Genomic DNA, 57,671 nt, shown 5'->3' with positions numbered 1-57,671 from the left:
TGACGGCCACGCCAACTTCCTTGGTTTTTTCCGCGGCGTCGATAGTGATCTGGTCTTCGGTCCGGTCGCGTTCTTCGATGCCCAGATCGTAATAGAGCAGGTCGATGTCGAGATAGGGCTCGATCAGCTTTTTCTTGATGAAATCCCACATGATGCGGGTCATTTCGTCCCCGTCCATTTCTACGATGGGGTTCTCTACCTTGATCTTGGTCATGGACCTTGTCCTTTGCAGCACTGGTTTGCCTTCGCGCTTAGCGCGTTACGCCCCGTTTGAAAAGTCTGTATACAACGGTATACTAAATTTTAAGGATCAACCCGCAGATGCAAAGAACCCGGCGATGCGTTTGCGGGCATAGTCCCACAATCCCGGCGCACCGCGCGCGATTTTCGTGCCAACGCGGGCGGCGATCATCTCTTCGGTGACGTTGTAGTCGGTCCAACTGCCGCCACCTGACGCAAGGTTCAACATCGGCGGTTGGAACCGGTCCAATGCCTTGGCAAACTGCGCCGTGGGGGACTCTGCGGCCTCGAATTCTTCCCAGATGGGGCGCAGCGACGTGGCGATGTCATCCGGCAACAGGCCAAAGATCCGGTCGGCCGCCGCCGCCTCCTGAGCGGCAACAGCGGCCGCATCCACATCGTCAAAGATCGGATTGTCGCCCGCGTCGATCTCGACCAGATCGTGCAGGATCAGCATCTTGATCACGCGGTCGATGTCGACGTCCGGCCCGGCCTGATCGGCCAGCACCAGCGCATAAAGGGTCAAATGCCACGAATGTTCCGCGCTGTTTTCCGCACGGCTACCATCGGCGAGGGTGGTGGCGCGGGTGATCGACTTCAGCTTGTCCGCCTCGTTCAGAAAGGCGATCTGCTGGTCCAGTCGCGTCACTCTTGGGCAGCGGCGGCGCGGTGCGCCTTGAGACGTTGCGCCAGGAACCGGCGGCCCGCGTCGTTGGCCATCCGCGTCCGGATCGCGGTCAAAAACGCCTCTTCGAGGGTTTGGGACGATGCGCCCAGTACATCGCCCACTTCCATGAACAACCGGTCGTTGCCCAGTTCGCCTTGCACGGCGAGACATTCCTCGGCCAGCTTGTTGGCCATTTCAATGACGACGGGGTCAGCCATCAGCGCGTCGTCTCGGTCAGGCGGCGTTTGACGTAATCGGTGGTGTGCCCGATCAACGTGTCCATATGCGGCTCTTCAAAGAAGTGGCCCGCACCCTCGATCTGCGTATGCGTGATCGTGATGCCTTTTTGCTCGTGCAGTTTGCCCACCAGAGATTCCGTGTCCGCGGGTGGGGCCACGCGGTCGGCGGTGCCGTTGATGATCAGGCCGCTGGACGGGCAGGGCGCGAGGAAGGAGAAGTCATACATGTTCGCCGGGGGCGACACGCTGATGAACCCGGTGATCTCGGGGCGGCGCATCAGCAGCTGCATCCCGATCCACGCGCCAAAGCTGAAACCCGCAACCCAGCAGTGCTTCGAGTTGTTGTTCATCGACTGCAGGTAATCGAGCGCCGAGGCAGCATCCGACAACTCGCCAATGCCCTGATCGTATTCACCCTGGCTGCGCCCCACACCTCGGAAATTGAACCGCAGCACGGTGAACCCCATGTTGTAGAAGGCATAGTGCAGAGCATGCACAACCTTGTGGTTCATCGTTCCACCGAACTGTGGATGTGGGTGCAGCACGATTGCAATGGGTGCGTCACGTTCTTTCTGGGGGTGATAGCGGCCTTCGAGGCGGCCTTCGGGTCCGGGAAAAATGACCTCGGGCATATGCGTGTCTGTCCTCGCGCGTCTTTTTGACGATCCGATTTCTTGACGAAAATAATCGGATACTTTAGAACGTTTCTAACTTGTGGGCAGGAAACACGTCCTGCGGTGGCAAAGCATGTATGGCGTCTGGACTGAGACGTCAATTGGGGGTGTGGTCATGAAGCTATCGACAAAAGGGCGCTATGCGATGGTGGCGCTTGCCGATATCGCGCTGCAACCCGGTGACATGCTTGTCAGTCTGGGGGATATTTCCACCCGTCAGGATATCTCGCTGCCCTATCTGGAACAGCTGTTCGTCAAGCTGCGGCGCGCCGAACTGGTCGTATCCGTGCGTGGACCTGGCGGGGGATACCGGTTGGCGCGACCGGCGTCGGAAATTCGTGTGGCGGATATTCTCGAGGCGGTCGATGAGAAGGTGGACGCAATGCACAAGGGTGCGGGCGCGTCGGGTGCCGCGTCCGGATCCAAGGCGCAGTCACTGACCAACCGGCTCTGGGAAGGATTGAGCGCGCATGTCTACGTGTTCTTGCACCAGACCCGCCTGTCAGATGTTGTAGGCAATGAATTGGCCCCTTGTCCGGCGGTGCCCAACCTGATGGCGGTGGTTGATGAGGCGTGACTGGGGGCCGGCCCCCAGACCCCCGGCATATTTCATGAACAATGAAGGATCGGTTCTATGAGCCGCGTGTATCTGGATCACAATGCGACGACACCGCTGCGCGCCGAGGCGCGGGATGCGATGCTGGCTGCGATGGACGTGGTGGGCAATCCGTCCTCTGTGCATGCCGAGGGGCGCGCAGCGAAGATGGTGGTGGAGCGGGCGCGGAGCCAGGTGGCGGGATTGGTTGGCTGTTTGCCTACACAAGTTGTGTTTACGGGCTCTGCGACTGAGGCCGCCGCATTGGCGGTGGCACAAAAGGATCGGCATGGGGGGCGATTTGCAGCCTTGCCGACCGAACACGACTGTTTCGGCGACTGGAGCGAGGGCGTGCCAGATGCGATGGACGGCCCGGCCCTCATGGCGATATCGGGCGCAAACAGCGAGACGGGGATCATGCAGGCCGACCGGCGGGTCGTAGCGGGGCCTTCGGTTGTGTGCGACGTCACCCAGATGGTCGGCAAGGTGCCTGTCGAATATGGCGACGGCACGCCGGCCTACATGGTCTTGTCGGGGCACAAGCTGGGTGGACCCAAGGGCGTGGGCGCATTGATCAATTTCACCGCCGATGATCCGCAAGCGATCCTGCGCGGGGGCGGTCAGGAGATGGGGCGTCGGTCTGGCACGGAGAACGTCATCGGCATCGCCGGATTTGGTGCCGCGGCTGAGGCTGCGCAGCAGGATGTGGAGGCCGGAAAATGGGGCCGCGTCGAGAAACTTAGAAATATTCTAGAAAGTGCTCTTGCTGCTGCGTCAAATACAACTATTTTTGTCGGGAAAGATGCGCCGCGTCTTCCCAACACATCCTGTTTCGCAACGCCCGACTGGAAGGGTGAAACGCAAGTGATGCAGATGGACTTGGCCGGGTTTGCCATTTCGGCAGGGTCGGCGTGCTCCAGCGGAAAGGTCAAGGCCAGCAAGGTCCTGACGGCGATGGGATTGGGGGATGTGGCGGCCAATGCGGTACGGGTGTCGCTGGGTCTTGAGACAACGGAAGAGGACGTTTTGCGTTTTGCCGAGGTTTGGGCGCAAAAGTTGAAAAAACACCAGGCGCGGGCGGCTTAGGCCGCGTAGCAGCGAGAGGAATGTCTGAAATGGACAATGTTGTGGAAGAAGTTCAGGTCAAGGACGGTGTTGACCAAGAGACGGTCGACGCGGTGCGCGAGGTTGGCGGCGCCTATAAATACGGCTGGGAAACCGACATCGAAATGGAATATGCCCCCAAGGGTCTGTCTCCTGACATCGTCAAGCTGATCTCGGAAAAGAACGAAGAACCTGAGTGGATGCTCGAGTGGCGTCTGGCCGCCTACGAGCGTTGGCTGCAAAAGGAAGAGCCGACTTGGGCGATGGTGGATTACCCCGAGATCGACTTTCAGGACCAGTATTACTATGCCCGCCCCAAATCGATGGAGGTCAAGCCCAAGTCACTGGATGATGTTGACCCCAAGCTGCTGGAAACCTATGCGAAACTCGGTATTCCGCTGAAAGAGCAGATGATCCTCGCCGGTGTCGAGGGCGCCGAAGACCTGACGGACGCGCCGCGCAAGGTGGCTGTCGATGCGGTCTTTGACAGCGTCAGCGTCGGCACGACGTTTCAGGCCGAACTGGCCAAGGCGGGCGTGATCTTCTGCTCGATTTCCGAGGCAATCAAGGAACATCCCGAGCTGGTCAAAAAGTACCTCGGCTCGGTCGTGCCTGTCTCTGACAACTACTACGCGACCCTCAACAGCGCCGTGTTCAGCGATGGCTCGTTTGTCTATGTGCCGCCCGGTGTGCGCTGCCCGATGGAACTGTCGACCTATTTCCGCATCAATGCCGAAAACACCGGCCAGTTCGAACGCACGCTGATCATTGCCGACAAAGGGTCTTACGTCTCCTACCTCGAAGGGTGCACGGCACCACAGCGCGACATCTCGCAATTGCATGCCGCCGTGGTCGAAATCATCATCGAAGAAGACGCCGAGGTGAAATACTCCACCGTCCAGAACTGGTATCCGGGCGATGAGAACGGCAAGGGCGGTATCTATAACTTCGTCACCAAACGCGCCGATTGCCGGGGCGACCGGGCCAAGGTGATGTGGACGCAGGTGGAAACCGGCTCTGCCGTGACATGGAAATACCCGTCCTGCATCCTGCGCGGTGATGACAGCCAGGGCGAATTCTATTCCATCGCCATCGCCAACAACATGCAGCAGGCCGACACCGGCACCAAGATGATCCATTTGGGCAAGAACACCAAGAGCCGGATCGTCTCCAAAGGCATCAGTGCGGGCAAGGCCCAGAATACCTATCGCGGCCTCGTGTCCATGCATCCCAAGGCCAAAGAGTCGCGCAACTATACGCAATGCGACAGCCTGCTCATTGGCGACAAATGCGGGGCGCACACGGTGCCGTATATTGAGGTCAAGAACAACTCATCCCGCGTCGAACACGAGGCCACGACATCCAAGGTCGACGACGATCAACTGTTCTACTGCCGCTCGCGCGGCATGGACGAGGAAGAGGCCGTCGCGCTGGTCGTCAACGGGTTCTGCAAGGACGTGCTTCAGGCGCTGCCGATGGAATTTGCCATGGAAGCACAACAACTTGTGGCAATCTCGCTCGAAGGGTCGGTAGGCTGATCCATGGCGGGTCTTGAGGACAACAGCATGGTGGGCCGCACCTTTGAGCATCGCAAGGCCGATGCTGTGGCGACGCCTGCGCGCAGCGCTCGGCCCAGCGTGGCGGGCCGCATGTTCCTCGCCGTGATCTGTGGTGCGTTCTTTGGCGGCGTGCTCAGTGTAATTGTGGCACCGGGCCTTTTGGTGGCCTTTGTGTTGTGTGGTGCAATGACCTTTGGCGCTGGCGCGGTTGCGTTGTTCTTGATCATGTCCGAAGAACTGGCCCCTGAAGGCAACGCGCGGACCGAGGAGGACGTGCGCGCGTCCCTTGCCGAGATCAAGGGGCGGGAGAAATGAAACACGCGCTGGACAGCGATCCCGACACCCGCAAGCCGATCAAGCGTCACACGGTCTCTGACCTTGATGGTACACAACAGGGTGGGCTGGCCTTTGTTGTTGCCATGCTCGGCGGGATGATTGTAGCGGCGATGCTCGCACCCGGCGCGCTCACGTCGTTTTGGGTCTGGTGCGCGCTCTTGCTCGCTGCGGCGGCGATTGCGCGGGGCGTTCAACAGGTGTTTGCACGTGACCTGCCAGAGGACGACACATGATCCTGACCACCACCTCAACCCTCGAAGGGTACACCATCACCGACTATCGGGGCATTGTCGTGGGCGAGGCGATCATGGGTGCCAATGTGGTGCGCGATTTCTTTGCCGGCATCACCGACATCATCGGGGGCCGGTCTGGTGCCTACGAATCCAAACTTCAGGATGCCCGCGACACCGCTATGGCCGAGCTGGAGCAACGCGCGGGTGCTTTGGGTGCAAATGCGGTTGTGGGCATAGATATCGACTACGAAGTGGTCGGTGACAGCATGCTGATGGTCAGCGTGTCCGGCACCGCCGTGGTTCTGGGCTGAAGCGATGCGGGACGTGCTTCTCTCCAAACGGTTGACGGATCTGGCCGCGGCGCTTGCGCCTGCGCGGCCCCTGTCGATTGTGGACGTGGGGGCCAACCCGCTGCACGATCCGCCCTATGCGCCGCTGGCGGAGGCTGGTCTGGCCCATCTGATCGGGTTCGAGCCGCAGGCCGAGGCATTTGCTGCCCTGACCGAGGACGCGCCAGAGCACGCCCAGTTCATCAACGCCGCCGTCGGCCCTGCGGGGACAGGCACACTGCACGTCTATCCGCGCCAATCTGGCCTCGCGTCCCTGTTCCAACTGCGCCAGCGCACCCTGCAATATCTGCGCCGGTTTCAGGCGCTGCCCGATCAGGCCACGCACCATCCCGTGACTTTGGACAGCCTCGACGCACTGGACGACGTGCCGGCCATCGACCTGCTGAAACTGGACGTGCAGGGGGCCGAATTGGACGTGATCCGGGGCGCGCGCGCCAAACTTGCGCAGGCCACTGCGGTGATTGTCGAACTGCGTTACTTCCCGCTCTATGAAAACGAGCCGACCTTTGCGGATGTACACAGCGAACTGACCGACCAGGGCTTTGCGATGCACAAGATGCTGGATCACAACCGCTTTGCCGTGGGCTCGCGTCACATCGACGCGCTGAACCGCCGCCGGGTGCGGTCGCAACTGATCGACGGGGATGCCGTATATATCCGAAACCTCGACGGGATCGACAACGCGGACACCGACGCGCTGATCACACTCGCGCTGCTTAGCGCGGGCGCATGGGCCAGCCACGACCTGACCCTGCGCTGCCTTGAAATTCTCGAAGACCGCGGCCGTGTTCCAGCACTGGCCGCCCAGACCTATATCGCTGACCTGCCGTCCGACTTGCGTCGGGCGGGGGCGGCCTGACGCTATGACAAAGGAAGAAAACTGATGCTGACGATCAAAGACCTGCACGTGAAACTGGAAGAAGAGGACAAGCAAATCCTCAAAGGCGTCGACCTGACCGTCGAAGCGGGCAAGGTGCACGCGATCATGGGCCCCAACGGGTCCGGCAAATCCACGCTGTCCTACGTGCTGTCCGGGCGCGACGGCTATGAAGTGACCGGCGGCGAAGCGCATCTGGGCGATGTGGACCTTCTGGAAATGGAACCCGAAGAGCGCGCGGCCGCGGGCCTGTTCCTGGCCTTCCAGTACCCGGTTGAGATCCCCGGCGTCGGCAACATGACGTTTCTGCGGACATCCGTGAACGCCCAGCGCAAGGCGCGCGGCGAAGAAGAAATGAGTGCCGCCGACTTCCTCAAGGTTGTGCGCGCACGCGCCAAGGAACTCAAGATCGATGCCGACATGCTCAAGCGCCCCGTGAACGTGGGTTTCTCCGGTGGTGAGAAAAAGCGTAACGAAATCCTGCAGATGGCCATGCTTGAGCCCAAGATGTGCATCCTCGACGAAACCGACTCCGGCCTTGATGTCGACGCAATGAAACTGGTGGCCGACGGTGTGAACGCGCTGCGCTCCGAGGGCCGTGGGTTCCTTGTGATCACGCACTACCAGCGTCTGCTTGACCACATCAAACCCGACGTCGTGCACATCATGGCCGATGGGCGCATCGTGAAAACCGGGGGCCCTGAACTGGCGCTCCAAGTTGAAAACAACGGCTACGCCGACATCCTGGCCGAGGTGGCGTAATGGGGGCGACTGCGGAAAAACTGGACCTGACAGAGGCGCGGATTGCGGGTCTGACCCTGCCGCAAGGCGGTTGGTCCGAAGCCACGCGCAAGGACGCTTTGGCGCGTCTGCGGGCGATGGGCCTGCCGGGGCGGCGCGACGAATACTGGAAGTTCACTCGTCCGGATCTTCTGACCCAGGCGTCGACGCCGACTGCGGCAGTATTTCATTCCGACGAAGCGCCGATCTTTGACGGCACCGACGCGCTGCGCATTGTCTTTGACGACGGTGTGTTTAACGCGGAGGCGTCGGATGCGCTGGCGCTGGAACATGTCAGCATTGAACGTCTGGCCGAGGCTACGGCGGACATCCACTGGGCCAAGGGTATGTACGGCGTGCTCGAGGCTGCGGGGCAAGTCCCGGTCGAACGGCCTTTGGCCGCTCTCAACACTGCGTTTGCCAGTGACGGCGTGCTGATCCATGTGACGGGCAAAGCACCCCGGCCCATCAACCTCGTGTACAACCACGGCGATGATGCCTCCGATGCAATCCTGCACCACGTGATCAAGCTGGACGCCGGCGCGGCCCTGACCATTCTTGAAAACGGTCCTGCCGCGGCGCGGTTCAACAAGGTGATGGAGGTTGATATCGCCGACCACGCGTCCTTCCACCACGTACGCGCGCAGGGGCGTGATCACGAACGGCTTGCGGCCACGCATATCTTTGCTCGGCTGGGCACCGAATCCACCTTCAAATCCTTTACCCTCACTGTGAACGGACGGCTTACGCGCAATGATTGCGTGATCGAGCTGACCGGCGATGATGCAATTGCGCATGTGGCTGGCGCCTGCGTCGGTGACGGCGATTTTCACCATGACGACACCGTGTTCATCACCCACGACGCTGTGGCGTGCGAAAGTCGTCAGGTGTTCAAGAAAGTGCTGCGCAATGGCGCGGTCGGTGTTTTTCAGGGCAAGATCCTTGTCAAGGAAGGTGCGCAAAAGACCGACGGCTACCAGATCAGCCAGTCGCTTCTGCTGGACGGGGACAGTCAGTTTCTGGCCAAGCCCGAGCTGGAAATCTATGCCGATGATGTCGCCTGTTCGCACGGATCGACCTCGGGGGCCATCGATGAAGAGGCGCTTTTCTACTTGCGCTCGCGCGGCGTTCCGGCAGCCATTGCCACCGACCTGCTGACGCTGGCCTTCCTTGCCGAAGCTGTGGAAGAGATCGAGGACGAGGGGCTGCGCGATGTGATGGTTGCCCGCCTCGAAGGGTGGTTGGAGCGTCACCGCAGCTGATATGGCCATTACCCGTAACATTGCAGCCACCTATCGCGGTCCGGGGCGTGTGATCCGGCGTCTTTTGACGCTGGGACCACGCGAGGACCGCGCGCTTGCCTATCTGATGGGGGCTTGTGTCCTGATCTTTGTGGCACAGCTGCCGCGCCTTGCGCGCGAGGCGCATCTGACCGGGCAGGATCTGGACATGCTGATGGGGGCGACGCTGATGGCGTGGATCTTCATCGCGCCGCTTCTGCTTTATTGCATCGCGCTTTTGGCGCGGCTGGTAGGCCGGGTTCTTGGCGGAAAGGGCACACCCTATGGTGCGCGGCTGGCGCTGTTCTGGGCCCTGCTGGCTTCCACGCCGGTCCTGTTGCTGCACGGGCTGGTCGCCGGTTTTATCGGGCCGGGCATCCAGATGCAGCTCGTGGGGCTTGCTTGGCTGGTTTTGTTTGTGTGGTTCTGGATCTCTGGGTCGCTGGCGCAGGAGCGCGCTGCATGAAACCGGTCATCGAGCTGGCGGTGGACACGCTGCGCGACCCACAAGCTACGGCGCAGCGGATCATGGCGTGGGAGCTGGACAGCAGGATCGTCTACATGGCGCTCTTTGCGGTGGCCGCGGTCAATGCAATCCTGACGTCGGCGCCCGTGGTGCTGCTGCCCGGATCAGTGGATGACGCTGCGCGGCAAGCGATGCCGATCCTGACGTTGATGGAACGCCCGTTCGTGCTGTTTGCGCTTGTCGCTGGTGGCTTGGTCGTCATGGTGCAGGCGTTGTACTGGGCCGGTCGCGCCATGGGCGGGCAGGGCAGCATGGTAGATATGCTGGTCCTGCTGGTTTGGTTACAGGGCTTGCGCGCCGCCGCACAGCTTGTTGTGTTCGTGCTCAGCCTTGCGGTGCCGATGCTGGCGGGGCTCTTTGCCCTGATTGTTGTCGTGGTGGCTTTCTGGCTCTTGTTGCACTTCATCAGTGCAGCACATCGCTTTGGATCCCTGTTTCAGGCCTTTGGTCTGTTCGTGTCGGTGATCGCGGGCCTGTTTTTGGGATTGATGCTGATTCTGACCCTGATGGGCGTGTCAGCCGGAGGACTTTAAGATGTACGATGTCGACGCGATCCGCGCGGATTTCCCGATCCTGAGCCGAGAGGTGAATGGCAAGCCGCTGGTCTATCTGGACAATGGCGCATCGGCGCAAAAACCGCAGGTGGTCATTGATGCAATCACCCGCGCCTATGCCGAAGAATACGCCAACGTGCACCGCGGGCTGCATTTCCTGTCGAACCTTGCGACCGAAAACTACGAAGGTGTCCGGGCCAAGATCGCGCGCTTTCTCAATGCGGGGTCCGAGGACGAGGTGATCTTCAACTCCGGCACCACCGAGGGCATCAATATGGTGGCCTATGGCTGGGCCATGCCGCGGCTCGAAGCGGGGGACGAGATTATCCTGTCGGTGATGGAGCATCACGCCAACATCGTGCCCTGGCATTTCCTGCGCGAACGGCAAGGTGTCGTGCTGAAATGGGTAGATGTCGACGCCACCGGCGCTCTGGACCCGCAAAAGGTGATCGACGCGATTGGGCCGCGGACCAAGCTGATCGCGGTGACGCATATGTCTAACGTTCTGGGCACGAAGGTGGATGTCAAATCGATCTGCGCCGCGGCGCATGAAAAGGGCGTGCCGGTGCTGGTCGATGGCAGCCAGGCAGCCGTGCACATGCCGGTCGATGTGCAGGATATCGGCGCGGATTTTTACGCGATCACCGGGCACAAGCTCTACGGTCCGTCAGGGTCGGGTGCGATCTATGTCAAAGCGGAGCGGATGGCAGAGATGCGGCCATTCATTGGTGGTGGCGACATGATCAAGGAAGTCGCCAAGGATGGCATCACCTACAATGACGGCCCGATGAAATTCGAAGCCGGAACGCCGGGCATCGTGCAGATGATCGGCTTGGGCGTTGCGCTGGATTACATGATGGGCCACGGGATGCAGGCCATTCAAGCGCACGAGGACCGTCTTCGGGACTATGCGGTCGAACGTCTTGGCGGGTTGAACTGGTTGCAGGTGCAAGGCACGACGGCGGACAAGGGCGCGATCTTTTCCTTCACGTTGGATGGGGCCGGTCACGCACACGACATCTCCACGATCCTCGACAAGAAGGGCGTCGCCGTGCGAGCAGGCCAGCATTGCACCGGACCCTTGATGGAGCATCTTGGTCTGAACGCCACGTGCCGCGCTTCATTCGGGATGTACAACACGACGGACGAGGTCGACGTGCTGATCGATGCGCTCGAACTGGCGCATGATCTTTTCGCCTAAGTCTCGGATTTAACACACCAAGCTGCCAAACTTTCGCCACACCCGCATGGCATATAGCGGTTTTGTGAGTGTCCGCGTTGGGTGAGCCATGAGTAGCAAGTGTCCGTTCCTCGAAGAGATGGAGCGTCAGGTGCGTTTGAACGAAGCGCGCTATGACGACGATGTCAGCACGCCCTTTGCCGGTGGCGCGGACCCGCTGAGCGTTGCGCGTACCGTCTTTGATCAGGACGGCGACATGCCCAACAGCGCGAACCTGTCGACGCTGTTCACCACGTGGGGTCAGTTTCTGGACCACGACATCGTCCTGACACCAGAAAGCGAGGATGCAGGTACGCTCGCCGTGTCGGGCATGCCGCATGACATCCACAGATCCGAATTCGAACTGGACGAGGATGGCGCCCGTGTGCCCGTAAACGCCGTTACCTGGCAAATCGACGGTAGCAATGTCTATGGCTCGACCGAGGATCGCGCCGCCCTTTTGCGCGCCTTTGAGGGTGGCAAGCTGAGCGTGACCGAAGACGCCAGTTCCGCCCGCGATCTGTTGCCGCAAGCCAGCGAAGACGCGGTGATGGCGGGGGATATCACATCAGCCAACCCGGTTTACCTGGCCGGGGATATCCGTGCCAACGAGAACCCTAACCTGTTGTCCATGCACACGCTCTTCGTGCGTGAGCACAACTATTGGGCCGAACGGCTGGCCGAACGTCATCCCCATTGGGACGACGAACAGCTCTATGACGGCGCGCGCCAGATCGTCGAATACGAGATGCAAAAGATCACCTACGAAGAATGGTTGCCGCATCTGATCGGGGATGCGGTGGATGATGATGCGTCCCATGATCCGGATGCCGACGGACAAATGTCGGTCGAGTTCTCCACCGCCGCTTTCCGGCTGGGCCACACGCTGGTCAGCGACCAGATCGACAGCATGGATGATGCCGGGGCCGATGATGGTTCTGCCGGGCTGATGGACAGTTTTTTTAACCACACCGGTGTGCAGGCCAATGGCATCGAAAGCCTGATCCGTGGACAGTTGGCGAACACCGCCCAGGAAGTCGACGCACAAGTTGTGGATGCGCTGAACTTCTTTCTCGAAACGCCGGACGGGGTGAGCGGGTTTTCATTGCCTGCGTTGAACATGGCGCGCGGTCTGGACCACGGCCTGCAAAGCTATGTGGACACGCGCGCGGCCCTCTTGGGGGATATCGACCCGTCGACGCTCGCCCCCGAAAATTTCAGCATTTTCACCTCTGATCCGGACACCCAGGCGCGTTTGGCGGCAGCGTTTGACGATGTGTTCCAGGTGGATCTCTGGACCGGTGGGCTGGCCGAAGACCCCGTGCCCGGCACGCAGATCGGCCCTCTCTTCACCGCCATCGTCGCGGATCAGTTCGACCGCACGCGCGCAGCAGACGAAACCTTTGGCCACCTCGATCCGGCCTTGGGCGCCGAGATCATCGCCGAAGTCGAAGCCAGCGGGTTTGCGGATATCATTGTCCGCAATACCGACGTGGACATGGTACAGGAGGATGTATTTGTCGCTGTCGAACGCGATGTGGAGGCCGCGGATGCGCCAGACACCAGCGATGCCGCGGATGACGTCACTCTGTCCGCCGTTGCAATCACGGATAGCGTCGAGACCGGCAAAGGTGCCGACACGGTTCTGATCGAAGGTGGGACAGATATCGACGGCGAAGTGCGCACGGGCGCGGGTGCTGATCGTATCATACAAACCAGCGGCAATGTCCGTGGCGACATCCATGCGGGTTCGGGGGATGACCATGTCGTCATTGCAGGCTCCGGTGAGGTGCAGGGCGACATGCGGGGTGGTACGGGGAACGACACGATTGCTCTCATGGACATGGCGCAGGTGGGCGGCGATGTACTTGGTGGAGCCGGTGACGACTTCCTGTGGATGGACGGACGGGCCTCTGTAAATGGTGGGGTGGATACCGGAGCAGGTGGCGACACGATTTCGATTGGCAGTCGCGCCAGCGTCCAAGGCACGGTAGATGCGGGTGCTGGCAATGACGCGCTGCGTCTCGTTGCCGGGGCCGCGATTGGTCATCTCGATGGCGGTTCCGGCCTTGATCGGCTGACGGTCGAGGGGCTGCACCGTATCGACTGGGACGGCGGCAGTTCGGCAAGCGGTTCCGGGCGCATCGTGTACCTGAACGCAGATGGCAGCGAAACCGGCCATTCCGTCACCTTCGAGAATATCGAAGGGGTCACCTGTTTCACGCCGGGCACGCGGATCATCGCACAGGCGGGCAAAGTCGACATCGCCTCGCTCAAGGTCGGGGATCTCGTCTGGACACTCGACCGTGGGCTGCAACCGGTCCGTTGGATCGGGCGCTCAACAGTTCCGGCAGAGGGCGCATTGGCCCCGATCTGCATCACGCGTGACACGCTGGGTAACGGGCGGGACCTATGGGTGTCGCCGCAGCACCGCATGTTGTTGGCCGACTGGCGCAGCCAGATCTATTGCGCCGAAGATGCCGTCTTGGCCCCGGCCAAGGGGTTGGTGAACAACGGCACGATCCGGTCCGTGCCCGGCGGCCTCGTGACCTATATCCACATCGCCTTTGACGCGCATGAGATTGTGTTCGCCGAAGGGATCGCATCGGAAAGCCTGCACACAGGCCCCGAAGCTCTGCGTACCATGGATCCGGCCACGCGGGCGGAGCTATTGGAGCTGTTCCCGGAACTGGCCGAGCAAAGTGCCGCGATCAAAACCGCGCGCCCGGTGGTGTCCGTCCGGGAAACCCGCGCGATGATGGGGCGGTTGTAATCTTCTCAGGCGACGTCAAGCTGACGCAGCAAGTCCGCTTTGCACTCGGCAATGAGCACAGGGTCACCGTCAATCGCGCTCAGCCACGCCATCTCGTCATGGCTGGGACGGCGGCGGAACCCCGGCGCTTCATCATGCAAGGAGGCTGTCTGGTTCGGTGAGAATTGCACCACGGTCCCAGGTGTCCCCTGCAAAGGGTCCACGAGGTTTGCGCTGCGAACAATGGACTGGATTCGGTCAAAATCCGCTTTGAACCGTTCGTAAAGAAACGTCGCGATGCGGTTCAGCAAAGCATCCACCGGGTATTCCCACAGTGAGATCGTCTCACCCGCAAGGCTTTCTGTCAGTTTGACCAGCAAACTGGTTTGCGCCGTGTCCACGACCGTCCGTGCGGCGCGTTTGGGCACAGTGACCTGCGCCAAGGCAAACAAATCTCGCGTCTCGAGCGCGCCGCCGCGATGCAGACCGCTTGCGTCAAAGGCGCGTTGGCAAAAATCAAGCGTCTCGTCCACGAGCTCATGCACCGCGCTCGCGTCTTCGCCGATGTCATCGGATGCGGCGCTGATAAATTGCGCGGCGTATTCGACTGGCAGAACTTCGGCAGCTGTTAGCACGTCAAGGATTTGGCGCCGCATACTGATGTCAACGAGGTCAGAAAGCTGGTCGACTTGACCAAGTTCGATGTGAGAGGCGTCAATACCGGCCGCAATGGCTGTCAATGATTGCTCATGGAAGGGTAGGGTGATGGCCCGGAATGCAGATTGAGAGGCATCGATACTATCGAGCCATAGTTTGATGCGGGGCTGATCTTTCGCTTCCGTCTGCAACACGATACTGGCGAGGTATTGCAATACTTCGGTTTCTGTCCCGCGCGCCAGTTCAGACGCCAAACGCCGGGGCCCGAAGGTTGGCATCCGAGCGGGATCCAAGGCGGCAAGCATACCGAAATAAGTGGGTGCACTCAGGAACTGATTGATACCTGCGGGCGCAAGATGTGCCGCATTGCTTTGATGCGTGTCGGCGATCAGGTGAGCCAACTCACTGTAGACGGCGGCTGTAAGCTCGTTCGCAAAGTCCAGGTCGTCAGGCTGCATCGGTTTGCCAGCGTCCGCAAAGGCCCGAACGAAATCCATGTTGCTAGCCGTTGTTATTGCAGGCTGCGCATCGAGGAACACGTCAAGCAAGGCGCCATCGTCGACATAGGGAAAGTCATCCTTGCCGTTCACGATCATCATCGCGCCCTTCTTGCCAATAGGATGCGATTGGGTCGCGGAGCGTTCGAAGATAAAGCGTGACGGTGGCCGTGTCGCAATGGCGATGCGATCCAGAAATGCGATGTGCTTGCTGTTCTCGTCGTTGCTGTCCGAAGGGGTTTGAAACACATGCTGGCGCGTGCCGTTGCGCACGCCACCAAACACAGCAATGTCCGCATTGTTGAGCGTCTCAAGGTCCATGCGACCGGATTTAAGAGCGGGCAGAACATGGTCAACGGCCGACAGCGTGTAAAAGCTGACTTGCGTTTCAGGCAGCAATTCGTCGTCCGCCGCGACTATCTCGACTTCGAGTGCGCCGTGCTCGCCGCTTTCGTCCTGAAAGATGCGCGCGCGCAACGTGCCGCCCTGACCTTCGCCGGACGAGTTCTGTGCAGGACCGATGGTCTGGCCGTGGCGCGTGCTCGCCAATACCGATGAAATCGTGCTTGTCGGCACTTTTTCGTCTGCATCCAGTATGTTGATCATCGGCGTGTCGTTTGCGTATTCGACGATCCAGTGCTTTCGATCTGCCTTATCGAAATTTGCATGTGCATCAAGCGTGATGCGCTCGATCAACTCGGTTGGGCGCGGACCACCAGAAGACTTGGCTGATTTGACGCCACTGACGGTGAGCATAACGGGCGCAATTCCGGCATCTTCGGGCAATGCAACGGCAAAGATCTCGAACCCGCCCTGACCAGACACACCAGGTATTCCGACGCCGATGGTGCGGAATTCTCCGTCCTGCAAATGTTCGACTGTGACGACGTCGATATCCTCGGGGGCGTCCACGTAAACCAGCAGACAGTTCGCCCTATCATCCCAGAGATATTCGTACAGAGCCATGGCACCAGCGTTCGTTGACAGATTGTCTAAATATTAAATAAACTTAGGATACACGTTTGGTTTTGACAATCTTGCGCCTTTTATAATTATGGTAAATTGCCCATACTCAAGGAACAAATTAAACATTGTTCAATAAGATCGCTCGGTTGCCATGAAGAAAGACAAGAAGTTACCGACGATTACCCTTCTGGGGCAAGCGGCGTCGGGCAAGACGAACCTTCTTACTGCATTTCTGAACCACAATCCGTCTTGGCTGGATCTCGAGGATGGCCCCGATTTTGTTCAGAATTTTTCTGTAAGCGAGATGTTTACCAGCGGGAGCGAAGAAGAGCGCGCGTTTGACTACCTTCGAACGCACTATGCATCTCTACTGGCCGGCAAGGAGTACCTTCTCGAGGGAACAAACGCCGCCCGTCGATACGGCATCAAGATGTCGTTCCATCAACCTGCGCAAGCAAAAGTACAGAAGTCCGGCTGGTTGGGCATTCCATCGCTGTCGTCCTCCGCGCCCGCGCGCGAGGAAGAACTGGAATTCAGTATCGTGGACGGGCGCGGCGCCGATGCGGCCCCGGTCGAGATGATCCAGTCAGATGACAAGGATGCGACGGCGCGAAGGCAAGAATACCGGGACGGAATGGACGATTCCAGCGGCTTTGTTCTGTTCATGCCGCTGATGTCTGATGATGAAGGGACAAAAGCGGCCATTTCGCAGCGGTTTCTGGGTGAAATTACGGAATCTCTACGCCGCAAACGCGAAAAGCTGGGCACGCTGCCCAAGCTTCAGCGTATCGCCCTGTGTTTCACCAAATGCGAACGCGCGTTTATGAACGATGGCGTCTATGCGGCTGAAAGCGCAACAGAGATGGCCCGTTACGATGGGTTTTTTCGTGGAAATGCAGTTCTGTCCACCTTCAGGTCGCTTCTCGCGTACAGCCTGAAGGACGACACGTTCGACATGCGCGTGTTTCCGGTGTCGACCTACGGTTTTGTGCGGAATTCGGGCAGCCCGAATTTCTATCCATGGTCAAAATCGCCCGGACTGTTGACGCGCGCCGTGGATCCGATTGACGACTATGCGGCGGAACCGATTGACGATTATGCGGCGGAACCGATTGACGTCTATGACGACATAGACTTGTCGAAATACAAGGACCACTTTCCGATCGCGCTGAAGGATGATCAGGCGCGGTCGTTGTGGCGCCCGTTCAATATCGCACCACCGCTGCTCTATGCGCTCACCGGGCGCATCACCGGTCCGGTGTCATTTTCCGCAGACCGCGCGTTGGCGCATATCTCGGACTGAGGGGCGCGCAAATGGAACAGTACAAGTACCATTTGGGCATCTACAGCAAACTTTTGCGCGGAAAAGGACCCGATGGTCCGATCAAGCCTGGCGTAGAGGCGCGACTGGTCGCTTCCACCGAAGACTTTCCCGAACGGTATCAGCAACTGTGCACGACCAGTCTGTTTTTTCCCGAGAACCCGCCCGTTACAAAGATCGACGCCCGGCGGATGAAGGGCGGCGCCTTTGTGTTCGCACCTGTGTACCTGAAGGGCGAGCACCTTAGCGTGTTTTCCCGGATCGAGGCGCGACCGGAACGCGGCAAGGGGCAGGGTGGTCGGCGTTTCACGCACTGCGCTGCGTTGATTGTCAAAGACAAGTGGGAACCGGCATTGATCCGGTGGGCCGCGCGCATGCTCTTTACCACGCAATATGGTGATCGGTGTTGGGGTTTGCCGGTTTCCGAAAAACAGGAGGACCGGAATAGACTGAATTGTCCGGACCTTCGCCGAGCTGATCTGCCGGCCGAAGGTTTCAAGGATCGCGGGTTGAAATCACTCGACGATATTGTCTCAATCTCCCGTGTGCGGTTGCCGTGCCCATCAGTCGAAGGTGACAGTGTTGAGGCGCCGGGACAGGTGGATGTGGCAGATTGGCTCGCGGATGAACTCGAGACGTCTGGGTTCTCCGATGGTGTGCGGGATGGGTCTGCATTTGCCACTCAGGGGCGGTTTTTGTCCTTTGCCAGCGGTGTCAGCGACGACATTACCGGGCCCGCGGGGGGTGGTTTCTTCATTTCGCTGGATACACGGGCAACCGAAGAGATTGCGCATGGGACGCCTCTTGGGTTTGACGACACGCGGCCTGTCTGGTTTCCGCCGCCGGTTCAATCCGACCTGGCGCCGATCATACCGGAGTGGCGGCATATCAAGACATTTGACCAGGCACTTCATGCACGGCGCCCCAACACATTGACAGCCGACAATTACTGGCCAGAACACCTGCCGGAAGAGTTCGCCAATTCAGTAGAGGTCGAAGGTGAGCAGGACGCATCGAATGCGTCGACGGTTCAGGCGTACGTGGAAGAAGACGATTTCGTAAAGGTGCCCATAACAGGCAAGATTGAAAAACCAAATACAGCACATGCCGAACCAGTTTCTGACAGCGATGACGGCGTCGACGAAATTGTGCTGGACCTCGAAGGGCACGACCTCGCCGAGGCCGGTTTCGGAGCGATGTACGGTATACAAAGCAGTGGCCGAAGTGCAGCGAGCCCGCCCGAAGCAGCGCAGGCGCTTTACAAACTCGACACGATCCAGTGGCCAACTTTGCTCAAGTATCGGGACTTGCCGCAAGGTGAAACGCCGCCGGTCAGTCGAGAAAAGCTGCGTGAGATCGCCCTAGGGTTTTTCCAATTGGACGCGCGGTTGCGCCTCATCATGGAACCACCCTTTGACCACTACCCGCGTAGTGACGTTGCAGATCGGATCATCGTCGGCAGCTTTCGGGACCTTTTGGAACTGATCATCGACTTTGCGGCGGCAGGACGGGATCCAAATCAATTGCGAGATGAACTGGACCGCATGTTCACCCATGACCCCTTGCCATATCTAGGCGTGTATACAGACAACGGCGGCAGCATGTACCGCACGATGTTCCGTAACTATATCGAAGAGGTTGGTGTCGATCGTCTCATCGGTGAAATCCACGACATTGCCCGCCGCGAGCGCAATCTGGCGAAATACCTGTCCAGCCGCGAAGGGCGAAACATTCAGCTGGACGTTCCCAATGACGAGTTAATCAACGAATTTTTCGTGTGGTTGAACGGGTTCGAAAGCTATCAGCAACGGGATGCAAAACTGCACAACCCACAGGCGATCTGGTGGGATTACGGCCTCGGCGAGTTTTTCTCTGAACTCTATGCCAGCACGGACGAGTTGTTTGGCAAAACGCACGATTGAACCCAACGGAACCTGTGCCGCGCCGCATGCATCAGCGGCGCGGTATGGTCGGTTCAGATAGGTTCCTGCGGGCGGCGGCGACCTCCTCGGGTGCGCGATGTCTCCGTTTCCGATTTGATCGGCGCATTGACCCGCTGTTCCGAGATTTCCATGCTACGCAGGTGCGACAGGTACTGACGCGCGCCTTTCAGCATCACCAATTGAGAGCTGTCGTTGATATCTGACACCTCGAATTCGGCGTAACCATCGCGGATCAATCTGTTGATGATAGGATCCAGCATGTCCAACTGTTGCCGGTCTTCGGGCAGGGGGGCAATCGCTTCCACACCAGGCCGCTCCGGTTGGGGCTTGCGCATCAGGTTGATCAGCTTGTCAATCGCGCGGACGCTTTCCGGCAGGCCCACATTCTTGCCTACAAGAGCGCACAGAAGAACGAGCAAGTCGACAATAGCTGCAAAGACAAAAGACAAGACCGCGTTGCCCTGTTGGTCCTTGAACAGAGCGACCGCTGCCTGATTGATCGGTTTTGCCGAGTCACCGCGACCCGTTTTCATACTGCCGATATAAGTGACAAGGTCATCGCGTTCGCTACGGTCGGGTTCGTATTGAACACATCCTTCCAGATGCGAAATCAGGGGGTCCAACGTGAACAATTCCTGACCTTCACGCTTTTCGGGTGCAGGTTGGGCGCTCAGACACTGTTCATCATATGCCCCAATATTTGACTGGACGGATTTGAGCGCATTGACGGTGGCGAGAACGGTACTGTTGGCGCAGGTGACGCCTGCTGTCGACTGCCCAACATTTGCATCCGTCAACTGCTGCTTGAGGGTCGAACATTGGTCTAGGAGCCCGGCATAAGCTTCGTAGTCCTGCCCTTCGAGGTTAGACTGAAGCCGGGTCAACGTTGCGGACTGCGTTTGGAAGTCGAAGTCGATCCCGTCTGACAGGTCTTCGATTTTCGTATCGATAAGTGCGATTTCGTCCTTGATCCCGTCAAGGCGGCTGTCGATTTCGTTGATACGCTGCTCGGCAACGCCGCCCTGTGCCGTGGCAGTCGCGTTTTGCAATTGCGGGCGCAACCTTTCCAGGCTGTTTTCTGTGCCAGACAAAAGTGTTTCTGCGGCGGTCAAGGCGGCGGAATTGGTCTGCTGGTTCGCTAGAATAGCTCGCGCGCGAGGGCCAACGCCGTCAGAGCTTTCAACCTCAAACTGCCTTTGTAAGGCGTCCCGCTCAATTTCCAGACGCTGTACTTCACGGCTTTGGGTGGCCAGTTGCGCCTCAAGCGCGTTCACCTCGCGACGCAAATCAGTCAGGCGCTGCGCCCCTGTTTGCGAGCTGACCGAAAACCGGCTGCGTTCATTGGTCAGCGTATCCCGCTCGTCTCGCAATTCCCGTTGCTGATCCCGCAGGCGCGCGCTCTCTACCCGTGAGTTCGCCTCGATTTGGGCCTGCGCGCCATTCGCGGCGTCGATCACGCTGCGCAGTTCTTCGATCCAGGTGCGGTATGTCGCGTTGTTGACAAGCTGGTCTTGGTGTTGGGTGTTCAAGCCGGTCACGAGGTTCTCCTGAATGCCGTTCAGGATGCGGCTGCGCTCGGTTTGTATGACGTTCGACCGTTCGACATCATCGCGCCCGCCGGTGCCCTGGAAAAAGCCGTAGAAGGAGAAATACCCCGAGAAGAAGGCGCACATGATCCAGATCGAGATGCGCCACAGATTGGCCTTGAAGCCGTCGCGGGCATATTCCGCGATGGACCAAGAGATCGCGAACAGGATGACCTGCACTCCAAAGGTCAGGATGAACGCCATGATCGCGCCGATGAACCCCTGCGGCATGAAATCATCAAGCCCCAGCCACGTCTCGTAGGCCGACACGATGGACAGCGCGATCGAGCCTGCGATGGTCCCCCACAGGATCAGGTTCGAGGTGGTAAAACGGGGGCCGGTGCGTTCTGCAATATCAGTCATGGAATAATATCTCTTGCTATGGGTCAGTCACCACGGCGTTTCTTGAGGCGCATGGAAAGGGTTGGGTCAAAGGTGCTGTCGAGCCTGTCGCTCCAGATGAGGCGGTGCTCGGTTTTCTTGGGCTGGGTTTCTTTCAGCTCTTGGAAACTGGCATCCAGCCGTTCAAGTCGCCAAGGCGGGACGGTCTTGCTGATATCCACGATGGCGCCCTTGTGTGTGGCGCGCATGCGCAGACCCTCGATGGACATGGTTTGATCCGGGTTGCCAGTGAACGCGGCGAACCACGCGCGCCACCAAAGTCCGCTGCCCTTGTCCAATCGCTTGAAACTGGGTGCCGCGTTGCCGCGGTTGATCTCCACCATCGAGCCTTTGGGGAAACGATGCGTTGTAAACAGGGCCCATAGTCCGCGCAGGAACACCCACGTCAAAAAGGCGTAAAGAAGGTTCAAGGCGCATGACAGACCGCCCTGTGGGATGAAGGCGATCGGATAAGCAAAGGGCACCGTGGCGCTGGCCTGCTGGATCGTGACGCCAGACACGGCATAACTGTAGTTCACCGTCACATCCCGCACGTCTGTGCCCGTCACGACATTTGCGCCCCAAAGCCAGCACAGGCACCAGAAACTAGTTTCCGGCTTGATCTCCAGCGCGTTGAAACCGGTGGCCGCCGGGTTCGGAAAGACGGGTTTGAGATCAACCAATCCGGCAAATGCGCCAGTGGAGGATACGTTGACCAATTCATCAATCCGCTCGGGGTCCGGTGGTGTCAGCAGTGACACCAATGAAAACTGTGCCGCGAATTGCCCACGCAGCAATTCGCCCGCTGGTGTTTTCAGGCCATCAATCTCTCCGGGCGTCAGGGGTTGCGTCACGTCGACCAATTCCATCCCAAGGCCTGGCGCTTCCAGCCTGGGTTTCGATTGGGTCTGAGCGGTTGTGCCGCTCCACTGGCCCGTCGGGTTGGCGAGGATGACCAGGGCGTCCATGCCTTCCGCAATCTCCTCGGGCGTTGCGTTCTCAGTGCGCCAGATGGTGAATTGCTGGGAACTGCCTGCGCCAAAGTCGATTGGGCCGTCCAGATCGACAGTCGCCCCGCTGGCATCACGGATTTCCATGCCCGGTGGGATCTTTGTTCCGGCAAAGTCAATTTGCCCGTCGATTTCGGCCTGTGCCTCGACCGCGAAGGTGCCAATGGGTGCGCCGCCCTGCACGTCCAGGGGCACGTTTATCTCGTCCGACGCACAGTTCGGGCAGGCGGCCGAGGGTGTGATCGCGGATACCGACACATTGGCGGAACTGTCTAGAACAGTTATCCGCAACGTTTCTGAACGCGGCGACAAAATACCTGCGGAGGCGCGGGAGGTGGCCGCGACATCGCCAGTTTGTTGCGGGCTCCAAGCGTACCGACCGGTGTCGGTGGCATCGTCCAGCGTCATGCTGGACGTAATCGGACCCTGTGCCATCGTCAACGTGAGGTTCATGCTGAGCGTGTTTGGCAGTGTTGCAAAGTCCACGGGGGTGGGCGTGTTCTCGCCATCTAGGATCTGTGACCGGAACTCATAGTCCTGCCCAACGAAAAGCCGATATGTCCCAGAAGCGGTCGGCTGTATCTCGCGGCCCGAAGAGTCGAAGATGCTCAGTTCATTCACCGCCCGTGTTTCGAAAAGCAGGAAAACATCCCGGTCCACGGGCGCATTGAAGGTCAGGTCGTAATCCCCGGCTGGCACTGCGCGTTGGAAATACAGGTGTTCGACGACGCCCCCCCGAGGCGCCGGATTGCCCAGTGCACCATCCGTGCCGGACATCTCTGTCGAAATGCGCCGCGTTTCGGTCGGCGTTTCGGTAAATGTTGTCGTTTGCAGCCGCGGCACTGCGCCACGCGGTCCGGTCGCAACGATGACGACTCGTGAAATTGACAAGGGGGTGCTCAGCGAAATCGTGTTGCCCTTGTAGGAAATAAAGCGCCCCTGGGCTTCTCGGTCCGTGTCAGACACCTCGGCAATGATATCCTGCAACGCTTCCCAAAGCTCGTCCGCGCTGGACACGTATTTGGACCCCGTTGCCGGGTCTCCGTTGAAGACCGAAGTCAACGTGTCCCGTACGCCTTGATCCTTGACGGTGGTCCGAAGGCTGCTGCCGCCTTGCCGGTCGATGAACAGGTATTGAACAGAAAGCGTGCCGCCACGGGCTGTGATCGCATCGCGCGTCGCCTCGAAGGCTTGGCGCATCCGGGGCACCATGGCGCCACCCTTGAACAGATCCCCGTTGTCGTACTCACCGTCCGACACCAGAACGAAAACGATCTCTTCGCCGGGCTGGGCTTCGGCTTCGATCCGGTGCAGCATCACCTCGATCGGGCCATAGGGCGTGGATGTATTGCTGTCGTACCTGAAGTGCCGTTCCAGTTCCCGCATCAGCGCCTGGTGATCGGCTGCGGACGTAACAGACACATCGCGAACGGCATTCGGAATGCGCCCGACCAGATTGTCGATGTCCGGCGCCGCCCCCGAGGCCATCGTTGCATCGACACCTGCGATGGTGCTGCCAAGCGTGTTGGCATATTCGTTGAAGTTCATGATCAACAGACGGTCGAACCCGGCGCGACCATCCATAGTCGCCGCCAGCAATCGTGCGCCAAATGAAGGAAGCTGATAGCGCTCCTGCATCGAACCACTTGTGTCAAACAGAATGGCAATTGTCTTGGCGTGCAGCGGCGCGCAGATAAACAGGACGGCAATCCATGCAGCACAAAGACAGTGCAAAAGGTATCTAGCGTTTCGTGTCACAGAGCGCCTCCACGACAGCACGGGCACCGGCAAAGTCGAGCAAGGTCGAAACTGATCCGCTGCCGAAATCATAGCCTGTCTCCTGGGGCTTCGATTTTGAGTTCTCACAATGGATCAGAAAATCGCGCCAGATACCAAAGATGCGATCCCGGTGAATATAGAACGACTGTGCCACGCCAAGATCGTGATCGCTGTCTTCGATCAACAAAAGGGACAACCCGGCCGCATGAGGCGCGGTTTCGACTTTGTTTTCCATTCTGGCGAGCGCCGAAAAATCTCGGGAAAATTGCTCGAAGCGATCAGCAAGCTCGGTTGGGACTGCAGTTGCATCGACCCGGTCCACGGGCAATCCGCTGTCGTTCAATGACGTCAAATGGCGTAAGCGGTCATAGGTGAAACTGTCGAGTGTGCCGGCTGTTGTCATGTCGACGCCCGAAGCTTCAGGGCAGATTACGGCCAGTCTGTGGGCATGGTTCGGGAACTGGACGGCGAGCACGTCCTGCAACGTCATTGCAAGTGTGAAGGCGATTTCTGGCGTGAACTGGCCTGTTGTCTGCGTTTTGCGAAAGGCTTGCCCGGGTCCACGACGCTTGCGGGTTTGCGCGCCGCCATTGGCATCCGTGCCTGCCAATATGCGCAGCAGTGTGCCGGACCGCATCTGTGCGTGGCTGAGTGCGGATGTTTCGATCCGCTCAGGTCGCAGGTTCTTTTCTCCGAACGGTTGCGCGACGGTGCCGAATTCATAAGCCCGGCGCGTCCGCGCGGCGCAATCGATGAAGCCCGTGATGATCTCGTAGGGCTGCTTGCTGCTCAGTTCTTCCGTGTAGCGTTCCACCGCGAAACTGCGACGCTCGGTGTCGGTGAATTGCAGGGCGTAGTCGCGCACAAACAGGGTCGGTTTGAGTGGATGGTCGTTCAACACCTGACAATAGACTGTTCGCGTATCCATGTTGATCTGTTGAACGCGCAGAATTTTCTGACCCAGCCAGATGCGTGTATTTTGCGCGTAGCTGAGCCCGTGATCGGCAAAGGGCAGATGGTGGTCTGCAAAGTCGAGAACCGACAGCGCAGGGACCGCCTCTTCGTCTTCGGCGGGCGGGCCCGACAGAACAAAGTTCTTGATCCTCAACCGACCTTCACCACCGGCTTGATCCGTCGCATCGGCGGGCCGAACGGCGACGACGCTTTGACCCGGTTTCAGCCGGAAGGCCGATCGAAAGAGCCGCTGCATACCGCCGCGTGACGTGTTCACGCGCAGTTGCCGGAGGGCGCGGTCAGGTCGGTCGAGGAAGGCGGCAACCTTGTTTTGGCTGAGCTTGAGCAATCCGTTGATCTGGTTCAGCCCGGCGGCTGCGGCTGTGGCTTTCGCTTCTGCGCGAAATGTCATTCGCACTTTGGTGGCAAGTTCACGCGGCCCCTGCCGCTGTTCCGGTGCAATTGATCCGTATTTGGTACGAAATTCGTCCAAGGCATCGCGTTTGTCTTTTGACGTCGCTTTTGATTTCAGCTCCGCCTGCAACCGTGCCGTCAGGAACGGCGCAACCGGATAATTGCCACGCGCGACGATTTTAATTGCTTCAAGAGCAACCGGTGTACTGCTCGTGATGCCGACGGCATCCGCAAGGTTTCCGGGATCGTCGACAATGGACACGGAATGCGGCACGCGTGCGGGCAAGAGAGTCGTTTGGGTTATCGCGCGCAGGTGCGAAATAAGCTCTGCGCTGTCGTTGTGCAGACGGTTCCGCGTCACCCGTTTCCAGTTCAAATCGGCATAGGTGGCAGAGGCGCCGTGCACGAACGGGTGAATATTGTGATCCGGGTCGTAGGTTTCGATGGCGGCGCGAAACCCGACCGGGAGTTTAGCGGTGTCGTCGAAGGTGGCGGTTCCATCCGTATTCACGATCAAAAGCCATTGCGGGATGCTGCGTTCGAACCGGTTGGTGCTGGCATGCTCAATGCTGTTGCCGCGGGTGATCGTAAAGTTTCCGATCCGTGTTTCCATGTCCTTCCGCGGTTCACTCTGGAATACACCAACCAGCTTGCTTGGCGGCGGAATCGCACCCTTGATGCGATCCAGCGCGATGTCGAGCACGCCGAAATCCGTCTCATGCAGATTGAGCGCCACGACACCGCCCAGCAAACGCAGTTCGTTTTCGTAGTTCTCGATATTGGACGCAAGCACTTCGAGAGAAAACTGGCTGACAAGCAGCACGTCGATCAAACCTTCGGGCCGCTCTCCGTCCTGGCCCAAACGCCATATCCGCGGTCGACTGCCATTTCGCGGGCCACTTCCCAGCAACTCGTAAAAGAGGCTTTCGGTCTGATCCAGATGCTCTTCGGGGCAGATGATCAGAACCGTGTGGCCACGGTCCAGCACCTGTTCGTTCACCGTCTTGGCGATTAGCGCGAAATGCCGGACGCCAAGAGTTTCCGAAATCATCAAACCTGTCCCGGCCTCCATTGCCTCGATACTATCATGCGGTACCGGAGTGCGTGTTTCGTCGGCGGGCAATTCGACGAATGTCTTGATTTCCTTGCCCAAGGCGCGTCTCAGACGGGTAACGGTGTCATGCAGGAACAGATCGACCGGCGCGGGCGCTTCGGGTTCGTGCGGTGTTTCCACAGCGGCATCCGACGCGGTCAAGAGAGCCCAACGCGCGAGGTCTAAAAGGAACAGCAGAGCTGGCAACCAGATGACGTCTCTGACGGAAACCACCGCACCATCGGGGCTGTCGACAAACAGCATGAGCGTTGGCCCGGCCATGGCGGCTATCAGGGTTAAAACCGATGTCTGAAACAGGATCGTCCGCTCGGGTACGCCCAGCCATGCCGAGCTGATCGCGCCTAGCCTAGGGTCATGTGCTTCGCCGCGGACGATGCGCCCAACAGTTCGAATGGCCCACGTCACACCGCCAACGCTCCATATCAGCGCGGCGATCACCGCACCGATCATGACGTTGAATTGCAACATGATTGTGAACGTTTCCTGTACGCCGCCGTCCGGCTGTGCAACATCCAGAACGGCCTGATACCGTGCATAAACCTGATCGCGCAGCAGTGCACCCTCGCAACTGCCGGTGACGGCTCCAAGCGCAGGAAAATTGTGATACCACGGGTAGTCCTGCGCCAGAAAGTTTTCGAGGGCGCGGTGACGGGCGATGACGTAGATCTGCAAGAGGATCCCAAGACCCATAAGAACCAGCGACAGCATAAAGCTGCGTTTGGAAAACAGGTGCAATCCCAGCAACGCAATCCCTAGCACTGCCACCAAGGCCAGTGCGTATCCACCGGCAGGCCCCTCGATGCCGACCCGGCAAGGATCGGCAAAATACCGTTCGGGCGTTTGCGCGCCCATGAGGTCATCCAAAAGAAAAACGTCAACGCCAAGGGCGGTCAGGAACAGAACGGCAAGCAGGATGCCTGCCAGCTTTCCGCCCACAAGTTCCGATGTCGGAAGGTCGTGATTGCTGGCACTGGTGTCACTCATCACCAACAACTCCCAGCTTCACCGAGATTGGCGCAAGGCTACTGGTGCTTGCCAGCGTGAACTCGGTTCCTCCGAAATGTCCGGGTTCGATAAGCAACGGGTGTGCAGACTCCAGCGGCAGATCCGCCACCAGGAGCGACGTTATCTTGTCCGACAGATCGCTTTTCTGGTTGAACGCCTGATCAAGGGCCTGATCCGTTTTGGGTGAAACCTCATAGGATGCAGCACTCAGCCGGGCTTGGCCGATGGCGAGCTTGTTGGCAAACCGCTCAGGCGACTCGTCACCGGGCCGAAATGCCGGTCGAAGGAACTGTTGGGTGGTGTTGAGCAAGGACAAGCGCCACCGATTGACGGCGATCCGCAACAGGCTGGCAAAGCACAATCGCAACTCTTTGTAGTGACGATCCATCGCATCGGTAACCAGATCTAGGGCGGCATTGCGCCGCGCGCGAAGCCGGAGGGCCAGAACGACGGCAAAGGCCAAGGATATGATGACGCTGAAGCCAAGAATGACCCCCATGGGCCCCAACATATTGCCAAAGGGAACAATTGCACCCGATCCCGCGATCGACCGAATGATCGGCACCAACAAGATTGGCAAGAGAGCGACGAAAGACACGATGCCGATGACCAACATGGTCGAGCGCCACCTCAAAAGCCGGTTTTCCGTGTCTAGAAGCCGCGCGACCGCCGTGGCGCGCGACGACGCCATGCTCGCCCAAATGGTTTCGTTCAATGCATCCTGTTTGGCAACAACGGCGCGCGCTTCTTTGATTTCCGAGGCGGCGGCAGCGCATCCGACATCCAGAACGTTGGCGCAATACGTATTCACGGTCTGCAGCGCTTCATTGTCGCTGGGAAGCGTTATGCGGTCCATCACCGCATGAAGCTCGATCCGTTTGTGCTCCAGATCAGCGCGCAAGCGATCGATCTCTGCGGACAGGGAATGCCCGTACATGTCACGCGCGTGGCTCAGCGCGGCATTGTATTCGGCGGCGCTGGTTTCAATATTTCGCGCCGCATTGGCGCTGTAAAACAACGTTCTCTTGGAGTTTGCCAATGTTGAAATACACCGGCTGATCTGTTCATCGGCATCGAGGTTCTGGTCAGTGACGTCGCGATTTGCTGCGTTTGCATTCTTGGCAGCCGTCACAACGGCGTTCAGCGCCGTGACTTCGTTATATGCCTCGGATGCGTCATCAGCCGCCTGCTGGTCTGTCTGCAAACCCGGCAGGAGCGCATTGAACTCTTTCTTGAGCGATTCAAATTCTTCGCGCCATGTTGAATTTTTCTTCTTGTTTTCCCGGTCCATCGCAGCGATCCGGAACACCAGCCCACGCCGCAACAGATCTGCCTTGGCCAACAAGGTCGCTTCGCTGTCGTTGCTGCGCACCCAGACAAGCTTGGACGTGTCCGCACCAAAGCCGCGCAGGGACTCTGTCGTCATGTTTTTCTGGACGGCATCGGTGTGGAACTGTCGCAGTATGTCGATCAGCACCCTTAACTTGGCAAATTGGCGGTCCAGCGTCTTGTCGGATGCCTCGCGGGCGCGACTTTCCGACAGGAAAAAGATATGACCCAGCCCCATGCGGTTCTGTTTCATGAACGCCATGACCTTTTCGCCGTTGCGCTCATCTGCCTTGTCTGCGCCTGCGTCCCGTACGATCAGGCTGAACCAGACCCGTGTCGAAATGCGACCGATCACGTTTGTCGGATCGTCGCGGTCGCCTTGGTTTTCCACCGCCTGCATGGCTCTCCGCAAGGCGAGGTAGCCGGACATCGCGCCTTGGGACACAGCCGGGTCATCCGCGTCCTTGGCGGTCGCAAGCGCTTCGAAATCGGCGCGATTGATCACAAGGGCAATCGACAGGTACTTGTCGCGGTTCTCAGCATCCGCAAGCCCGGCAACCGTCTCATCAATCTCTTCGAGCAATGTGTCCGGCTCGTTCGAATAATCCTCCGGAAAATTGCCGATCACCGTTTGGTAGTTTCGCGCGCTTGGTCCGCCATCGTCTCCGGGCAGGGGGACGACGTCAAAAATATCCACCCCAGTGTCCAACGGATACAGGTCCAGCCCGTGGCACCACAGCAAATCGCGAAAGGGCCAACCGTCGTCGCCGTTTATGACAATGGTCCTGGTGGAAATCTCACTCATCAAATTGGGTTATCCCACGCGCTATTGCGCAAAAACGTCATCGTAAGCCTGGGCAATCAAACGCTCGACGATCTGAATATGAACGGGCTCGAATTCCTCCTCACGCAGGAACGCCATCAAATCCTGACGCGCCTTGTCGACGCATTCCTGTTTGGCGATCCGGCGACCACGGTTGGTCATGCCGGTTTCCTGCGCATCCACGAGTTCGGAAATCAGACCAATCCACGCCTTGAAGCTGTCACGCACGGCCGCGTCACGGTCGTCCGCCGTGTCGTTACGGACCGTGGCAGGCATGGCCAGATGCATAAGGCCCTCGGGATCGGTGAGGCTCTTGAATGACGGATGTGCCTGCAACCCGGAATTGGACCCTGACTTGACCTTCTCCCAGAAGGCAACGGCCCCGCCGACATAGGGCATATTCGCCGCAAAGCTTTGGTACACGGTCCATGGATCATGGCTTTGTGCCAGCTCCTCGTCAAACGAGTTCGGCAGACCGAAACCGACGGTCGAGAATTGCGCGACCGGGACGCCGCCGTCACGGTATAGCTTGATGAGATCGTGAAGGCGGGCAATCGCATAGCCGCGCGCAACATCCACCTGCATCTTGCCTTCCAGTTCCCGGTGGATTTCCGGCAAGGCGCCGGGCATGTGCCAGCTTTTGTCGAGATGGGGCGTGATTTCCGCACCCGCACCCGAAGATCGCTTGGGATCAAGCATCCGGTCGACCAGTTCCTGATAGGCTTGGGACAGCCGCCCTTCGGTCTGGGCATGCACCGACGATGCATTGGCGCTGTCTGCCATGGCCAGCTTGGACAGATGCGGCAATTCCACATTCACCCGCAGGTTCACACAGATCAGCTCGTACCGGGAAAAGTTCGGTTCAACGATAGGACGATCGCCGTCCTGCGAATTGAACATCTCGCTAAACAACGCTTCATCGTTCAGCGCGTCTTCACAGGCGGGGTGCAACGTCCAGAACTTGATCGGTGTCCCGTCTGAATCAGGGCGCGACAGTGCCAGATAAGGCTGTGATTGTTTTGCCGCGCGGTCCACAATTGCCTTGAGCCGATCCTCAACAGACGCCGGGCGTGGTGGGTCCTCGTTACGCTCCTCTGCCAGCCGGATCGCTTCGGCATCTTCCACGGCGCATTGCGCCCGAATGGCATCGATGACCGTCATCTCGAATGCTGACCGGAAATCCGTATCCACGGTCTTTTGCCCGAACCCTTCAACAATTTCCCGCCGGAAAAGTGCGTTGATCTGACTGAAATCGCTTTGTTTCCGATCAACCCGGTCCGAACGGTGCTTGTCATATACGGAACGCACAAGCTGCATGTTCACGCCGTCATCAAGCTTGAGCCCCATGGCGTTCTGGCTCAGCTTTTGCCACGCATCTTCCTTGCAGGCGCGGTTGGCGTAGACATAGGCGTCGCCCGAAAATCCGGTGCTCGGATCATAGGGCTTGAGCTCTTTTTCGACATCGTTTTCGAGGGATAAGATGATGTCCTGAATTTCCGTGAACAACCCTTCGAACACGCGGATCAAGGCGGCAATCTCCGCATCGGCCTGATCCAGCATCTTTGCTTCGATACTGATGTCGACATAGTTTCGCATCGACGTCAGGGAGGCGTTGAAATACTCGACATAGTCCTGGGCAAAGGCCTTGCGCTTGCGTCCGGTCAGCTTGTTGAGAACCGATCCGCCTTCATCCGCCTTGGTCGCGTGGTCGCTTACGCGCGGCGCGCCTCGGGATGTGGGGCGGTTGTTGGTGGCAGAGATCTCTTCCTCTTCGCGGAACATGTTGGCGATGCGGAACAGCTTGAGGCGCTGCGCGCGCGGGTCGAGTTTCGCTCGGCGCTCCGCGATCTCCTTTTGCACCAGATAGAGGAACGCACGCACGCCGACAGGATGCGGCGCGTTTTCCACGATATAGCTTTGCACATGGTGCGCTGCCCACTCGCCGGGTCCGACGCCATCTGCCGTGATTTGCGTGTTGATGAAATAATCCTCTGGCCGCTTCTGCAATGCGGCGTCAACGACGCGGAAGTCGCTGTCGAGGTCTGCTTCTTGCCGACGCACGGTATCGACCAGGCTGTCGCTTTCCAGCAGCGCGCTTTCATCCATGGATGCACGCGACTTGACTTGCGCGGTGTCGCCCTCGCTCCAGAATTGCCGCGATATGTAGTCGGTCAACGCATCAAGGTAGGCAATGTGGCGTGGCTTGATCTTGCGCTCGCGCGTCATCTCGTCCTCGACCTCGGGGAAGAGGTAGTCATAATTCTCGCGGAAGAATGGGATTCTGGGTTCTTCCTGGGCCAGTTGCGACAGGCCGCGAATGAAGGACTCGGATTGTTTCGGTTCTTCGGCGGCTGTCTGACCTGCGGCCTGCTCGCGTTTAAAACGCGCGACCTGACTGCGATAGGCATTGTCGAGCCGCATCCAGTCGCCCTTGAGGTTCTCGATAACCAATTTGCGTCCAAGGAAACGCCGCATACTGTCGCGCGGATAGTTCACCGCGGACACGCCGATCCCGGAATACAGGTTCGTGCTGCCATTTGCGACTGCGCCGATCTGTTGGCGCACATCGTTGATCGTGACAGACCCATAGCTTGCGCCGAGTGGCGAGAACACCAAGAGGTAGCCGGACCGCGCCGCCATGCGCAGATACGCGTTGAGGTTGCGGCCCATCGATCCGCCTTCGGAGTTCTCGTAGTCCAGCAAGGTGACCGCCTCGAAGGGCGAATTGCCGTCCTTGAGGTCATGGCCGGGCAGGTATTCGAACGAAAAATTCGCCTTGCGTTGCGGCAGTTGCGCCCGAACGTTGATCGCGTTCAGTTCCTTGAGCGCGGCATAGCCATTGGCCAAAACGTTGGGCACCTGCGTGCGCGGCAACGCGCCACTGCGCGCATAGACATCGGGCAGTAGGAACACGCCGCGCACCGTCGCATGAACGGATCGGTTGCGGGCCGCCTGTTTCAACGCCAGTGCCACCTGAGTGAAGGATCCAGAGCCGGTCGCACCTGCGAGCGATCCCAGCATCAGCACGTGCACTGCGCCGCCGAACCGCTGATCATCATCATGCGTCGTCAGTGACCCGAGGATATCCTCCATGCGCGATAAAAGGTTGTCATTGACGAAACTGTCATGCAGCGCCATCCGGGTCAGGATCCTGATTTGGCCTGCACCCTCAATCAGAGATTTGCCCAGAACCACTTGGGACATTTCGGGATCATTTCGGCTGTAACACCAATCCGTCTCAATAGACGGATTACGTTCCAGAATTCGATACACGGTTTCCGGTTTTGAAAACTGATATTGCGAGCGATCAGTCAGGTTTTTCAATTTGCCCAGATCATTTGCATCCGTGTCCAAAACAAGAATGCGGATCCAGTTGCCCAATGACGCATCAGCAGCAAGCGCCTGCTCCATGATCTGTTCTGCGATGATGGATCCCGTGCCGCCAACGCCGACAAGCAGAGTTGGACGAAAATTGTTGTCAGTCGCCATAAAGAATCCCTCACTCCGATGCCCAACTCCCCTTGAGGAAGCAATATTGACGAAAATTTGACAAGTCCTGATCCCAAAAACTTTGGTTCCTGCCGCCGATCTTAGACAAGATTGGCAATCTCTTTGTTGCGCCGTTTGAAATCTTGCATGCTTAAACAGAACTTGGCACGGTGCAGAGAATCTATCTGGGTATAGCAATGTTGGTTTTATTGAGAGCGTCTTTGCGTGCAGTTTTTGTGGCGTGCGCCGTTCTTTGGTCTGCCAGTATTGCAGTTGCACAACCGCGAAACCTCGATTTACGGATTGTTTTTATCGACACCGGGCATTTCGCCGAGATCCAGCCGATCCAGGCCCGGCAGGACGCCATCAGCGCGATGGTCGACAGCCTTGCAAAAATCGAAAGCGAGGAACCTGCGCGGGAAACCGTGCTTCTTTATGAGCGGCGGTCCAGCGTCGAGGTATATCCGGGCGTGGACACCAGCCGCGATCTTTCCCGCCAGAGCGTTTTCAAGGACCTGCTTGATCAGGTGCGCACCGGGGCCGGGCAGGCAAGCGCCGGGTTCGAGTTGGTCGACCTGCGCGACCGGTTTCACGATGTGATCAATAACACCGGCATGGTGCAAGGCCGGGGCATTTGGCCCTTCAACAGGAAGCAACCCGTGCCCAAGCGGGTGGCTTTGCATGTCTTTGCCCAGGACTGGGTGACCGAAAACGAAGACTCCGCGGGTCGGGTGGTCGAAACGGAGCGGCCGGCCATTTGCGTACATGAGGGGCGCAATGCGCAGAAACTGCTCCCGGGCTATGTCGATCTGGAGTTCTTTTTTCTGCCTCCACTGGGTGGTCTGGCACCGACGGACGCGGGTATGTCGGCGTTGTCTACCGTGGTTACCGGCAGTCCGGATCGGCGTTCCAACGTTCTGACGCGTGGCGTCGCCATGCCGGAATGTCCCTTTGGCGACAGCATCGTGATGGTGCCATTTGGCAGCGCCGGTTTGAACGGCAGTACGGCGGTTTGCGACGTACCGGGGGCCTTGGCCCATCGCAGCCGCGTGACAGCATGCCGAAATCTGCCTCAGTTCGCCGGTGTTGCCAGCCATCTGGACACGACGCCGGTTCACCTTGTGGCCGATCCCAAGGCGCCCGCGCTACGCGATCTGCTTTTGTCCGGTCCGGCGCGTCTGCCCGGTATGGATGTGGTCGCCCATATTGGTTCATTCGCTCTGGCACCGGGCGCGACTCCGACGCCACACCGACAAGCGCCTGCGCGATATGCCGCGCGGCTGGAGCTGCAATCGCAGGCCGGGTGCAGGCCAGGCGGTGCTTTTGACATGAAGCTCAGCGATCCCTCTTCGCCACGGGACGCGCTGATTGTGTCTGTGTCGCGCCACTATTGCCAATCGGCGTCGCTGCCGCTCGCTGAACTGGATCTGCGCTGATGACCCGTTTCTGGAAAAGACTCCTTCCGTCCATGGCGCTCGCAACCATGGTTGCGAGCCCGCAAGCCATCGCAGCACAGAGCCAACGCTTGGACGCACGGGTCGTGATCCTCGACGCGTCCGGCAGCATGCGGCGCAACAGCTATCCTCAGAACGAAGGCAGCCGCTGGAACGAAGCGATGGCGCTCGCGGAGGAGTATTTTGACCAACTCGAAGACCTTGGTGATACCGTTCCAACCGAGGTTCTGATTTTCGGTGCGGAGACAAACTTTGTCGAGACGCTGCGCCGCGAGCAACGCAAGCCTGCCGCGCAACGCGAGTTCAACAATTCCGCCGAGTACCCGCAAACCGGCCCTCTGTGCAAAGACATCAAGTCGGTTACAGGTGGTTTTGCCGCTCCGACATCCGGGACGTTTGATAGACTCAAGTCTTACATATCCGGACTGCCCAATGGCACGCCCGGTGGCGGCATGACCCCGCAGGGCTCGGCGATCAACATGGCTTTGGAATCCATTATTGCCGAACACGGCAAGGGCGGACGCTATCAGATTGCCGCATTTTCTGACTTCGAAGACATCAACTGCGCGCCACCGGACCAAACCGTCTGCGAACAGATACTGCCCAACCTGAACTTTCTTGCGGATGCCGGGGGCAGTGTTGAAATCAGGATCCTGGAAATCCCCAGCTCCAATCTTGTTTTCGATGTCCTCGATTGTGTCCCGGCCAAGACGGACAGTCACGATCCGGGCGGCGATACGCCACAAAAAACGATCAAGGATTTTCTCGACACCGTGTCCGTCACGGCCAAGGTGACCAGCACGACGCCTGATCTTTTGAACGCAGGCACAATTGACCTGATCGGCATGACCTTCCAGGCCTATCCCGCAAATTCTCGCACGCTCGCTTCCGGAGGCCCGGCACAAAGCAGCCTGCCGCTATCGAAAGGCGTTTATGACTTTGTCCTGACGGATGGACAGAACACATGGCGGACGAAACGCGATGTACAGACCGACGCTGACATCGTGTTTTCCATCGAGGCGGGCCGAATAGAACTGACCGCGACGGCCAACGGGCAGCCGCTGAACCAGTTGGACGCGCTGGAGATCATCGATGCCAGTGGCCGCAACCTGTTGCCGGGAGGGGCGGCACAGCTGAACCGCGATTTTGTGCTGATGGCAGGCACTTATACCGTAAAAGGCAGCGCCCGCGGAGTGACGCAAACGGTCCCGGTCAACGTGCGCTTTGACGACACCACAACTGCGGCGCTGGACTTCTCTCGCGCGGCGGCGGGAACGACGCCCCGTTCGGTCGCTATCGAACTTGACGTGCGTCAGCCGACATTGGATTTGCTGCCCTACAGCCCGTCTGTCGTGCTCGTGGATTCCTCTGGCGTCACCAAACCACTCACCCAGCGACAAAGCGCGGTCAGTCTGGACCCCGGCAACTACGGTATCACGGTCGAAGGCGCGCGGCGGCATATCCTGTCCTTTGTCGTGCCCAGCGGTGTGCAGCCTGTGGATGTTCGCGTCGTGGTGACGCCCGGCTGGTTCGAGGCACAAGCACCTGTAGCGGGCGGCTCGTTCGAATTGCAGGATGCGTCGGGCAGGGCACTCGCCGCTCTGACCGGGGATGCCGTGCGCCAGTCGATTTCGGACGGGTCATATATCCTTGTGCACATTGGTCCAGACGGCCAACGCCGCGAGGCGCGCATGGAAATCACAACGGGCGACTTCACCGAGGTCCGTTTCTGAACTTGCCGCCAGGATACCGTGCGGATCATGCGTCGTTGCCGAAAACAAAGAAGAATGGCGGACCCTAGAGGATTCGAACCTCTGGCCTCTGCCTTCGGAGGGCAGCGCTCTATCCAGCTGAGCTAAGGGTCCACTGGGGCGCGGTATAGCTGTGCCATCCGCGCCCTGCAATTGGAAAACGCAAGGCGCGCGTCACCCGCGCCTCCGCTTGATCAGAGCGAGATACGGAACTGGGCGAACCCGTCCGGACCGTCACCTGCCGGTTCAATCTCGACCCCTTTGACATCGTCGATGTAATCGGCGGCCTTTGGCCCGGTTTCAAACAGCACCGACGTGCCGGGCAGGGGGGCAAAGGACCAATTGGCGTCGGCGCGCGGGCTGATCGTGCCTTGATCCACGATGTAGCGGACAATCACGTCGCGGTTGGTGTCTGGCGCCTCAAACACGATGCTGTCGCCCTTGGCCCCGGGGAAGTTGCCGCCGCCACCCGCACGGTAGTTGTTGGTGGCGATGATGAACTTGGCCGCAGGATCAAGCGGTGCCCCGTTGTGTTGCAGGTTCACGATCCGGTTGGCATCCGCATTGATCAGGTTGCCCTTGGGATCGAACTTGGACGGCTGGCTGAGGTCGATCTGGTAAGTTACCCCGTCCATCACATCAAAGTTGTAGGACGGGAAGTCGGGGTTGAGCAGCGGTTGATCCGTGCCGCCCGGTGCCACCTGATTGAACATGCCGGCAGAGCGTTCCAGCCAATCCTTGACCTCGGCCCCCGTGACCAGCACAGCGCGCGCGGTATTGGGGTAAAGGTAGAGGTCGGAGACGTTCTTGATCGCCACATCGCCTTTGGGCACGTCCGTGAAGTATTCAGGTCCGCCACGTCCGCCTGCCTTGAAGGGTGCGGCTGCAGATAAGATAGGAAGTCCTTCGTATTCAGTGCCTTGCATCATGTCCTTGATGTACCAGCTTTGGGCAATCGACACGATCTGGACCGATGGATCATCCGCAACCAGCGCGAAATAGCTGTGCAGGGGCGCGTCCGTCTTGCCCACCGCGCGGCGGACATAGGCCAGTGTTGCGTCGTGGTCTGCCTGAACCGAGGCCAGAACCGGGGCCTGGCTTTCGACCAGCGCTGTGATCGAACGGTCCTCGTTGCGTTTAGAGATTGGGCGTGCTTCGGACGTGTGCCCGGCGATGCGCCAGCTGCTGCCGTCGCGTTCCAGCATCAGGTCGATCAGCCCCAGATGCGAGCCCCAGAACCCGCCCATCGCCGCGGGTTTGCCGTGGATCGTACCGGCCGCCACATCAACGGCAGGCATGTCAGCATAGCTGGGCGAGGGGAAGACCTGGTGGTGGTGGCCTGTCAGCACCGCGTCGATCCCGTCGATCGCGGCCAGCGGGACAGAGGCGTTTTCCATCCCGTCGCTGTGATCTGCGGCCCCAATCCCGGAATGGCTGAGCGCGATGATGATGTCCGCACCTTGTTCTTTCATCAGTGGCACCAGTGCCTTGGCCGTGTCGACGATGTCGCGCGCCTGCACGTTGCCTTCAAGGTGGCGGCGGTCCCAGTTCATGATCTGCGGCGGGACAAAGCCGATCAGGCCGACCTTGATCGGGTGTGTGTTGCCGTCGCCGTCGGTGACTGTGCGTTCAAGGATGGTGAAGGGTGGGACAAGCGTTTTATCGGCTGTGGGCGTGCTGCCCTGCTGGGTGGCGACATTGGCGCACACCACGGGGAAATCGGCCCCCGCGAGGGACTTCATCAGGAAATCCAACCCGTAGTTGAATTCGTGGTTGCCCAAGGTGGCTGCATCAAAGCCGACGATGTTCATGGCGGTGATGATGGGGTGGCTGTCGCCCTCCTTCATGCCCCGTTCATAGGCGATGTAGTCGCCCATCGGGTTGCCCTGAAGGAAGTCGCCATTGTCGATCAGCATGGAATTGGTCGCCTCGGCCCGGATGCTTTCGATGATCGAGGCGGTGCGCGCCAGACCGACCGTGTCGCGCGGTTTGTCGGCGTAATAGTCATAGGGAAAGACGTGCACGTGCAGGTCCGTCGTTTCCATGATGCGCAGGTGGGCCTGATTGCTGGCGGCGCGGACACTAAAGGGATGCAGCGCTGCAAAGGTTGCGGTGGTCGCAAGGAACGTGCGGCGCGAGATGAAATGTGTCATGGAATCCCCCGAAGTAAGTGACATCTGCTTTCACGCTAACCGTGTGACATCGCGATGTCACAGCAAGATGTCATGCCCCGCGGATTTCCGCGACTTTTGGCGGTCGGTGAAACAGAAAAAGGCGCCTCTATGGGCGCCCTTCATGCTGGAACCTGTCAGGTGGGGTTCAGCCGCCCCAGCTGCGCACAACGCCGCAATCCATGTGGACAAAATTCGATCCGGAATATTTGCCGACGCCGCCACCGCGACAGGCTTGGGCCGCGCGGGCCATCTGGCTGACCGAACGGGTGGACAGGCGCAGATCAGCGGCCTGACCTTTCATGTGCAGGGAGTTTTTGGCGACACCGCGGCTGCGCGATCGCAGCATTGCGTTCGTCTTGGGACTGCGATAGCCCGACAGTAGCATATAGGGTTCGTCGACTTCCATCAGGTTGTGCGCGGCGGCCATGATGTCCACTGTCCGCAGGTCCATCGACTTGACATCGTTGGTGCGCCAGTCGCGCATGAAGTGGTTCACTTCCTTGACCGCGTCCTTGATGTAGTGCCCTTCGATCCAGTAGATCATGTCGATCCGCTCGCCGGTGCGCCCGGAATACATCCGCAGCCTGCGAATGTCGCCCGATCCGCGCAGAAAACCCGCAGCGTTGGAGTAGGTTGGCGCGGCGACGAGTGTGGTCGCTGCAAATGCACCAAGAAGTGCCCGGCGGGTCATACCCGTTGAGATTTCGTTCGTCATGTAGCTGCGTCGTCCCGTACGTCTGCCTTCCCGTGATGTTACACGGGCTTTGCCATCTCATCCCCAGATGCAACATTTCTATGGCATAGCTTGATTCGTTTACCAAGCGCTGAATCCAGTGCTGAGACGGTCGCAATAGATATAGGCAAATTTTTGCGCAAATTCTGCTCATTGTGGCCAATCTGCGCGGGATCGGTGCCTGCACGCATCAGCCCGCCGTTAGTTTGCCCGTTGATGGCAATGTGAATGGACAGGTTTGCGGCCGGTTTGAGATAAGGTCCCAAGCTGCTGACTGCTGACTGCTGAATTTTGAGAGGTGCGTAATGACTGTGGCAGGTTCCCGTTTCTGGACAATCGCTTTGAGCATGGTGTTGGCCCTGTTCCTTTTGGGGGCACCGAAACCGGCCACCGCTCAGGTCACGGCCTTCAAACAGGCGGTCGCAGAGGCCGCCGCGCGTGACGCGGATATCGCCGCGTTCTACAAGGCAAACGGGTATGACAGCGTCTGGACGGGCCGGTCGGGCCGCGAACGCCAGCGCCGCACGGCGTTGTTCCAAGCCTTGTCGCAGGCCGGCAACCACGGTCTGCCCGTCGCGCGCTATGACGCCGAAGGGCTCAAGGCCAAGCTGAAAGCGGCCCGCACGGCCCGCGACCGCGGCCTTGTCGAGGTCGAGATGAGCCGCACGTTCCTGCAATATTCCCGCGATCTGCAAACAGGGGTACTGGTGCCCAGCCGCGTCGACCGCGCCATCGTGCGACAGGTGCCATATCGCGACCGCACGTCCTATCTCGTGAACTTCGCCAAGTCCTCCCCCGGCGGGTTCTTCAAGGCGCTGGCCCCCAAGACCATGGAATACACCGCGCTGATGAAGGAAAAGCTGCGGATGGAACGCCTGCTGGCCAAAGGTGGCTGGGGCCCCAAGGTGCCTGCAAACGCGCTGAAACCCGGTCAGTCCGGAGCTTCCGTCGTGGCCATGCGCAACCGCTTGATCGCCATGGGTTTTCTTAAGCGCACCAACAGCCAAACCTATGACGCGGCGATGCAATCGGCGGTGCAGCAGTTCCAGCTGGCCCATGGGCTGGTTGCAGATGGTGCCGCAGGCCCGGCCACCATCACCGAGATGAACAAGAGCGTTCAGGCCCGCCTGCAATCGATCATCGTCGCGATGGAGCGTGAACGCTGGGTCAACCAGGAGCGGGGCAAACGCCACGTGCTGGTGAATATCCCCGACTTTACCGCCAAGATCATGGACAGTGGCAAGGTCACGTTCCAGACCCGGTCGGTTGTCGGTGCCAATCAGGACGACCGTCCGACGCCGGAGTTTTCCGACGTGATGGAATTCATGGTTATCAATCCAAGCTGGTACGTGCCACGCTCCATCGTGACCAAGGAATATCTGCCCGCCCTCCAACGCAACCGCAACGCTGTGCGCCACATCGAAATCACCGACAGCCGGGGCCGCGTGGTCAACCGGGGTGCCGTCAATTTCTCGCAATACACGGCCAAGACGTTCCCCTTCGCCATGCGCCAACCGCCCAGCAAGGGTAATGCGCTGGGTCTGGTAAAATTCATGTTCCCCAACGTGCACAACATCTATCTGCACGACACCCCGGCCAAGAACCTCTTTGGTCGCGAAGTCCGCGCCTATAGCCACGGCTGCGTCCGTCTGGCCGATCCGTTCGACTTTGCCTACGCACTGCTCGCAAAACAGGAAAGCAACCCCGAAAGTTACTTCCAGTCGGTGCTGGCCACGGGGCGCGAAACGCGCGTGGATTTGAAATCTCCGGTGCCGGTGCACATTATCTACCGCACGGCGTTCACCACGCCCAAGGGTCACACACAGTACCGCCGTGACGTCTACGGGCGCGATGCCAAGATCTGGAACGCGCTGAACAATGCAGGGGTGGCCCTGCGCGCCGTTCAGGGGTAAAGCCAGCCCCTGAGTTTGAAGGGGATGCCGATGCCGTACACAATTGCCGAGATCGCGACCGCCTTGGAAGCCGAGGCGGTCGGTGACACCGGCCTTGTCATCTCTGGCTTGGCCGAACCGGCGGCGGCGACTGCCGAGACACTGGCGCTTGCTGGCAATCCCAAATACGCTGAGGCGCTGGCCAACGGGTCGGCGCGCGCCGCAATGCTCTGGTCCGGCGCCGACTGGCAGTCCCTTGGGCTGGAGGCCGCGATCCTGCCAGTGCGCCCGCGCTTTGCCATGTCCAGCCTGACCGGCCTCATGGACCCCGGACAGGGTTTCGCGCCCGGAGTCCACGCGTCCGCTGTCATCGATCCCACGGCGGTGCTGGGCGCGAATGTCTATGTAGGCCCCAATGCAGTGGTGGGACCGGGCGCGGTGATTGGCGATGGCTGTATCCTCGGGCCACTGAGCTATGTGGGCAAGGACGCGGTGCTGGGGCCGAACTGCTACCTGCGCGAACATGTCAGCGTCGGGGCCCGTGTGCAGATCGGCGCGCGGTTCATCGCCCAGCCGGGCGCGCGCATCGGCGGCGACGGGTTTTCCTTTGTCACCCCGGAAAAGGGTGCCGTCGAAGAGGTGCGCGAAAGCCTCGGGGACCAGGGTGCCGCGACCGGGCAGCCATGGGTGCGCATCGCCAGCCTTGGCAGCGTGATCATCGGCGACGATGTCGACATCGGTGCCAATACCACCATCGACAGCGGCACAATCCGACCCACCCGCGTCGGTCACCGCGTCAAGATGGATAATTTTGTGCAGGTGGGCCACAACGTCGTCATCGGTGACGATAACCTCTTGTGCGGCAGCGTCGCCGTGGCCGGATCGACCGTGACCGGCAAATTTGTCGTGATGGCGGGGCAGGTCGGCGTGTCCGACAACCTGACCATCGGCAACAACGTAGTCCTGGGGGCCGCGTGCAAGGTGATGAGCTCGGTACGCGATGGCAAGGTGATGCTGGGCTATCCGGCGGTCGAGATGAAGGCCAGCCTCGAAAGCTACAAGAACATCCGCCGCCTCCCGCGGATCCTACGCGACGTCGCGGCGCTGAAGAAATCTGTTTTCAACTCTGATGGCAGTGACTAAATCACTGCTGAGACAGCAGCGTCAGACTTGGGGGAACGCGGGATGGACGTCAGCGACAAGGTCATCGAGATCGTGGCAGAGCAAGCGGTGCTTGAACCATCGGATGTCAGCCTTGACAGCACCTTGGAGGATCTCGGCATCGACAGCCTCGGCCTCGTCGAAAGCATCTTTGCCATCGAAGAAGAGTTCGACATCCAGATCCCCTTCAACGCCAACGAACCTGAGAAAAGCGATTTCGACATCACGAGCGTGCGTACGATCATCGCCGGCATCAACGCGCTGATCGCGGATCAAAAAACCTGATGCACCGCGTTGTCATCACGGGCGCGGGCACGGTCAATGCGCTTGGCCATGACGTGGCCAGCACGCTTGAGGCCATGCGCGAGGGCCACTGCGGTATTGGCGAACTTGATTTTCAGGACGTTGATCGCCTCTCCATCAAGATCGGTGGGCAGGTGCGCGGGTTCGAGGCCGAAGGACGTTATAACCGCCAGCAAATGAGCCTTTATGACCGCTTTACCCAGTTCACGCTGGCAGCGGCCAAAGAGGCAATAACCCAGTCGGGCATAACCTTTGCCGGGGAAACCGCCGCCAAAAGCGGTGTGGTTCTGGGCACAGCCGGGGGCGGGGTCAGCACCTGGGACGCGAACTACCGCTCGGTCTACGAAGAGGGCAAGAACCGGGTCCACCCCTTTGTCGTGCCCAAGCTGATGAACAACGCCGCCGCCAGCCATGTGAGCATGGAGTACAACCTCAAGGGGCCGTCCTTTACCGTCTCAACGGCCTGTGCGTCCTCCAACCACGCGATGGCGCAGGCCTTCCAGATGGTGCGGTCCGGAATGGCGCCTGCGATGCTGACGGGCGGGTCGGAATCGATGCTGTGCTTCGGCGGGGTCAAGGCGTGGGAAGGGTTGCGCGTGATGTCCAAGGACGCATGCCGCCCCTTCAGCGCCAACCGCAATGGCATGGTGCAGGGCGAGGGCGCGGGCGTCTTCGTTTTTGAGGACTACGAACGCGCCCGTGCCCGTGGCGCAGAGATCCTGTGTGAGGTCGTGGGCTTTGCCATGTCCTCGGACGCCGCCGACATCGTGATGCCGTCCAAGAACGGTGCTGCGCGTGCCATGGCCGGGGCGCTGGCCGATGCCGGGATCAACGCGGACGAGGTGGGCTATATCAACGCCCATGGCACCGGGACCGCCGCCAATGACAAGACCGAATGCGCCGCCGTCGCGGATGTATTCGGCCAACACGCTGACCGTCTGATGATCTCGTCCACCAAATCCATGCACGGCCACCTGATCGGCGGCACAGGAGCGGTGGAACTCATGGCCTGTATCATGGCTCTGCGCGACGGGGTTGTGGCGCCCACCATCGGGTACGAGGAACCCGACCCCGAGTGCGCGCTCGACGTCGTGCCGAACGAGGCACGCGATGCGAAGGTCGACGTGGCGCTGTCCAATGCGTTCGCCTTTGGCGGCATGAATGCGGTTCTGGCCCTGCGCAAAATCTGATAAAAAAGGCCGCCCTTCGTGAGAAGAGCGGCCCAATATCGCGGTGTCACTAAGTTCAGTTCTGCGTGACGGTCGTCTTGTCGAATGTCGCGGTAAAGCCCGACAGACCCATGGTCACTTCAACCTTTTGATCAGGTGCAAGGGCCGGCACAATCGTGACCTTCGCCGCGTTGCCACGGCGGAACGCGGCAACCTCGTCAGCGACAAGGCCGACACGGGAATAGCACCCGATAGGGTTGCAGAACGCATAAGGATACCGTCGTGCCGAACCGCCATCCACCTGCATGGTCAGCTGCTGGGGCAGGGAGGTTTCAAGCGGCACGATGATCGTCGCACCGGCCACCGCACGGCCCCCTTCGGGCAGGCGGAACACCGAAATCTCTGCCACTGGCGTTCCATCCGCATCGGACAACAGCTGGTACATCTGGCACGGATCGTTGCCATCTTCGGTCTTGATGCAGCGCAGATCCCAATCGCCATTTGTTTCTGCCGTATAGGTCTCTCCAACCTGGGGGATGCTGGCGTCTTCGCCGAGGCTCAGCTGATCCTCGATCAGCGATCCGGCGGGTGCCTCTTCGGCATCATCGGTGGACTGGGCCAACAGTTGGGTTGGCAGGACCAAAGCGAGGGTCAGGGCAATCAAAGAGGTACGCATATCAGTTCCGCTTTTGTTACAAGTTTTCGCGTTGCTAGCATGCTCCGGCGCTGGTGTCAGGCGCAAAGCGCAAAGATTTGATGCACCGCGCGTCCATGTCCGGCAGGCTTCTGCCCAAACGCAAAAAAGGAGACCGTAAGGTCCCCTTTTTCAAGTATTTTTCTCCCCGTCGGACTGGCCGACTTATTGACGGGACGTTACGAAAGGTGCGGCAAACCGTCAACCGGAAATCGTGCACTTGGCGCAGGTTGTTCGCATTCCCCCCGTGTCCGGGACAAAAAAAGGCCGCGCACAAGGCGCGGCCAGTCTGACAGGGAGGAAGTGTTCCGCGCCAGGAGGACATTTAGGCGGGAACGAAAAACACTATGGCACCCAATCGTTAACTTTGTATGGTCGCTGCGACATGGTGCGTGGACAAAAGGTTAACAGGATGACCGACAATATTTTCATCGGTGGCGGCGGCATCGAATATGCAGAGAAACAGGGCCTCACCCTGAAATATGCAAACCGCCACGGATTGATTGCCGGTGCCACCGGCACAGGCAAGACGGTGACGCTGCAAATCCTTGCCGAAGGGTTCTCCAATGCAGGCGTGCCGGTGTTCCTGTCGGATGTGAAGGGGGATCTCTCCGGCCTCGCCAAATCCGGCAGCCCGGATCACAAACTGCATGTGCCCTTTACCGAACGCGCGGCCAAGATCGGGTTCACGGACTATACCTACCATGCCTGTCCGGTCACCTTCTGGGACATGTTCGGCGCACAGGGCCATCCGGTCCGCACTACCGTGTCTGAAATGGGCCCGCTCCTCCTTGCGCAACTCCTGGAACTGACCGAAGCGCAAGAGGGCATCCTCAACATCGCCTTCCGTCTTGCGGACGAAGAGGGCATGCCGCTTCTCGATCTCAAGGATTTGCAGGCGCTTCTGGTCTGGGTCGGCGAGAACGCCAAGGATCTGAGCCTGCGCTATGGCAACGTCTCCACCCAGTCCATCGGCGCGATCCAGCGCCGCCTGCTGGTGCTCGAAAATCAGGGCGCCAGCCAGCTTTTCGGCGAACCTGCACTTGAGCTGTCGGACCTGATGCGCACGGACGCTGCGGGCAAGGGCATGATCAATATCCTCGCCTCCGACAAGTTGATGGCAGCGCCGAAGCTATATGCCACGTTCCTGCTCTGGCTCCTGTCGGAGCTGTTCGAAGAACTCCCCGAGGTAGGCGATCCGGACAAGCCCAAGCTGGTCTTCTTCTTTGACGAGGCGCACCTGCTCTTTGAGGACGCACCCAAGGCGCTGGTCGACAAGGTCGAACAGGTGGCGCGCCTGATCCGGTCCAAGGGGGTGGGGGTGTACTTCATCACCCAGAACCCGGCCGATGTACCCGAAGACATCCTTGGCCAGCTGGGCAACCGCTTCCAACACGCGCTGCGCGCCTTTACCGCCAAGGACCGCAAGGAATTGCGCATGGCGGCCGAAACCTACCGCGAGAATCCGCGGTTCGAGACCGAGGAGGCCATCCGCGAAGTCGGCGTGGGCGAGGCCGTCACCTCGATGTTGCAGAAAAAGGGCGTGCCGGGGATCGTCGAACGGACCCTGATCCGCCCGCCGTCGTCGCAACTGGGGCCGATCACCGATGCCGAACGTAAGGCGCATCTTCAAAGCTCCGACATGGCGGGCAAATACGATGCGCCCCTGGATCGCAAATCAGCGTTTGAAATCCTCAAGGCGCGGGCGGACAAGGCCGCAGCAGAGGCGGCGGCCTCCGAGGAAAAGGCCGAAGAGCTCGAACCGGTGCTGCGCGAGTTCAACGCGGGCCGCCGGTACTCGGGCACGCGGGTTACGCGATCCACGACCCGGTCGACGCGCAACTCCACCGGCTTTGGCGAGGCGATGACCAAGATGGTGGTCAAGGAACTGACCGGTGTCACGGGCCGCCGCATGGTGCGCGGTATCCTCGGCGGGCTGTTCAAGGGGCGCTAGCCGCACAAGGTGCGCCGTAAAGGCACACCCTACGGCGTCACGCGTAGGGTGCGCGGTCACCGCGCACCTTTAACGACCGATGCTATTTTTCCGGGATCAGACCACGGGGGCTGAACCGCAGCACAAGCAGCAACACCACGCCCATCGTCAACAGCCGCATATGGGCCGCGGACTCCAGCAGATGTTCACGCAGCCAGTACCCTTCGGCCATCCCGGCAGTGATCAGGTTCATCAACCCCAAGCCAAGGGGTTCCACCATCACCCACAGCCACCAGATCAGGAACCCGCCCAGCACTGAGCCGAGGTTGTTGCCCGATCCGCCCACGATCACCATCACCCAGACCAGAAACGTAAAGCGCAGCGGCTGATAGGAGCCGGGCGTCAACTGCCCGTCCAGCGTGGTCATCATGGCCCCCGCGATACCGCAGATGGCCGAGCCCAGCACAAAGATCTGCAAATGCCGCGCGGTCACGTCCTTGCCCATGGCCTCCGCCGCGAACTCGTTGTCGCGGATCGCGCGCATCATGCGGCCCCAGGGGCTGTGCAACGCGCGTTGCGCCAGCACAAAAAGCAGCACAAGAACCACCGCAAAAAGCCCGGCATAGATCAGCTTGACCCACAGCGTCGAGGCCGTCACGGGATCAAGGCCCAGTCCCGCCACCCGTTCGACAAAGCCCGGGTCATTTTGCAGATCGATCTCGTAAGGTGCGGGCCGGGGCAGGCCCACCACGTTCTTGACGCCGCGCGCCAGCCAGTCCTCGTTCTTGAGCACCGCAATGATGATCTCGGCGATCCCCAGCGTGGCGATGGCCAGATAATCTGACCGCAGCCCCAGCGCCGTCTTGCCAATGATCCAAGCGGCCCCCGCAGCCAGCAACCCGCCCACGGGCCAGGCCAGCAGGACGGGCAGGCCCAGACCTCCCAGGTACCCTTCGTTCGCGGGGTTCACCGCCTCGACAGCCTGCACACCGCCGTCGAACACGGCGCGATAGACAAAGAACCCGATGACGAGGATCGCAATCATGCCCACATTCCGCGCGCGCCCCTTGGGCAAGGCGCCATAGGCCAGGATCGCGCCCACGATGGTCGCCGCCCCCAGGATCAGCGACAGCACGACGCGCAGCCCACCGGCAGCCCACGCCTCGCCCACGGGCGGCATGGCGACCAGCACGGTCGCCAGTCCGCCCAATGCGACAAAGCCCATGATGCCCACGTTAAAAAGGCCCGCAAACCCCCATTGCAGGTTCACCCCCAACGCCATGATGGCCGAAATCAGGCCAAAGTTCAGAACAAACAGCGCCGAGTTCCAGCTTTGGACAAATCCGGTGCCGATGATCAGCACGGCAATGAACGCGAAATAAAGGATGTTCCGTGTGGTGTCGCTCATACCGATTTCCCCGCAAACAGGCCCGTGGGCTTGAACAACAGCACGATCAGCAGGATGACAAAGCTGACGGCAAACTTGTAATCCGTGCTCAGCAGCTGCGCCAATCCATCAGGCGCCAACGCCTCGGGCAGCACGTAGTTGGCCACTTTCTTCCACGCATAGGTGATCATCACCTCCGAAAACGCGATGGTGAAACCACCCGCAATGGCGCCCAATGGACTCCCGAGTCCGCCCACGATGGCAGAGGCAAAGATCGGCAGCAGCAGTTGGAAATAGACAAAGGGCTTGAACGACTTGTCGAGGCCGTAGAGCACCCCCGCCACTGTGGCGAGCGCGGCGACGATCAGCCAAGTGACCATCACCACCCGCTCGGGATTGATCCCCGACAGCAGCGCCAGATCCTCGTTGTCGGAATAGGCCCGCATGGACTTGCCCGTGCGCGTCCGGTTGAGGAAATAGAACAGGGCGGCCACGACAATCACGGCCGTAATCACGGTCAGGCCTTGCGTCGTCTTGATCGCCAGCCCTTCCTTCAACCCGGTCAGCGCCTTGAATTCACGCACCGAGATGATGAACCGTTCGCCGTCCGCAAACCGCTGGTCATTGGGCCCGATGATGAACCGCACCAGCCCGTTCATGATGAACATGACGCCCAAGGAGACCATGACAAAGATGATCGGCTTGGCCTTTTGCGTGCGGTAAAACCGGTAGATGCCCCGGTCCGTCGCAAGGATCAGCGCCGCGCAGACCGCAATGCCAAAGGGCAGCGCAAGCAGGGCGGTGGGCAGGGGCCCTGCGCTGATGCCAACGGCCTGAAAGGCCCATGTGATCAGGATGGTCGCCATGGTGCCAAAGGCCATCGTGTCGCCATGGGCAAAGTTCGAAAACCGCAGGATGCCGTAGATCAGCGTAACCCCAAGCGCGCCGAGAGCGAGTTGCGAGCCATAGGCGATGGCCGGGATCAGGACGAAGTTAGAGAGCGCTACTATGGCGTTGAGGAAGTCCATTATTCGATCACCTCGCAGGCACCCAATGTGGAGTACATGGCAAGCTCCCCATGAATTCTGTAGTTTTGAGTTCTCACGCTGCGACCATCAGCATAGACTGTGATGAACATGCCAGCCAAAGGACCGCCAATGTCCGGCATCACGAAATGCCGCGTTCCAGTCACCCCAGCGATTTCGATGGCGCCTGATGTAGTTTCTCTTTCAGCTTGAGCCGGACGGCTAGAAGACGAATAAGCTATTCCATTCGGCAATTCGGGCGCAGAGTCGCGATGATCCAAGCGCGCTTCATGCTCCCAATTACAGAGCAACTCGAACACCCTTGGAAGTGCTGTATCGCTCTGCGCCAAAACAGGTGACGCAGCCAGCAGATATGCAAAGACCATCCTCATCCCCCCAAAAAGCTCTTGCGCACTTCGGGATCGGCCAACAACTCCTTGCCCGTCCCCGTAAATGCGTTCCGCCCCTGCACAAGCACGTATCCCTTGTCGGCAATCTCCAGCGCCTGCCGCGCATTCTGTTCCACCATCAGGATCGGGATACCGGTGCGCGCCACCTCGATGATGCGGTCAAACAGCTCATCCATCACGATGGGGCTGACCCCGGCAGTGGGCTCGTCCAGCATCAGCACCTTGGGCTGGGTCATCAGCGCGCGGCCCACGGCCACCTGTTGGCGCTGCCCGCCCGACAACTCGCCTGCCGCCTGATTGCGCTTTTCCTTCAGGATCGGGAACAGGTCATACACCTGCGCCATCGTGTCCGAGAAATCGTCACGCCGGATGAACGCCCCCATCTCAAGGTTCTCTTCCACGGTCATCGAGGTGAAAATATTGGACGTCTGCGGCACAAACCCCATGCCGCGCGCCACCCGGTCCTGCGGCGACAGGTCCGTGATGTCCTCACCGTCCAGCCGCACAGACCCCTGGCGCACATCCAGCATCCCGAACACCGCCTTCATGGCCGTGGACTTGCCCGCCCCGTTGGGGCCGACAATCACGGCAATCTCACCGGGGTTCACCGCAACGGTACAGTCATGCAGGATGTCAGGCCCCGCGCCATAGCCGCCCGTCATCTTATCGCCAATCAGAAACGCCTCTGACGTTTTCATCGCCGCCTTGGTGCCGGGTGCCGCCTGCAATGTGCCTGCACCTCTGGGATTGGTGACCGAAGCATCCTTGTTGCCGCGGCTCTCTTGATAGGGATTACTCACAATCCATCCCCTGCGTCATCTTGCCAGTTAAACTCCGGGGGTGCGGGGGCAGAGCCCCCGCATCTGTCGGATTGGCGCAGCCAATTCGAAACACCTTCATGCGCCCACCTTGTCCTTGTTCTTGAGGCCCGTGCCCAGATAGGCCTCGATCACCTGCTCGTTGGCTTTGATTTCATCCAGCGTGCCTTCGGCCAAAACACGGCCCTCCGCCATGCAAATGACTGGGTCACAGATCTTGCCGATGAAATCCATGTCGTGCTCAATCACCACAAAGGTGTAGTTGCGCTCTTTGTTCAGGCGCAGGATCGCATCCCCGATGGTGTTGAGCAGCGTGCGGTTCACGCCCGCACCCACCTCGTCCAGAAACACGATCTTGGCGTCGACCATCATCGTGCGGCCCAGCTCCAGCAGCTTCTTCTGCCCACCCGACACTTGGCCCGCCTTGTGGTCGGCAAGATGTTCGATGGTCAGGAACTCCAGCACCTCGTCGGCCTTGGCCGCCAGCGCGCGCTCTTCATCGGCGATGCGCTTGCGCCCGAACCACGTGTTCCACAGTGTCTCGCCCGACTGCGCGCCGGGTACCATCATCAGGTTCTCGCGGCAGCTCATCGACGAAAACTCGTGCGCGATCTGGAAGGTGCGCAACAACCCCTTGTGAAACAGCGTATGTGGCGGCAGCCCGGTGATGTCCTCGCCGTCCATGGTCACGCGCCCCGATGTCGGTGGAAGAACGCCCGCGATTACATTGAAAAGAGTGGTTTTTCCTGCGCCGTTTGGCCCGATCAGACCAGTGATCGACCCCGGCGTGATCGACAGCGATGCGCCATCCACGGCGTGGAAGCCGCCGAAATGTTTGTGAATGTCGTCAACGACGATCATGTGTACCCCGTGCTGTCTTAAAAACAGTCTTCAAGATATTGAAACAGCCCGGGAAATTCCCGGGCTGCTTTGTGGTTTGTCGTGCCGCTCAGCGGTACTTGGCTGTGGTGATCTCACCGCCTTTGATGACGATCTGGCGATAGTTGCCCGCGGATTCACCGGGGCCGATCAGCTCGACAGCTGTCGCGCCGACATAGTCGACATCGCCGCCGTCCTTGATGATCTGCAACGCCTTGGCCAGCTCACCGGGGAAGATCTGCTCGCCCGGTGCGTTTGCGACATCCATGACATGCGCCTTGTAGTCGTTGCTGTCCTTGGACCCAGCGGCCTGCATCGCCAGCATGATCAATGCAGCCGCGTCATAGGATTCAGGCGTAAAGGGCGATGTGGCATCGAACGCGCCGCCGACCATGTCGGAGAACATCGCGGCACCTTCGGAGTTGGTGCCGGGGTGCTGGCCGGTGGAGCCTTCGATTTCGTCACCGAAGTTTTCCTGCAACTTGGCACCGATCATCCCGTCGGGGAAGTGGAACGTGTCGAACGCACCGGAATCCAGCGCCGCGCGCACGATGCCCGAACCGCCCTGGTCCACATAACCCGCCACAACCAGACGGTCGCCACCGGCAGAGGCCAGCGCGCCAACTTCGGCCGAATAGTCGGCCTTGCCGTCTTCGTGGGCCGCGTTGATGGTCACGGTGCCGCCCGCGGCCTCGAATGCCGCCTGGAAGCTGTCGGCCAGACCCTTGCCATAGTCGTTGTTGGTGTAGGTGACGGCGACTTCCTTGATGCCTTCTTCCATCAGCACCTGGGTCATCACGACACCCTGACGCGCATCGGACGGGGCGGTGCGGAAGAACAGGCCGTTGTCTTCGTTGTCATTGTGCGACAAGCCCGGCGAGGTGGCCGAGGGCGACACCATGACGACACCGTTGGCCACGGCCACGTTGTTCAGGATCGCGCCGGTCACGCCGGAGCAGTCGGCACCCATGATGCCGTCAACCTTGTCGGAGGTGACCAAACGCTCGGCGGCTGCGGTGGCCGCACCGGCATCGATGCAGGTCGAATCCGCGCGCACCGACGACACGGTCGCACCGTCCAGCAGCAGGCCGGAGTCGGTGACTTCCTTCATCGCCAGCTCAGCGCCATCCGCCATCGACGGCGTCAGCGATTCAATCGGGCCGGTAAAGCCCAGGATGATGCCGATCTTGACGTCTTTCGCGTGCCCATCCGCATAGGCTGATCCAGCCATCAGTGCCGTTGCGGCGGAGGCCATAAGTAGTTTTTTCATTATTTTATACTCCCTGTGGAATTTTTTCCTGAGCGGAGACTAAGCGGGGCATTTGAAAAAGAAAAGTGGAATAGTCGTGGCTGACACACGGGAATGTTGGTGGATTTGGTGGCCACGACATCTACGTTTCACGGCACCAAACCACGGGAGAGTCGCGATGCTGCGCTGGATTGTTTCATGCCTTGTTTGTGCACCTTTTGCCGCCTTTGCACTCGAGACCGAGGCAGTCCCCGTAACTGTCACCGCCGTGGCTCAGGGCTTGGATCAGCCATGGGGCGTGGCGCAAATGCCCAATGGGGATCTGCTTGTCACCGAACGGGACGGCGCGCTCAAACGTATCTCGGGCGGGGTTCTCAGCGATGTGGCTGGCACACCGCGTGTCGCCGCCGAAGGGCAGGGTGGTCTGCTGGACATCACATTGGCGCGCGATTTTGCAACGACCCGCACGATTTTCCTGACTTATGCCAAGCTGCAGGGGCGCGGGTCGGGCACCGCGCTTGCGGCGGCAGAGCTGAGTGCGGATGGCACTCGTCTGGTCAACCTGCGCGACCTCTTTGAAAGCGCGCCGGGCGGCCGTACGGGCCGGCATTTCGGCAGCCGCGTGGTCGAGGCGCCAGACGGCACGCTGATGGTGACCATCGGCGATCGGGGCGATCGCCCCTCGGCACAGGATCGCAGCCTACACAACGGGTCCATCGTGCGCGTCAACCGCGACGGCTCTGTGCCGCGCGACAACCCTTTCGTGGGCACCGCAGGCGTATTGCCGGAAATCTGGTCCTACGGGCATCGCAACCCGCAAGGTGCGGGCCTTGACGGTCGCGGCGTGCTGTGGACGGCCGAACACGGCGCGCGCGGTGGGGATGAGGTCAATCGCATCGAAAAGGGTGCCAACTTTGGCTGGCCGGTCATCTCTTACGGCGTGCATTATTCCGGGGCCAAGATCGGCGAAGGCACGTCCAGGCCGGGCATGGCCCAGCCAGCCCACTACTGGGATCCGTCCATCGCGCCCTCTGGTCTCATGGTCTATCAGGGCGACATGTTCCCCGAATGGCGCGGCGACATGTTCGTGGGATCGCTCAAGTTCAGCTATATCTCGCGGCTCGAACTATCGGGCAACACTGCGCGCGAAGTGGAGCAGATCGAGGGCGATGAAACCCTGCGCGTGCGCGACATTGTCGAGGCACCCGATGGCAGTATCCTGTTCATCTCCGTCGGCAACGGCGCCGTCTACCGGATTGCGCGCGGCGGGTGACCCGCCGCAGTTTTGCGGCGGGCCTGTCCGTCAAAAGATCAGCGTGTCGATCACAAGGTCTTCGAACCGTGCGCCGATATTTGCATGATCGATCACGTCAACGCGTTGAGTGTCCGACAGACGCAAGGTGACCGTGCCGTCGCCAGAAACCGACACCGCCTGATCGACCCAGGCCTGCGCCGACCCGAAGGTGCCAGCGACGTCAAATCCCGAGATATCAAGTCGGTCCGCATAGGCGCCATAGACATGCAGATCGGTGACTTGATCAACGCTGCGCGCCGCCTCGGGCACAAAGACGAATGTGTCCGCCCCGCGCCCCCCGGTCAACACGTTGCTCCCGATGCCGCCCGACAGAACATCCGCACCGCCGCCACCATCGAGCGTGTCGTTGCCTGCGCCACCTGACAGGGTGTCGGTGCTCCATTGCCCGTGCAGCGCATCCGCACCCGCACCACCGATCAACTGGTCCGCACCTGCGCCACCAAAGAGGACATCCGCCCCGGTGCCACCGTCCAGCGTGTCGTTGCCATTGCCGCCGCTCAGCGTGTCAAGGCCTGCATCACCCGCCATCAGGTCGTGGCCCTGCCGCCCGCTCAGGTTGTCATTGCCGCTGCCGCCGCTCAACGTATCATTGCCCTGACCGCCACCCAACGTGTCGGTGCCGGAGCCGCCAAACGCCGCGTCGTCGCCCAAGCCACCCAGCAGCAGATCATTGCCCGATCCACCATCCAGCACATCATTGTCCGCACGGCCATAAAGCGTGTCGGCACCCGCGCCGCCGTTCAGGGTGTCATGCCCCTTGGCGCCGCCCAGCGTGTCATTGCCCAGACCGCCGATCACGACATCATCCCCGTCGCTGGCCCAGATCCGATCATCGTCGTCGCCACCGTCGATGGTGTCGTTGCCCGCGCCGCCAAAAAGCTTGTCGCGGCCAGCGCCGCCGGACATCAGGTCATTGCCGTCCGCTCCATACAGGCGGTCGACGCCAGCACCGCCCGACAGAACGTCATCACCCGCGCCGCCATGCAGCAGGTCCGCACCGGCGCCGCCGTCCATCGTGTCGCGCCCGATGCCGCCATAGAGGCGATCAAGGCCAATGCCGCCGCTCAGGTCATCATCACCATGCGCTCCGACAAGCACGTCATTTGCGCCCCCGCCCAACAGAATGTCATTATCCGCGCCACCATACAGCCGGTCCGCGCCGTCGCCGCCCAGCAGCGTGTCGTTGTCACTGCCGCCAAAGAGCAGGTCATTGCCACCATTGCCCGACATGTGGTCATGGCCCGCGCCACCCCAAAGCCGGTCATCGATGCCGCCAGCACCTGTCCCATCGCCGCTGCCCGACACGTCGCCGCCGGTCATGGTGTCGTTGCCGATGCCGCCGTAAAGCGTGTCGCTGCCGCTGTCGCCGTGCAGCGTGTCGTCACCGGCACCGCCGCGCAGCGTGTCGCTGCCTGACGCGCCGTGCACGCTGTCATCGCCGCCCTGGCCATAGACGCGGTCGGCACTGTTGCCGCCTACGATGGTGTCGTTGCTGGCCTTGCCGAGGATGTGGTCGCGTCCGGCTCCTCCGGTGATCGTGTCGCTGTCTAGAGTTCCGTATATCCGTCTGGTCATCTGTCTTACTCTTTAGGTTGGGGGTGAAAAAACTGGTCAGGCCACCCGGATCGGGCGGTCCGGCACGATGTCTTGCCGAATGACGCGCTCGAGGTCTTCGGCCCTGGCATCCACCAGGATGCTCAACATGGATTCGAGGGTGAAATAGGCCCGCAGCACGCGAAAGATCAGGTACTCGGGCAGGGCGAGGATGCCGCGGGGCACGCCGTTCAGAAGCGAGGCGAGGACGGCCATGATGGCGGGCGCGCCTGTGGTGACGGCAATGATCGATTGCCACAGGATCGGGCTGTCCGGGTTGAAGGCCAGCCCCCATTCCAGCCCGCCAAAGATGATCAGCGGAACCAGCATCGCGCGCCGCGCCGAATTGATCAGCATATAGGGCAGGATCACCTTGCCGCGCAGCGTCTTGTTGGGCCCATAGATCAGGTCGCGGCAGCGCGAAGAGATGTGGTAGATCGAGCGGAACCAGCGCATGCGTTGCTCGCGCATGTGGCTGTAGGACGAGGGCACTTCGGAGATGTAGCGGATCTTGGGATCGACCACCGAGTGAAAGCCCAGCTCGCCGATGCGCAGAGAGATATCGGTATCCTCGCCATTCATCCCCTCGACGAACCCGCCCAGGTAACGCGGGTGATGCGTGCGGTAGACGACGAACATGCCGGGAATGCCCACCACGCCGTTCACGGCGCCCATCGCCACCGAATAGAACCCGTGCTTGACCAGCACCTCAAGGAGGCGCGCCCGGTCAAAGAGCGCGCCACCCGGCGGCACGGGCACGCCGCCCACGACGCCTACGGCCGGGTTGGTGAAATAGGGCATCGCGCGGCTGAAATTGTCCTCGCCCACCAGCGTGTCGGCATCGACACGCACCAGAAATTCCGTCTCGCAGGCATCAAGCCCCGCGTTCAGCGCGTTGGATTTGCCCGGCTTGGGCACGTTGATCACCCGCCCCTTGGCAGCCGTGCAGGCCGCCAGCGTTTCGCGGGCGATCTCCTCGGTGTCGTCGGTCGAGTTGTTGTTCATGATCAGGATGTGCACCTCGCCGCCGTAATGTGCGGCGGCACGGTCCATCGCGTTGATCGTGTCGCGAATGATGTAGCTTTCGTTGTGGGCGGGCACGATCACCGACACCGGCGGGTTAAAGCGGGGTGTGCGTGCGGTCAGCACGTCGTAGATCGCAAGCAGGTACAGCTGCCCGAAGAGCACGGGCAGGAACAGGAACACACCCGGTCCGATCCCGCCCAGCAGCGTCCATTGCCGCATCACCGCCACCACGTGCAGGTCCATACCCCCCACCCAGACCGCCACGCCCGCCGCGATGGCCAGCGTGACGCCCAACCGGACAAAGGCGCGCATCTGGCTGACGGGGATATGTTCGATCCGGATGCGCGCAGGCATGAACCCCCGTTCCAGCAATTTGAACGAATAGACGGCAAAGCCGAAGAGGCCCGAGGCAATGGCACTGAAGTGCAAGGAGAATGAGGTGCCGATCACATGGTGCGCCAGCGCGTTGGCCACATCGAAGGCAGCGCAGCCAAACAGAAACGTCAGCACCATGTCGAGCGCAAAGAGCGTGCGCACCAGCGCGTTGCCCGAACTGAAGGCTGCGAAGGCCACGAAGAACGAGGCCAGAAAGATGCGGATCGCGACCGCGTGACGGCCGGAATGGGCAGAGAACACATAGTCTCGGTTGGGAAAGATCCCCGCCATCATGTCCGTGTTGATCCACCACAGCTGGCCCGCGGCAAACACGGTGAACAGGGCCAGCATCTTTGGGGCCTGCCAGACGGACACCGGGCCCGCAAACCTCTTTGGCGCGCTGTCGACCGAGATGTAGTTGATCTGTTCGCGTTTGTCCTCTGCCTCGCTCATGACGCCACCTCGGTGAGAGAGATGGGTGTGGAGAAGACGACAAGCGCCAGGGTACCAAGGCCCGCGCGGTCGGCGCGATCCAGCGGAATAACGTCGATGCCAGCCTCGCCCCAGGTGACGACCCAGCCCGATTGCAACGTCGCGGCCAAAGGTGTCCCCGCGGGGACAACCAGAATATCGGCTGCATTCAGCGCCGCCTGCCATGCAGCTTCGGGCGGCAAAACATCGTCCAGCAACTGAACGGCGAGCGTTGCATCCGGTGCGGTCAGCGCGCCGGCTACGGCGATCTGTGTCACGTCCAATGCAGCCAAGGCCGCGCGCATGTCGGTGCTGTCATCGGCAAACGCCGTGTCTGAGGCCAGAAGCACAGTGCTCGGCAACAGCTCTGCGATGCGTTCAGGCCCTTCGTTACATGTGCCGTCGAAATGATCGGTCGTGGATAGGGTCACCTCGATCTCGTTGGACCGCTCCTGCACATCGCGGGGCAGGTCGATCTGTGTCGACAGCTGTGTATCGCCTGCCGCGACATGCGCCTGATGCACCAGCCGGTCGTTCAGCGTCACGCTCACCGTCCACATCGACGGAGCCATCAGGACACCGAGGGTCAGGTTCAGATCGAGCGCA

General features: G+C 60.1%; 45 protein-coding genes and 1 tRNA gene (2 of these 46 running past the window's edge). 23 read left to right on the top strand and 23 right to left on the bottom strand.

Going from position 1 to position 57,671, the window contains the following annotated elements; translation table 11 throughout:
• The 4 genes from Q0949_RS06440 to Q0949_RS06425 form a co-directional block, all read right to left on the bottom strand.
• A protein-coding gene (locus Q0949_RS06440) for an NADP-dependent isocitrate dehydrogenase (protein WP_299369835.1) crosses the window boundary here: on the bottom strand, window positions 1–214 show its 5' end (the start). 1,001 nt of this gene lie to the left of the window's left edge; the window shows 214 of its 1,215 coding nt (coding positions 1–214); it begins with the start codon at window positions 212–214; its stop codon lies beyond the left edge, outside the window.
• Between the two features lie 96 nt (window positions 215–310).
• Entirely contained in the window at window positions 311–889 is a 579-nt protein-coding gene (locus Q0949_RS06435; protein ID WP_299369833.1) for an HD family hydrolase, read from the bottom strand.
• Window positions 886–1,125, bottom strand: coding sequence for a hypothetical protein (locus Q0949_RS06430; RefSeq protein WP_299141093.1), 240 nt, complete (start codon window positions 1,123–1,125; stop codon window positions 886–888). The genes Q0949_RS06435 and Q0949_RS06430 overlap by 4 nt, the downstream gene beginning before the upstream one ends.
• Window positions 1,125–1,778: an alpha/beta hydrolase gene (locus Q0949_RS06425; RefSeq protein ID WP_299369831.1), complete on the bottom strand. Its 654-nt coding sequence runs from the start codon at window positions 1,776–1,778 to the stop codon at window positions 1,125–1,127. The genes Q0949_RS06430 and Q0949_RS06425 overlap by 1 nt, the downstream gene beginning before the upstream one ends.
• A gap of 157 nt (window positions 1,779–1,935) precedes the next feature.
• On the opposite strand from Q0949_RS06425, the gene Q0949_RS06420 reads away from it, so the two are divergent.
• The 13 genes from Q0949_RS06420 (at window position 1,936) to Q0949_RS06360 (ending at window position 14,006) form a co-directional block, all read left to right on the top strand.
• A complete protein-coding gene (locus Q0949_RS06420) occupies window positions 1,936–2,397 on the top strand; it encodes an Rrf2 family transcriptional regulator (RefSeq protein WP_299369829.1) in 462 nt (153 codons plus the stop codon).
• 57 nt (window positions 2,398–2,454) lie between these two features.
• Window positions 2,455–3,501, top strand: a complete 1,047-nt coding sequence (locus tag Q0949_RS06415; RefSeq protein ID WP_299369827.1) for an aminotransferase class V-fold PLP-dependent enzyme — start codon at window positions 2,455–2,457, stop codon at window positions 3,499–3,501.
• A gap of 20 nt (window positions 3,502–3,521) precedes the next feature.
• A complete protein-coding gene (gene sufB, locus Q0949_RS06410) occupies window positions 3,522–5,057 on the top strand; it encodes a Fe-S cluster assembly protein SufB (protein WP_299369825.1) in 1,536 nt (511 codons plus the stop codon).
• Window positions 5,058–5,060: 3 nt separating this feature from the next.
• Window positions 5,061–5,393, top strand: a complete 333-nt coding sequence (locus tag Q0949_RS06405) for a hypothetical protein (RefSeq protein ID WP_299369823.1) — start codon at window positions 5,061–5,063, stop codon at window positions 5,391–5,393.
• Complete coding sequence (locus tag Q0949_RS06400) at window positions 5,390–5,647, top strand: hypothetical protein (RefSeq protein WP_299369821.1); 258 nt, start codon at window positions 5,390–5,392, stop codon at window positions 5,645–5,647. The genes Q0949_RS06405 and Q0949_RS06400 overlap by 4 nt, the downstream gene beginning before the upstream one ends.
• The gene (locus Q0949_RS06395; protein ID WP_299369819.1) at window positions 5,644–5,958 is read left to right on the top strand and encodes a heavy metal-binding domain-containing protein; all 315 of its coding nucleotides are present in this window, start codon (window positions 5,644–5,646) and stop codon (window positions 5,956–5,958) included. Before Q0949_RS06400 ends, Q0949_RS06395 begins: the two co-directional genes overlap by 4 nt.
• Before the next feature lie 4 nt (window positions 5,959–5,962).
• Window positions 5,963–6,856, top strand: a complete 894-nt coding sequence (locus Q0949_RS06390) for an FkbM family methyltransferase (protein WP_299369817.1) — start codon at window positions 5,963–5,965, stop codon at window positions 6,854–6,856.
• 24 nt (window positions 6,857–6,880) lie between these two features.
• Window positions 6,881–7,636 (top strand): Fe-S cluster assembly ATPase SufC, encoded by a 756-nt coding sequence (sufC, locus tag Q0949_RS06385; protein ID WP_299369815.1) that lies wholly within the window; start codon window positions 6,881–6,883, stop codon window positions 7,634–7,636.
• Window positions 7,636–8,916, top strand: coding sequence for a SufD family Fe-S cluster assembly protein (locus tag Q0949_RS06380; protein WP_299369813.1), 1,281 nt, complete (start codon window positions 7,636–7,638; stop codon window positions 8,914–8,916). Before sufC ends, Q0949_RS06380 begins: the two co-directional genes overlap by 1 nt.
• 1 nt (window position 8,917) lies before the next feature.
• On the top strand, window positions 8,918–9,400 hold the full coding sequence (locus Q0949_RS06375; RefSeq protein WP_299369811.1) for a YIP1 family protein: 483 nt from the start codon (window positions 8,918–8,920) through the stop codon (window positions 9,398–9,400).
• The gene (locus Q0949_RS06370) at window positions 9,397–9,993 is read left to right on the top strand and encodes a Yip1 family protein (protein ID WP_299369809.1); all 597 of its coding nucleotides are present in this window, start codon (window positions 9,397–9,399) and stop codon (window positions 9,991–9,993) included. The genes Q0949_RS06375 and Q0949_RS06370 overlap by 4 nt, the downstream gene beginning before the upstream one ends.
• A 1-nt stretch (window position 9,994) precedes the next feature.
• Entirely contained in the window at window positions 9,995–11,215 is a 1,221-nt protein-coding gene (locus tag Q0949_RS06365; protein WP_299369807.1) for a cysteine desulfurase, read from the top strand.
• A gap of 88 nt (window positions 11,216–11,303) precedes the next feature.
• Complete coding sequence (locus Q0949_RS06360) at window positions 11,304–14,006, top strand: peroxidase family protein (protein ID WP_299369805.1); 2,703 nt, start codon at window positions 11,304–11,306, stop codon at window positions 14,004–14,006.
• A gap of 5 nt (window positions 14,007–14,011) precedes the next feature.
• On the opposite strand, the gene Q0949_RS06355 is transcribed toward Q0949_RS06360, so the two are convergent.
• Entirely contained in the window at window positions 14,012–16,105 is a 2,094-nt protein-coding gene (locus tag Q0949_RS06355; RefSeq protein WP_299369803.1) for a hypothetical protein, read from the bottom strand.
• Between the two features lie 151 nt (window positions 16,106–16,256).
• Between Q0949_RS06355 and Q0949_RS06350 the strand changes: the two genes are divergently transcribed.
• Window positions 16,257–17,408, top strand: coding sequence for a hypothetical protein (locus Q0949_RS06350; protein ID WP_299369801.1), 1,152 nt, complete (start codon window positions 16,257–16,259; stop codon window positions 17,406–17,408).
• Between the two features lie 11 nt (window positions 17,409–17,419).
• A complete protein-coding gene (locus tag Q0949_RS06345; protein WP_299369799.1) occupies window positions 17,420–19,348 on the top strand; it encodes a hypothetical protein in 1,929 nt (642 codons plus the stop codon).
• 53 nt (window positions 19,349–19,401) lie between these two features.
• On the opposite strand, the gene Q0949_RS06340 is transcribed toward Q0949_RS06345, so the two are convergent.
• The 5 genes from Q0949_RS06340 to Q0949_RS06320 all read right to left on the bottom strand — a co-directional run bounded on the left by Q0949_RS06340 (window position 19,402) and on the right by Q0949_RS06320 (window position 33,253).
• A complete protein-coding gene (locus tag Q0949_RS06340; protein WP_299369797.1) occupies window positions 19,402–21,318 on the bottom strand; it encodes a hypothetical protein in 1,917 nt (638 codons plus the stop codon).
• 23 nt (window positions 21,319–21,341) lie between these two features.
• Complete coding sequence (locus tag Q0949_RS06335) at window positions 21,342–23,984, bottom strand: hypothetical protein (RefSeq protein ID WP_299369795.1); 2,643 nt, start codon at window positions 23,982–23,984, stop codon at window positions 21,342–21,344.
• A 103-nt stretch (window positions 23,985–24,087) separates the two neighbouring features.
• Window positions 24,088–27,591, bottom strand: coding sequence for a hypothetical protein (locus Q0949_RS06330; RefSeq protein WP_299369792.1), 3,504 nt, complete (start codon window positions 27,589–27,591; stop codon window positions 24,088–24,090).
• Window positions 27,584–29,194, bottom strand: coding sequence for a hypothetical protein (locus tag Q0949_RS06325; RefSeq protein WP_299369790.1), 1,611 nt, complete (start codon window positions 29,192–29,194; stop codon window positions 27,584–27,586). Before Q0949_RS06325 ends, Q0949_RS06330 begins: the two co-directional genes overlap by 8 nt.
• Before the next feature lie 573 nt (window positions 29,195–29,767).
• Complete coding sequence (locus tag Q0949_RS06320) at window positions 29,768–33,253, bottom strand: tubulin-like doman-containing protein (protein WP_299369788.1); 3,486 nt, start codon at window positions 33,251–33,253, stop codon at window positions 29,768–29,770.
• A gap of 221 nt (window positions 33,254–33,474) precedes the next feature.
• On the opposite strand from Q0949_RS06320, the gene Q0949_RS06315 reads away from it, so the two are divergent.
• Both Q0949_RS06315 and Q0949_RS06310 read left to right on the top strand, forming a co-directional pair.
• On the top strand, window positions 33,475–34,689 hold the full coding sequence (locus Q0949_RS06315) for a hypothetical protein (RefSeq protein ID WP_299369786.1): 1,215 nt from the start codon (window positions 33,475–33,477) through the stop codon (window positions 34,687–34,689).
• 32 nt (window positions 34,690–34,721) lie between these two features.
• The gene (locus tag Q0949_RS06310) at window positions 34,722–36,440 is read left to right on the top strand and encodes a hypothetical protein (RefSeq protein ID WP_299369784.1); all 1,719 of its coding nucleotides are present in this window, start codon (window positions 34,722–34,724) and stop codon (window positions 36,438–36,440) included.
• A gap of 55 nt (window positions 36,441–36,495) precedes the next feature.
• On the opposite strand, the gene Q0949_RS06305 is transcribed toward Q0949_RS06310, so the two are convergent.
• From Q0949_RS06305 to Q0949_RS06295, 3 genes are all read right to left on the bottom strand, one after another.
• A tRNA-Arg gene (locus tag Q0949_RS06305) sits at window positions 36,496–36,572 on the bottom strand.
• 80 nt (window positions 36,573–36,652) lie between these two features.
• Window positions 36,653–38,611 (bottom strand): bifunctional 2',3'-cyclic-nucleotide 2'-phosphodiesterase/3'-nucleotidase, encoded by a 1,959-nt coding sequence (locus Q0949_RS06300; RefSeq protein ID WP_299369782.1) that lies wholly within the window; start codon window positions 38,609–38,611, stop codon window positions 36,653–36,655.
• A gap of 166 nt (window positions 38,612–38,777) precedes the next feature.
• Complete coding sequence (locus tag Q0949_RS06295; protein WP_299369780.1) at window positions 38,778–39,347, bottom strand: DUF882 domain-containing protein; 570 nt, start codon at window positions 39,345–39,347, stop codon at window positions 38,778–38,780.
• A 323-nt stretch (window positions 39,348–39,670) separates the two neighbouring features.
• Here Q0949_RS06295 and Q0949_RS06290 point away from each other — a divergent pair, with 323 nt between their 5' ends.
• Genes Q0949_RS06290 through Q0949_RS06275 form a run of 4 tightly spaced genes read left to right on the top strand, consistent with a single transcriptional unit; the run spans window position 39,671 to window position 43,911 of the window.
• Complete coding sequence (locus tag Q0949_RS06290; RefSeq protein ID WP_299369778.1) at window positions 39,671–41,278, top strand: L,D-transpeptidase family protein; 1,608 nt, start codon at window positions 39,671–39,673, stop codon at window positions 41,276–41,278.
• Between the two features lie 30 nt (window positions 41,279–41,308).
• The gene (lpxD, locus tag Q0949_RS06285) at window positions 41,309–42,400 is read left to right on the top strand and encodes a UDP-3-O-(3-hydroxymyristoyl)glucosamine N-acyltransferase (RefSeq protein WP_299369776.1); all 1,092 of its coding nucleotides are present in this window, start codon (window positions 41,309–41,311) and stop codon (window positions 42,398–42,400) included.
• A gap of 42 nt (window positions 42,401–42,442) precedes the next feature.
• Window positions 42,443–42,703, top strand: coding sequence for an acyl carrier protein (locus tag Q0949_RS06280; RefSeq protein ID WP_299369774.1), 261 nt, complete (start codon window positions 42,443–42,445; stop codon window positions 42,701–42,703).
• The gene (locus Q0949_RS06275) at window positions 42,703–43,911 is read left to right on the top strand and encodes a beta-ketoacyl-[acyl-carrier-protein] synthase family protein (protein ID WP_299369772.1); all 1,209 of its coding nucleotides are present in this window, start codon (window positions 42,703–42,705) and stop codon (window positions 43,909–43,911) included. Before Q0949_RS06280 ends, Q0949_RS06275 begins: the two co-directional genes overlap by 1 nt.
• 55 nt (window positions 43,912–43,966) lie before the next feature.
• Here Q0949_RS06275 and Q0949_RS06270 read toward each other — a convergent pair whose 3' ends face one another.
• Window positions 43,967–44,566, bottom strand: a complete 600-nt coding sequence (locus tag Q0949_RS06270; RefSeq protein ID WP_299369770.1) for an invasion associated locus B family protein — start codon at window positions 44,564–44,566, stop codon at window positions 43,967–43,969.
• A 430-nt stretch (window positions 44,567–44,996) separates the two neighbouring features.
• Between Q0949_RS06270 and Q0949_RS06265 the strand changes: the two genes are divergently transcribed.
• Window positions 44,997–46,538 (top strand): helicase HerA-like domain-containing protein, encoded by a 1,542-nt coding sequence (locus tag Q0949_RS06265; protein ID WP_299369768.1) that lies wholly within the window; start codon window positions 44,997–44,999, stop codon window positions 46,536–46,538.
• Between the two features lie 82 nt (window positions 46,539–46,620).
• Here Q0949_RS06265 and Q0949_RS06260 read toward each other — a convergent pair whose 3' ends face one another.
• The 6 genes from Q0949_RS06260 to Q0949_RS06235 all read right to left on the bottom strand — a co-directional run bounded on the left by Q0949_RS06260 (window position 46,621) and on the right by Q0949_RS06235 (window position 52,306).
• A complete protein-coding gene (locus Q0949_RS06260) occupies window positions 46,621–47,925 on the bottom strand; it encodes a branched-chain amino acid ABC transporter permease (protein ID WP_299369766.1) in 1,305 nt (434 codons plus the stop codon).
• A complete protein-coding gene (locus tag Q0949_RS06255) occupies window positions 47,922–48,932 on the bottom strand; it encodes a branched-chain amino acid ABC transporter permease (RefSeq protein ID WP_299369764.1) in 1,011 nt (336 codons plus the stop codon). The genes Q0949_RS06260 and Q0949_RS06255 overlap by 4 nt, the downstream gene beginning before the upstream one ends.
• Window positions 48,932–49,315, bottom strand: coding sequence for a hypothetical protein (locus tag Q0949_RS06250; protein WP_299369762.1), 384 nt, complete (start codon window positions 49,313–49,315; stop codon window positions 48,932–48,934). Before Q0949_RS06250 ends, Q0949_RS06255 begins: the two co-directional genes overlap by 1 nt.
• A 2-nt stretch (window positions 49,316–49,317) precedes the next feature.
• Complete coding sequence (locus Q0949_RS06245; protein ID WP_299370817.1) at window positions 49,318–50,142, bottom strand: ABC transporter ATP-binding protein; 825 nt, start codon at window positions 50,140–50,142, stop codon at window positions 49,318–49,320.
• Window positions 50,143–50,235: 93 nt separating this feature from the next.
• Window positions 50,236–51,018, bottom strand: a complete 783-nt coding sequence (locus tag Q0949_RS06240; RefSeq protein ID WP_299369760.1) for an ABC transporter ATP-binding protein — start codon at window positions 51,016–51,018, stop codon at window positions 50,236–50,238.
• Window positions 51,019–51,106: 88 nt separating this feature from the next.
• Window positions 51,107–52,306, bottom strand: coding sequence for an ABC transporter substrate-binding protein (locus Q0949_RS06235; RefSeq protein ID WP_299369758.1), 1,200 nt, complete (start codon window positions 52,304–52,306; stop codon window positions 51,107–51,109).
• Between the two features lie 157 nt (window positions 52,307–52,463).
• Between Q0949_RS06235 and Q0949_RS06230 the strand changes: the two genes are divergently transcribed.
• Entirely contained in the window at window positions 52,464–53,558 is a 1,095-nt protein-coding gene (locus Q0949_RS06230; RefSeq protein WP_299369756.1) for a PQQ-dependent sugar dehydrogenase, read from the top strand.
• A 30-nt stretch (window positions 53,559–53,588) separates the two neighbouring features.
• Here the strand turns inward: Q0949_RS06230 and Q0949_RS06225 are convergent, their stop codons facing one another.
• The 3 genes in view from Q0949_RS06225 to Q0949_RS06215 are tightly spaced (at most 36 nt apart) and all read right to left on the bottom strand, a layout consistent with a single transcriptional unit that may run on beyond the window.
• Window positions 53,589–55,175, bottom strand: a complete 1,587-nt coding sequence (locus tag Q0949_RS06225; protein WP_299369754.1) for a calcium-binding protein — start codon at window positions 55,173–55,175, stop codon at window positions 53,589–53,591.
• A 36-nt stretch (window positions 55,176–55,211) separates the two neighbouring features.
• Entirely contained in the window at window positions 55,212–57,047 is a 1,836-nt protein-coding gene (locus Q0949_RS06220; protein WP_299369752.1) for a glycosyltransferase, read from the bottom strand.
• Window positions 57,044–57,671 carry the 3' end of a cellulose biosynthesis cyclic di-GMP-binding regulatory protein BcsB gene (locus Q0949_RS06215; protein ID WP_299369750.1) on the bottom strand. 911 nt of this gene lie beyond the right edge of the window, so the window shows 628 of its 1,539 coding nt (coding positions 912–1,539); the start codon falls outside the window, past its right edge; its stop codon occupies window positions 57,044–57,046. Before Q0949_RS06215 ends, Q0949_RS06220 begins: the two co-directional genes overlap by 4 nt.

The sequence above is a fragment of the uncultured Tateyamaria sp. genome (genome assembly GCF_947487805.1).
Lineage (GTDB): Bacteria > Pseudomonadota > Alphaproteobacteria > Rhodobacterales > Rhodobacteraceae > Tateyamaria.
This window is presented reverse-complemented; position numbering and strand designations above follow the sequence as displayed.

Coding starts and splice junctions, on each gene's coding strand:
- Q0949_RS06430 (WP_299141093.1), bottom strand. CDS start 1,125: ATGGCTGACCCCGTCGTCATTGAAATGGCCAACAAGCTGGCCGAGGAA.
- Q0949_RS06425 (WP_299369831.1), bottom strand. CDS start 1,778: ATGCCCGAGGTCATTTTTCCCGGACCCGAAGGCCGCCTCGAAGGCCGC.
- Q0949_RS06420 (WP_299369829.1), top strand. CDS start 1,936: ATGAAGCTATCGACAAAAGGGCGCTATGCGATGGTGGCGCTTGCCGAT.
- Q0949_RS06415 (WP_299369827.1), top strand. CDS start 2,455: ATGAGCCGCGTGTATCTGGATCACAATGCGACGACACCGCTGCGCGCC.
- sufB (WP_299369825.1), top strand. CDS start 3,522: ATGTCTGAAATGGACAATGTTGTGGAAGAAGTTCAGGTCAAGGACGGT.
- Q0949_RS06405 (WP_299369823.1), top strand. CDS start 5,061: ATGGCGGGTCTTGAGGACAACAGCATGGTGGGCCGCACCTTTGAGCAT.
- Q0949_RS06400 (WP_299369821.1), top strand. CDS start 5,390: ATGAAACACGCGCTGGACAGCGATCCCGACACCCGCAAGCCGATCAAG.
- Q0949_RS06395 (WP_299369819.1), top strand. CDS start 5,644: ATGATCCTGACCACCACCTCAACCCTCGAAGGGTACACCATCACCGAC.
- Q0949_RS06390 (WP_299369817.1), top strand. CDS start 5,963: ATGCGGGACGTGCTTCTCTCCAAACGGTTGACGGATCTGGCCGCGGCG.
- sufC (WP_299369815.1), top strand. CDS start 6,881: ATGCTGACGATCAAAGACCTGCACGTGAAACTGGAAGAAGAGGACAAG.
- Q0949_RS06380 (WP_299369813.1), top strand. CDS start 7,636: ATGGGGGCGACTGCGGAAAAACTGGACCTGACAGAGGCGCGGATTGCG.
- Q0949_RS06375 (WP_299369811.1), top strand. CDS start 8,918: ATGGCCATTACCCGTAACATTGCAGCCACCTATCGCGGTCCGGGGCGT.
- Q0949_RS06370 (WP_299369809.1), top strand. CDS start 9,397: ATGAAACCGGTCATCGAGCTGGCGGTGGACACGCTGCGCGACCCACAA.
- Q0949_RS06365 (WP_299369807.1), top strand. CDS start 9,995: ATGTACGATGTCGACGCGATCCGCGCGGATTTCCCGATCCTGAGCCGA.
- Q0949_RS06360 (WP_299369805.1), top strand. CDS start 11,304: ATGAGTAGCAAGTGTCCGTTCCTCGAAGAGATGGAGCGTCAGGTGCGT.
- Q0949_RS06355 (WP_299369803.1), bottom strand. CDS start 16,105: ATGGCTCTGTACGAATATCTCTGGGATGATAGGGCGAACTGTCTGCTG.
- Q0949_RS06350 (WP_299369801.1), top strand. CDS start 16,257: ATGAAGAAAGACAAGAAGTTACCGACGATTACCCTTCTGGGGCAAGCG.
- Q0949_RS06345 (WP_299369799.1), top strand. CDS start 17,420: ATGGAACAGTACAAGTACCATTTGGGCATCTACAGCAAACTTTTGCGC.
- Q0949_RS06340 (WP_299369797.1), bottom strand. CDS start 21,318: ATGACTGATATTGCAGAACGCACCGGCCCCCGTTTTACCACCTCGAAC.
- Q0949_RS06335 (WP_299369795.1), bottom strand. CDS start 23,984: ATGCAGGAGCGCTATCAGCTTCCTTCATTTGGCGCACGATTGCTGGCG.
- Q0949_RS06330 (WP_299369792.1), bottom strand. CDS start 27,591: ATGAGTGACACCAGTGCCAGCAATCACGACCTTCCGACATCGGAACTT.
- Q0949_RS06325 (WP_299369790.1), bottom strand. CDS start 29,194: ATGAAACAGAACCGCATGGGGCTGGGTCATATCTTTTTCCTGTCGGAA.
- Q0949_RS06320 (WP_299369788.1), bottom strand. CDS start 33,253: ATGGCGACTGACAACAATTTTCGTCCAACTCTGCTTGTCGGCGTTGGC.
- Q0949_RS06310 (WP_299369784.1), top strand. CDS start 34,722: ATGGCGCTCGCAACCATGGTTGCGAGCCCGCAAGCCATCGCAGCACAG.
- Q0949_RS06300 (WP_299369782.1), bottom strand. CDS start 38,611: ATGACACATTTCATCTCGCGCCGCACGTTCCTTGCGACCACCGCAACC.
- Q0949_RS06295 (WP_299369780.1), bottom strand. CDS start 39,347: ATGACGAACGAAATCTCAACGGGTATGACCCGCCGGGCACTTCTTGGT.
- Q0949_RS06290 (WP_299369778.1), top strand. CDS start 39,671: ATGACTGTGGCAGGTTCCCGTTTCTGGACAATCGCTTTGAGCATGGTG.
- lpxD (WP_299369776.1), top strand. CDS start 41,309: ATGCCGTACACAATTGCCGAGATCGCGACCGCCTTGGAAGCCGAGGCG.
- Q0949_RS06280 (WP_299369774.1), top strand. CDS start 42,443: ATGGACGTCAGCGACAAGGTCATCGAGATCGTGGCAGAGCAAGCGGTG.
- Q0949_RS06275 (WP_299369772.1), top strand. CDS start 42,703: ATGCACCGCGTTGTCATCACGGGCGCGGGCACGGTCAATGCGCTTGGC.
- Q0949_RS06270 (WP_299369770.1), bottom strand. CDS start 44,566: ATGCGTACCTCTTTGATTGCCCTGACCCTCGCTTTGGTCCTGCCAACC.
- Q0949_RS06265 (WP_299369768.1), top strand. CDS start 44,997: ATGACCGACAATATTTTCATCGGTGGCGGCGGCATCGAATATGCAGAG.
- Q0949_RS06260 (WP_299369766.1), bottom strand. CDS start 47,925: ATGAGCGACACCACACGGAACATCCTTTATTTCGCGTTCATTGCCGTG.
- Q0949_RS06255 (WP_299369764.1), bottom strand. CDS start 48,932: ATGGACTTCCTCAACGCCATAGTAGCGCTCTCTAACTTCGTCCTGATC.
- Q0949_RS06250 (WP_299369762.1), bottom strand. CDS start 49,315: ATGGTCTTTGCATATCTGCTGGCTGCGTCACCTGTTTTGGCGCAGAGC.
- Q0949_RS06240 (WP_299369760.1), bottom strand. CDS start 51,018: ATGATCGTCGTTGACGACATTCACAAACATTTCGGCGGCTTCCACGCC.
- Q0949_RS06235 (WP_299369758.1), bottom strand. CDS start 52,306: ATGAAAAAACTACTTATGGCCTCCGCCGCAACGGCACTGATGGCTGGA.
- Q0949_RS06230 (WP_299369756.1), top strand. CDS start 52,464: ATGCTGCGCTGGATTGTTTCATGCCTTGTTTGTGCACCTTTTGCCGCC.
- Q0949_RS06225 (WP_299369754.1), bottom strand. CDS start 55,175: ATGACCAGACGGATATACGGAACTCTAGACAGCGACACGATCACCGGA.
- Q0949_RS06220 (WP_299369752.1), bottom strand. CDS start 57,047: ATGAGCGAGGCAGAGGACAAACGCGAACAGATCAACTACATCTCGGTC.